Source organism: Streptomyces sp. NPDC002623, assembly GCF_053592635.1.
In genome coordinates this window covers 71,345-128,251 of record NZ_JBSFWB010000019.1, presented here as the reverse complement: position 1 = coordinate 128,251, position 56,907 = coordinate 71,345, and the positions used below count along the sequence as shown (strand labels likewise).

General features: G+C 72.4%; 52 protein-coding genes (2 of these 52 only partly in view). 36 read left to right on the top strand and 16 right to left on the bottom strand.

What is annotated here, in order from left to right:
* From lepB to ACWD4O_RS30685, 8 genes are all read left to right on the top strand, one after another.
* On the top strand, positions 1-84 hold the 3' end of the coding sequence (gene lepB, locus ACWD4O_RS30720; RefSeq protein ID WP_451284808.1) for a signal peptidase I. It extends 696 nt beyond the left edge of the window; only the last 84 of its 780 coding nucleotides appear in the window; its start codon lies beyond the left edge, outside the window; its stop codon occupies positions 82-84.
* Positions 74-610: an NUDIX hydrolase gene (locus ACWD4O_RS30715; RefSeq protein ID WP_451284806.1), complete on the top strand. Its 537-nt coding sequence runs from the start codon at positions 74-76 to the stop codon at positions 608-610. The genes lepB and ACWD4O_RS30715 overlap by 11 nt, the downstream gene beginning before the upstream one ends.
* 56 nt (positions 611-666) lie before the next feature.
* A complete protein-coding gene (locus tag ACWD4O_RS30710) occupies positions 667-975 on the top strand; it encodes a DUF2469 domain-containing protein (RefSeq protein ID WP_005311352.1) in 309 nt (102 codons plus the stop codon).
* A 106-nt stretch (positions 976-1,081) separates the two neighbouring features.
* The gene (locus ACWD4O_RS30705) at positions 1,082-1,453 is read left to right on the top strand and encodes a YraN family protein (protein ID WP_451284804.1); all 372 of its coding nucleotides are present in this window, start codon (positions 1,082-1,084) and stop codon (positions 1,451-1,453) included.
* A 1-nt stretch (position 1,454) separates the two neighbouring features.
* Positions 1,455-3,080: a YifB family Mg chelatase-like AAA ATPase gene (locus ACWD4O_RS30700; protein WP_451284802.1), complete on the top strand. Its 1,626-nt coding sequence runs from the start codon at positions 1,455-1,457 to the stop codon at positions 3,078-3,080.
* Positions 3,077-4,252, top strand: a complete 1,176-nt coding sequence (gene dprA / locus ACWD4O_RS30695; RefSeq protein ID WP_451284800.1) for a DNA-processing protein DprA — start codon at positions 3,077-3,079, stop codon at positions 4,250-4,252. The genes ACWD4O_RS30700 and dprA overlap by 4 nt, the downstream gene beginning before the upstream one ends.
* A 264-nt stretch (positions 4,253-4,516) precedes the next feature.
* Positions 4,517-5,359, top strand: coding sequence for an RNA polymerase sigma factor WhiG (gene whiG / locus ACWD4O_RS30690; RefSeq protein ID WP_451284798.1), 843 nt, complete (start codon positions 4,517-4,519; stop codon positions 5,357-5,359).
* A 107-nt stretch (positions 5,360-5,466) separates the two neighbouring features.
* On the top strand, positions 5,467-6,024 hold the full coding sequence (locus ACWD4O_RS30685; protein WP_451284890.1) for a TetR/AcrR family transcriptional regulator: 558 nt from the start codon (positions 5,467-5,469) through the stop codon (positions 6,022-6,024).
* A 498-nt stretch (positions 6,025-6,522) separates the two neighbouring features.
* Here the strand turns inward: ACWD4O_RS30685 and ACWD4O_RS30680 are convergent, their stop codons facing one another.
* The gene (locus ACWD4O_RS30680) at positions 6,523-7,125 is read right to left on the bottom strand and encodes a M23 family metallopeptidase (protein WP_451284889.1); all 603 of its coding nucleotides are present in this window, start codon (positions 7,123-7,125) and stop codon (positions 6,523-6,525) included.
* 286 nt (positions 7,126-7,411) lie between these two features.
* Between ACWD4O_RS30680 and rpsB the strand changes: the two genes are divergently transcribed.
* The 9 genes from rpsB (at position 7,412) to ACWD4O_RS30635 (ending at position 17,525) form a co-directional block, all read left to right on the top strand.
* A complete protein-coding gene (gene rpsB, locus ACWD4O_RS30675) occupies positions 7,412-8,362 on the top strand; it encodes a 30S ribosomal protein S2 (RefSeq protein ID WP_451284796.1) in 951 nt (316 codons plus the stop codon).
* Positions 8,363-8,519: 157 nt separating this feature from the next.
* Complete coding sequence (gene tsf, locus ACWD4O_RS30670; RefSeq protein ID WP_451284795.1) at positions 8,520-9,356, top strand: translation elongation factor Ts; 837 nt, start codon at positions 8,520-8,522, stop codon at positions 9,354-9,356.
* Positions 9,357-9,545: 189 nt separating this feature from the next.
* Positions 9,546-10,304: a UMP kinase gene (pyrH, locus tag ACWD4O_RS30665; protein WP_351919554.1), complete on the top strand. Its 759-nt coding sequence runs from the start codon at positions 9,546-9,548 to the stop codon at positions 10,302-10,304.
* 173 nt (positions 10,305-10,477) lie between these two features.
* Positions 10,478-11,035, top strand: a complete 558-nt coding sequence (gene frr / locus ACWD4O_RS30660) for a ribosome recycling factor (protein ID WP_450950150.1) — start codon at positions 10,478-10,480, stop codon at positions 11,033-11,035.
* On the top strand, positions 11,035-12,261 hold the full coding sequence (locus ACWD4O_RS30655; protein ID WP_451284793.1) for a phosphatidate cytidylyltransferase: 1,227 nt from the start codon (positions 11,035-11,037) through the stop codon (positions 12,259-12,261). Before frr ends, ACWD4O_RS30655 begins: the two co-directional genes overlap by 1 nt.
* Before the next feature lie 155 nt (positions 12,262-12,416).
* A complete protein-coding gene (rlmN, locus tag ACWD4O_RS30650) occupies positions 12,417-13,523 on the top strand; it encodes a 23S rRNA (adenine(2503)-C(2))-methyltransferase RlmN (protein WP_451284791.1) in 1,107 nt (368 codons plus the stop codon).
* Between the two features lie 212 nt (positions 13,524-13,735).
* Positions 13,736-14,830 (top strand): thiamine ABC transporter substrate-binding protein, encoded by a 1,095-nt coding sequence (locus ACWD4O_RS30645; RefSeq protein ID WP_451284789.1) that lies wholly within the window; start codon positions 13,736-13,738, stop codon positions 14,828-14,830.
* A complete protein-coding gene (locus ACWD4O_RS30640) occupies positions 14,806-16,503 on the top strand; it encodes an ABC transporter permease (RefSeq protein WP_451284787.1) in 1,698 nt (565 codons plus the stop codon). The genes ACWD4O_RS30645 and ACWD4O_RS30640 overlap by 25 nt, the downstream gene beginning before the upstream one ends.
* Positions 16,503-17,525 carry an ABC transporter ATP-binding protein gene (locus ACWD4O_RS30635; RefSeq protein WP_451284786.1) on the top strand — a complete coding sequence of 341 codons (1,023 nt, stop codon included), beginning with the start codon at positions 16,503-16,505 and terminating at the stop codon, positions 17,523-17,525. Before ACWD4O_RS30640 ends, ACWD4O_RS30635 begins: the two co-directional genes overlap by 1 nt.
* 73 nt (positions 17,526-17,598) lie before the next feature.
* Here the strand turns inward: ACWD4O_RS30635 and ACWD4O_RS30630 are convergent, their stop codons facing one another.
* From ACWD4O_RS30630 to ACWD4O_RS30600, 7 genes are all read right to left on the bottom strand, one after another.
* On the bottom strand, positions 17,599-18,306 hold the full coding sequence (locus ACWD4O_RS30630; RefSeq protein ID WP_451284784.1) for an LAETG motif-containing sortase-dependent surface protein: 708 nt from the start codon (positions 18,304-18,306) through the stop codon (positions 17,599-17,601).
* Between the two features lie 162 nt (positions 18,307-18,468).
* Positions 18,469-19,596, bottom strand: a complete 1,128-nt coding sequence (locus ACWD4O_RS30625; RefSeq protein ID WP_451284782.1) for an LOG family protein — start codon at positions 19,594-19,596, stop codon at positions 18,469-18,471.
* 35 nt (positions 19,597-19,631) lie between these two features.
* Entirely contained in the window at positions 19,632-20,051 is a 420-nt protein-coding gene (locus tag ACWD4O_RS30620) for a VOC family protein (protein WP_451284781.1), read from the bottom strand.
* 177 nt (positions 20,052-20,228) lie between these two features.
* Complete coding sequence (locus tag ACWD4O_RS30615; protein ID WP_451284779.1) at positions 20,229-21,563, bottom strand: hypothetical protein; 1,335 nt, start codon at positions 21,561-21,563, stop codon at positions 20,229-20,231.
* Positions 21,545-22,288 carry an ABC transporter ATP-binding protein gene (locus ACWD4O_RS30610; protein ID WP_450950158.1) on the bottom strand — a complete coding sequence of 248 codons (744 nt, stop codon included), beginning with the start codon at positions 22,286-22,288 and terminating at the stop codon, positions 21,545-21,547. The genes ACWD4O_RS30615 and ACWD4O_RS30610 overlap by 19 nt, the downstream gene beginning before the upstream one ends.
* 229 nt (positions 22,289-22,517) lie before the next feature.
* Positions 22,518-23,882 carry an aspartate aminotransferase family protein gene (locus tag ACWD4O_RS30605; protein ID WP_450950159.1) on the bottom strand — a complete coding sequence of 455 codons (1,365 nt, stop codon included), beginning with the start codon at positions 23,880-23,882 and terminating at the stop codon, positions 22,518-22,520.
* A 19-nt stretch (positions 23,883-23,901) separates the two neighbouring features.
* The gene (locus tag ACWD4O_RS30600) at positions 23,902-24,420 is read right to left on the bottom strand and encodes an Lrp/AsnC family transcriptional regulator (protein ID WP_451284777.1); all 519 of its coding nucleotides are present in this window, start codon (positions 24,418-24,420) and stop codon (positions 23,902-23,904) included.
* 182 nt (positions 24,421-24,602) lie between these two features.
* On the opposite strand from ACWD4O_RS30600, the gene ACWD4O_RS30595 reads away from it, so the two are divergent.
* The 8 genes from ACWD4O_RS30595 (at position 24,603) to ACWD4O_RS30560 (ending at position 30,819) form a co-directional block, all read left to right on the top strand.
* Positions 24,603-26,042 carry a gamma-aminobutyraldehyde dehydrogenase gene (locus ACWD4O_RS30595; RefSeq protein ID WP_451284776.1) on the top strand — a complete coding sequence of 480 codons (1,440 nt, stop codon included), beginning with the start codon at positions 24,603-24,605 and terminating at the stop codon, positions 26,040-26,042.
* A 129-nt stretch (positions 26,043-26,171) separates the two neighbouring features.
* A complete protein-coding gene (locus tag ACWD4O_RS30590; RefSeq protein WP_451284774.1) occupies positions 26,172-26,534 on the top strand; it encodes a sortase-dependent protein in 363 nt (120 codons plus the stop codon).
* Positions 26,531-27,193 carry a class F sortase gene (locus ACWD4O_RS30585; protein WP_451284772.1) on the top strand — a complete coding sequence of 221 codons (663 nt, stop codon included), beginning with the start codon at positions 26,531-26,533 and terminating at the stop codon, positions 27,191-27,193. Before ACWD4O_RS30590 ends, ACWD4O_RS30585 begins: the two co-directional genes overlap by 4 nt.
* Complete coding sequence (locus tag ACWD4O_RS30580) at positions 27,190-27,687, top strand: RNA polymerase sigma factor (protein WP_451284770.1); 498 nt, start codon at positions 27,190-27,192, stop codon at positions 27,685-27,687. The genes ACWD4O_RS30585 and ACWD4O_RS30580 overlap by 4 nt, the downstream gene beginning before the upstream one ends.
* The gene (locus ACWD4O_RS30575) at positions 27,671-28,201 is read left to right on the top strand and encodes a hypothetical protein (RefSeq protein ID WP_451284768.1); all 531 of its coding nucleotides are present in this window, start codon (positions 27,671-27,673) and stop codon (positions 28,199-28,201) included. Before ACWD4O_RS30580 ends, ACWD4O_RS30575 begins: the two co-directional genes overlap by 17 nt.
* Positions 28,202-28,274: 73 nt before the next feature.
* Positions 28,275-29,234, top strand: a complete 960-nt coding sequence (locus tag ACWD4O_RS30570; RefSeq protein ID WP_451284766.1) for a hypothetical protein — start codon at positions 28,275-28,277, stop codon at positions 29,232-29,234.
* Positions 29,235-29,288: 54 nt separating this feature from the next.
* Complete coding sequence (locus ACWD4O_RS30565) at positions 29,289-29,948, top strand: hypothetical protein (protein ID WP_451284764.1); 660 nt, start codon at positions 29,289-29,291, stop codon at positions 29,946-29,948.
* Complete coding sequence (locus ACWD4O_RS30560; protein ID WP_451284762.1) at positions 29,923-30,819, top strand: inositol monophosphatase family protein; 897 nt, start codon at positions 29,923-29,925, stop codon at positions 30,817-30,819. The genes ACWD4O_RS30565 and ACWD4O_RS30560 overlap by 26 nt, the downstream gene beginning before the upstream one ends.
* Before the next feature lie 65 nt (positions 30,820-30,884).
* Here the strand turns inward: ACWD4O_RS30560 and ACWD4O_RS30555 are convergent, their stop codons facing one another.
* Positions 30,885-32,138 (bottom strand): SLC13 family permease, encoded by a 1,254-nt coding sequence (locus ACWD4O_RS30555; RefSeq protein WP_451284760.1) that lies wholly within the window; start codon positions 32,136-32,138, stop codon positions 30,885-30,887.
* A gap of 107 nt (positions 32,139-32,245) precedes the next feature.
* Here ACWD4O_RS30555 and ACWD4O_RS30550 point away from each other — a divergent pair, with 107 nt between their 5' ends.
* The gene (locus ACWD4O_RS30550; RefSeq protein WP_451284758.1) at positions 32,246-38,062 is read left to right on the top strand and encodes a WD40 domain-containing protein; all 5,817 of its coding nucleotides are present in this window, start codon (positions 32,246-32,248) and stop codon (positions 38,060-38,062) included.
* A gap of 14 nt (positions 38,063-38,076) precedes the next feature.
* On the opposite strand, the gene ACWD4O_RS30545 is transcribed toward ACWD4O_RS30550, so the two are convergent.
* Positions 38,077-39,234, bottom strand: a complete 1,158-nt coding sequence (locus ACWD4O_RS30545) for a serine hydrolase domain-containing protein (protein ID WP_451284756.1) — start codon at positions 39,232-39,234, stop codon at positions 38,077-38,079.
* A gap of 253 nt (positions 39,235-39,487) precedes the next feature.
* Here ACWD4O_RS30545 and ACWD4O_RS30540 point away from each other — a divergent pair, with 253 nt between their 5' ends.
* The gene (locus ACWD4O_RS30540; RefSeq protein WP_451284754.1) at positions 39,488-41,194 is read left to right on the top strand and encodes an RNA polymerase sigma factor; all 1,707 of its coding nucleotides are present in this window, start codon (positions 39,488-39,490) and stop codon (positions 41,192-41,194) included.
* On the opposite strand, the gene ACWD4O_RS30535 is transcribed toward ACWD4O_RS30540, so the two are convergent.
* A complete protein-coding gene (locus ACWD4O_RS30535) occupies positions 41,176-41,535 on the bottom strand; it encodes a winged helix-turn-helix transcriptional regulator (RefSeq protein WP_358806476.1) in 360 nt (119 codons plus the stop codon). The genes ACWD4O_RS30540 and ACWD4O_RS30535 overlap by 19 nt on opposite strands.
* 40 nt (positions 41,536-41,575) lie before the next feature.
* Here ACWD4O_RS30535 and ACWD4O_RS30530 point away from each other — a divergent pair, with 40 nt between their 5' ends.
* Positions 41,576-42,169, top strand: coding sequence for an NADPH-dependent F420 reductase (locus tag ACWD4O_RS30530; protein ID WP_451284752.1), 594 nt, complete (start codon positions 41,576-41,578; stop codon positions 42,167-42,169).
* Here the strand turns inward: ACWD4O_RS30530 and ACWD4O_RS30525 are convergent.
* Complete coding sequence (locus ACWD4O_RS30525) at positions 42,166-42,852, bottom strand: glycerophosphodiester phosphodiesterase (RefSeq protein ID WP_451284750.1); 687 nt, start codon at positions 42,850-42,852, stop codon at positions 42,166-42,168. The genes ACWD4O_RS30530 and ACWD4O_RS30525 overlap by 4 nt on opposite strands.
* Before the next feature lie 18 nt (positions 42,853-42,870).
* Complete coding sequence (locus tag ACWD4O_RS30520; protein WP_451284748.1) at positions 42,871-43,950, bottom strand: adenosine deaminase; 1,080 nt, start codon at positions 43,948-43,950, stop codon at positions 42,871-42,873.
* A 407-nt stretch (positions 43,951-44,357) separates the two neighbouring features.
* Between ACWD4O_RS30520 and ACWD4O_RS30515 the strand changes: the two genes are divergently transcribed.
* Complete coding sequence (locus tag ACWD4O_RS30515; protein WP_451284746.1) at positions 44,358-45,125, top strand: DUF4190 domain-containing protein; 768 nt, start codon at positions 44,358-44,360, stop codon at positions 45,123-45,125.
* A gap of 22 nt (positions 45,126-45,147) precedes the next feature.
* Here the strand turns inward: ACWD4O_RS30515 and ACWD4O_RS30510 are convergent, their stop codons facing one another.
* A complete protein-coding gene (locus ACWD4O_RS30510; RefSeq protein ID WP_451284744.1) occupies positions 45,148-45,711 on the bottom strand; it encodes an NADAR family protein in 564 nt (187 codons plus the stop codon).
* Positions 45,712-45,922: 211 nt separating this feature from the next.
* On the opposite strand from ACWD4O_RS30510, the gene ACWD4O_RS30505 reads away from it, so the two are divergent.
* The 7 genes from ACWD4O_RS30505 to ACWD4O_RS30475 all read left to right on the top strand — a co-directional run bounded on the left by ACWD4O_RS30505 (position 45,923) and on the right by ACWD4O_RS30475 (position 53,629).
* On the top strand, positions 45,923-47,437 hold the full coding sequence (locus tag ACWD4O_RS30505) for a gamma-aminobutyraldehyde dehydrogenase (RefSeq protein ID WP_451284742.1): 1,515 nt from the start codon (positions 45,923-45,925) through the stop codon (positions 47,435-47,437).
* Positions 47,438-47,517: 80 nt separating this feature from the next.
* Positions 47,518-48,765, top strand: coding sequence for a polyamine ABC transporter substrate-binding protein (locus ACWD4O_RS30500; protein ID WP_451284740.1), 1,248 nt, complete (start codon positions 47,518-47,520; stop codon positions 48,763-48,765).
* The gene (locus ACWD4O_RS30495) at positions 48,762-49,922 is read left to right on the top strand and encodes an ABC transporter ATP-binding protein (protein WP_451284739.1); all 1,161 of its coding nucleotides are present in this window, start codon (positions 48,762-48,764) and stop codon (positions 49,920-49,922) included. Before ACWD4O_RS30500 ends, ACWD4O_RS30495 begins: the two co-directional genes overlap by 4 nt.
* A 1-nt stretch (position 49,923) precedes the next feature.
* Positions 49,924-50,853, top strand: a complete 930-nt coding sequence (locus tag ACWD4O_RS30490; RefSeq protein ID WP_451284737.1) for an ABC transporter permease — start codon at positions 49,924-49,926, stop codon at positions 50,851-50,853.
* Positions 50,854-51,654, top strand: a complete 801-nt coding sequence (locus ACWD4O_RS30485; protein ID WP_451284735.1) for an ABC transporter permease — start codon at positions 50,854-50,856, stop codon at positions 51,652-51,654.
* A gap of 5 nt (positions 51,655-51,659) precedes the next feature.
* Positions 51,660-53,063, top strand: a complete 1,404-nt coding sequence (locus tag ACWD4O_RS30480; protein WP_451284887.1) for an NAD(P)/FAD-dependent oxidoreductase — start codon at positions 51,660-51,662, stop codon at positions 53,061-53,063.
* A gap of 125 nt (positions 53,064-53,188) precedes the next feature.
* Positions 53,189-53,629 (top strand): hypothetical protein, encoded by a 441-nt coding sequence (locus tag ACWD4O_RS30475; protein WP_451284733.1) that lies wholly within the window; start codon positions 53,189-53,191, stop codon positions 53,627-53,629.
* Between the two features lie 296 nt (positions 53,630-53,925).
* Here the strand turns inward: ACWD4O_RS30475 and ACWD4O_RS30470 are convergent, their stop codons facing one another.
* Positions 53,926-55,521: a PucR family transcriptional regulator gene (locus ACWD4O_RS30470; protein WP_451284731.1), complete on the bottom strand. Its 1,596-nt coding sequence runs from the start codon at positions 55,519-55,521 to the stop codon at positions 53,926-53,928.
* A gap of 179 nt (positions 55,522-55,700) precedes the next feature.
* Positions 55,701-56,907, bottom strand: partial view of an ATP/GTP-binding protein gene (locus ACWD4O_RS30465; RefSeq protein ID WP_451284730.1) — the 3' portion only. Its footprint extends 1,151 nt past the window's final position; only the last 1,207 of its 2,358 coding nucleotides appear in the window; its start codon lies off the right edge, out of view; it ends in the stop codon at positions 55,701-55,703.

Sequence of the window (56,907 nt, the reverse complement as noted above, 5' to 3'; positions counted from 1 at the left end):
GGCGGCGCGGCGTACGGCCCGATCGCCAAGCGGACGTCGGCCCGCCGCGGCCGCAACCAGCCGGAGCCGGCCGGTGCCCGCTGACCCGGCGGACGAGCCGGGGGGCGCGACTCCCGACTCGTACGGAGGCGGGCTGCGCAAGGTCGCCCGGGTCGTCCTCCTCGACCCGCAGGACCGCATCCTGCTGCTGCACGGCCATGAGCCCGACGACCCGGCCGACGACTGGTGGTTCACACCGGGCGGCGGCGTCGAGGGCGAGGAGACCCGTGAAGAGGCCGCCCTGCGGGAGCTCGTCGAGGAGACCGGGATCGCCGAGGTCGAGCTCGGCCCGGTGCTCTGGCGGCGGAGGTGCTCCTTCCCGTTCGCCGGCCGCCGCTGGGACCAGGACGAGTGGTACTACCTCGCCCGTACGACCGTGACGGCGACCCGCGCGACGGCTCTGACCGAGCTGGAGCGGCGCAGTGTCGCCGGAGCACGTTGGTGGACGTGTCAGGAGCTGACCCGGGCACATGAGACGGTGTATCCGACCAGACTCGCCGAGCTGCTGCGCCGGCTGCTCGACGAAGGTCCTCCGGCCGGACCGGTGACCCTAGACACGGAAATCGTCTAGAGGCGCACGGGACTGGCGCACAATGGGGGGATCGCACGGCTGAAGGGGAACATGCCATGAGCGCCGAGGACCTCGAGAAGTACGAGACCGAGATGGAGCTGAAGCTCTACCGGGAGTACCGCGATGTCGTCGGTCTGTTCAAATATGTGATCGAGACCGAGCGGCGCTTCTACCTCACCAATGACTACGAGATGCAGGTGCACTCGGTCCAGGGCGAGGTGTTCTTCGAGGTGTCGATGGCGGACGCCTGGGTGTGGGACATGTACCGGCCGGCCCGGTTCGTGAAGCAGGTACGAGTGCTCACGTTCAAGGACGTGAACATCGAGGAGCTGAACAAGAGCGACCTGGAGCTTCCGGGGAGCTGAGTTCGCTCGCACGGGTGACCAGGTTGTCCACAGCCGCCGACTTCTCCACCAAGATCCTTCCGGTGGCGGCTGATGCGTGAGTGTCGGTGCCGGAGGTGGTGCCGACATGAACGCGGATCTGGCACGTGGTGCACGCGGCAGGTACGGCGAGGAGCTGGCCGCCCGACGGCTGGCCGAGGCCGGAATGACGGTCCTGGAGCGCAACTGGCGCTGTGGCAGGACCGGTGAGATCGACATCGTCGCCAGGGACGGCGACGTCCTGGTCGTCTGCGAGGTGAAGACCCGCAGCGGGGGCGGATTCCAGCACCCGATGGCGGCGGTGACGCCGGAGAAGGTCGAGCGTCTGCGCGGGCTGGCCGAGCGGTGGATCCAGGCGCACGGGGGAGCTCCGCCGGGCGGCGTCCGCATCGACCTCATCGGCGTCGTCCTGCCCCGCCGCGGAGCGGCCGTCGTCGAGCACGCGCGGGGGGTGGCCTGAGATGGGGTTCGCGCGCACGTGCTCGGTGACGCTGGTGGGCGTCGAAGGAGTCGTCGTCGAGGTCCAGGCCGACCTCGAACCGGGAGTGGCGGCCTTCACGCTGGTGGGGCTGCCGGACAAGAGCCTGACCGAGAGCCGCGAGCGGGTCCGGGCGGCGGTGGTCAACTCGGGCGGCGAATGGCCGCAGAAGAAGCTCACCGTCGGACTCAGCCCGGCCTCGGTGCCCAAGGGAGGCAGCGGTTTCGATCTTGCTGTGGCCTGCGCCGTGCTCGGCGCGGCCGAGCGGATCGACCCGCGGGTGCTCACCGACATCGTGATGATCGGGGAACTCGGCCTGGACGGACGGGTGCGCCCGGTGCGGGGCATCCTGCCCGCCGTGCTGGCCGCGGCCGACGCCGGATACGAACAGGTGGTCGTGCCGGAGTGCGCCGCGGCCGAAGCGGCGCTGGTCCCGGGGGTCTCGGTGCTCGGGGTGCGCAGCCTGCGCCAGCTGATCGCCGTCCTCGCGGACGAGCCCGTGCCCGAGGAGGAGCCGGACGACACGGGCCGCCCGGATCCGCTCCTGGCCGGCCTGCGGATGCCCGGCACGGGCGCGGCCACCGGCATGCACAGCTTCGGCGCCGCCCAGCACGACCACGAACACGACCTCGCGGACGTCGTCGGCCAGGGCTCGGCGCGCACCGCGGTGGAGGTGGCCGCCGCGGGCGGACACCACCTCTTCCTGGAAGGACCGCCCGGGGCGGGCAAGACCATGCTCGCGGAGCGCCTGCCGGCCGTGCTGCCCCGGCTGGGCCGGCAGGAGTCGCTGGAGGTCACCGCGGTGCACTCGGTGGCCGGGCTGCTGCCGCCGGGCAAGCCCCTCATCGACCTGCCCCCGTACTGCGCCCCGCACCACTCGGCCACCATGCAGTCGCTGATCGGGGGCGGGGCGGGGATGGCCCGGCCCGGAGCCGTGTCGCTGGCCCACCGGGGAGTGCTCTTCCTCGACGAGACCCCGGAATTCGGCAGCCAGGCACTCGACGCGCTGCGGCAGCCGCTGGAGGCGGGGCATGTGGTGATCGCGCGCAGTGCGGGAGTGGTCCGGTTCCCGGCCCGCTTCCAGATGGTGCTCGCGGCCAACCCCTGCCCGTGCGGCCGGTTCTCGCAACGGGACAGCCTGTGCGAGTGTCCGCCCTCCGTGATCCGCCGCTATCAGGCGCGGCTCTCCGGCCCGCTGCTCGACCGGGTCGACCTGCGCGTCGAGGTCGACCCGGTCAGCCGGGCCGAGCTCGCGCACCGCGGTCCCGGCGGGGAGTCCACGGCGACCGTCGCCGACCGGGTCAGGGCCGCCCGGGAGCGTGCGGCGGCCCGGCTGGCGGGCACCCCGTGGCGGACCAACAGCGAGGTGCCGGGACGTGAGCTGCGCAGTCGCTGGCATGCCGCCGTCGGGGCCATGGACGAGGCGGAGCGGAACCTGGAGCGAGGGGTGCTGACCGCCCGGGGGCTCGACCGGGTGCTGCGTGTCGCCTGGACCGTCGCCGACCTCGTCGGGCACGACCGCCCCGGCGCGATGGACGTGGCCCTGGCCCTGCAACTGCGCACGAGGGTGCCACGCGGCGTCCCGATGGCCCTCGGGGCCCTGACATGAACGGCCCCGACGCGAACGGCGGTGGCGGGCTTTCCGACGACCGGCTCGCCCGCGTCTTCCTCGGGCGGGTCCTCGAGCCCGGCGACGAGGTGGGCGGGCAGTGGGTGCGGGAGCGCGGGGTGCCGGAGGTGGTGCGGCGGCTGCGGAGCGACGGGGAGCCGCTGCCGGGGGTGACCGCCCGGCGCTGGGCCGGTCTGCGGGCGCGCGCCGGGCGGGCCGAGCCGGAGCGCGATCTGGCCGTCGCGCGGGAGACCGGGGTGCGGTTCGTGTGCCCGGGAGACGCCGAGTGGCCGGGCACGCTGGACGAGCTCGGGGACGCCCGGCCGCTGGGGCTGTGGGTGCGCGGGCGGCCCAGTCTGCGGATGTGGGCGCTGCGGTCGGTCGCCGTCGTCGGAGCCCGCGCCTGCACCGAGTACGGCGCCCACATGGCCGCCACCCTCGCCTGCGGCCTGGCCGAACGAGGCTGGGTCGTGGTGTCCGGCGGGGCCTACGGAGTCGACGGCGCCGCCCACCGGGGCGCCCTCGGCGCGGGCGGCGCCACCGTCGCCGTCCTCGCCTGCGGGGTCGACCAGCCCTATCCGCGGGGCCACACGGAGTTGATCAACCGGATCGCGGAACAGGGCCTGGTGGTCGGGGAGTTGCCGCCCGGGGACCATCCGACGCCGAGCAGGTTCATCCTGCGCAATCGGGTGATCGCCGCCCTCACCCGGGGCACGGTCGTCGTCGAGGCCGCCTACCGCAGCGGCTCGCTGGTCACCGCGCGGGCGGCGCAGCGGCTGGGCCGGCACACGATAGGAGTGCCCGGGCCGGCCACCAGCGGCCTCTCCACCGGGGTGCACGAGCTCCTGCGGGGGGAGGCCGTGCTGGTCACCGACGCCGCGGAGATCGTCGAACTGGTGGGTGACATGGGTGAGCTGGCCCCGGACCGGCGGGGGCCGGTGCTGCCGCGCGATCTGCTGGAGCCGGGCGCCCGGCGGGTCCTGGCCGCGCTGCCCGCCCGCAGGCCCGCGGCGGCCGAGGAGGTCGCCCGCGAGGCCCGCACCACACCCGACGACGCGATCGCGAGGCTGTATGAGCTCAAGGCACTCGGCTATGTCGAACGACACGGCGACGGCTGGAAGTTGACACGCCAGGCGATGGTCTCCGTTCGAGGGGGTCGCCCGCCGTGTTGACCCGGGGTGTTCGGCCGTCCGGGGGAACGCCGAAAGCCTTGGGAATTCAGCCAGTTGACCCACTCCGATGATCATCCACGGCGACCGGCGTGACCCCGGAGTGCGTCCAGCGGAACGTATCTGCGCACCGGTCCGGGCACGGTCTTCGCGCACCGCGACACTCCAGTCACGCTACGCTCACGAGGATTCCGGCACAGAACGGCACCACTGCACCACGCGGTACCCACCTCGCACACATCACGGCAGAACGGCACAAGGCGACGAATGCCCCAGCACACCTCCGGGTCCGACCGGGCGGCGATCCCCCCAGCCGCCCGTGACGGTGGCAGCGTGCGCCCGCCCGCTCCCTCGACGCTCGACGAGCTGTGGCGCTCGTACAAGACGACCGGGGACGAGCGGCTGCGGGAGCAGCTGATCCTGCACTACTCACCGCTGGTGAAGTACGTGGCGGGAAGGGTGAGCGTCGGTCTGCCGCCCAATGTGGAGCAGGCCGACTTCGTGTCCTCCGGGGTCTTCGGGCTGATCGACGCGATCGAGAAGTTCGACATCGACCGGGAGATCAAGTTCGAGACGTACGCGATCACCCGCATCCGCGGCGCGATGATCGACGAGCTGCGCGCGCTGGACTGGATCCCGCGGTCGGTGCGGCAGAAGGCCCGAAACGTCGAGCGGGCCTACGCCACGCTGGAGGCACGGCTGCGGCGAACCCCGTCGGAGTGCGAGGTGGCCACCGAGCTGGGCATCGCGGTGGACGAACTGCACGCCGTGTTCAGCCAGTTGTCGCTGGCCAACGTGGTCGCGCTGGAGGAGCTGCTGCATGTCGGGGGCGAGGGCGGCGACCGGCTGAGCCTGATGGACACCCTCGAGGACACCGCCGCGGACAACCCCGTGGAGGTGGCCGAGGACCGGGAGCTCAGACGGTTCCTGGCGCGGGCCATCAACACCCTGCCCGACCGGGAGAAGACGGTCGTCACGCTGTACTACTACGAAGGGCTGACGCTCGCCGAGATCGGGAACGTGCTGGGCGTGACCGAGAGCAGGGTCAGCCAGATCCACACCAAGTCCGTGCTCCAGCTGCGCGCGAAGCTGGCGAGCTTCGGCCGTTGAGCCGCGTTCGCCGACCTGGCCGGATGACACGAGTGCGGGCGGAGTCACTCCCGCCGGGGGTGGCGCGTCCGTAGAGTGTTGACGTGCCAAGGATTCGAGCGGCCTCCGTGGCCGAGCACCGATCGATGCAGCGCGCCTCCCTCCTGGACGCGGCACGCTCCCTGTTGTCCGAGGGCGGGACGGAGGCGCTGACCTTCCCGGCCCTGGCCGAGCGGACGGGCCTCGCGCGCTCGTCCGTGTACGAGTACTTCCGCTCGCGCGCCGCCGTGGTCGAGGAGCTGTGCGAGGTCGACTTCCCCGTGTGGGCGGCGGAGGTCGAGGCGGCCATGGCCGCGGTCGACGGCGCGGAGGCCAAGGTCGAGGCGTATGTCCGGCGGCAGCTCGCGCTGGTGGGCGACCGGCGGCACCGGGCCGTGGTCGCGATCTCGGCGAGCGAGCTGGACGCGGGGGCCCGGGAGAAGATCCGGGCCGCGCACGGCGGCCTCGTGACGATGATCGGGAAGGCGCTGGCGGAGCTGGGGCACGCGGAGCCCCGCCTGGCGGCGATGCTCCTGCAGGGCGTCGTGGACGCGGCGGTGCGACGGATCGAGCTGGGCGCCGCGGAGGACCCCTCGGCGATCACGGACGCGGCGGTGGCGATGGTCCTGCGAGGCGTCCAGGGCTGAGGCCCGACCCGGCCGTCCGCCCCGCCCGGCCGTCCGCCCCGCCCGGCCGCCCGCCCCGACTGCCCGGCCGACGGCCCTTCCGGCCGTCCGGCCCGCCTTGAACGGTGCCCGCCTTGAACGGTGCCCGCCTTGAACGGCGCCCGCCTTGAACGGCGCCCGCCTTGAACGCCCGGCCAGCCGTCAGGCCTGGTCGCCCGACGGCCCGACTGCCCGGCCCGATCGACCGGCCCACCCGCCCCGCCCGGCTGCCCCGCCCCCGCCCGGCCCGGCCGACCGCCCGGCCCGGCCGACCGTTCGCCCGGCCGACCGTTCGCCCGCCCGACCGTTCGCCCGGCCGACCGTTCGCCCGGCCGACCGTTCGCCCGGCCGACCGTTCGCCCGGCCGACCGTTCGCCCGCCCGCCCGCCCGCCCGACCGTCCGCCCGACCGACCAGGCCGCCCCTGCCCGGCTCGCCCGCCCTGACCGCCCCGCACCACCGCCGTGAACCGGCGCTCGGGTCATGGCAGGGGTACGCCCAGTACCGGTAGGAGTCGGGGTGGGGTGGGGTGGCGTAGGTGTGGGGGCAGCAGGGACAACGGGTCCAGGTAGGTCCTGCCGCTCAGTAGGCCCCAGTGCACACAGGTTCGGGTGCAGTGGGAGCCCGTCGGTTCCACCGTGCCGACCGCCTGGCCCGGGGCCACCTCGTCGCCCTTCCTCACCGATGCCCGCACCGGTTCGTACGTCGTGCGCAGGGGCGGTTCGCCCGTCGCCGTCAGTTCGACCGAGACGACGCCCCGCCCCGCCACCCGGCCCGCGAAGGACACACGGCCGGCCGCGACCGTCCGTACCGGGGCGCCGGGCGGGGCCGCCAGATCGACGCCCCGGTGGCCGCGGGCGTACGGCGTCGCCGGCGGCTCCCAGCCGCGCAGCACCGCCGGGCGCGTGCCCACCGGCCAGGCCCGGCCGATCGCCGGGACCGGGACCGGGACCGGGACCGGGGGCGAAGGGGGCGCGGGGGCTCGCGGCGGGGCCTGCGGGTCCGCCCACGCCACGGACGCCAGGACCAGGAGCGTCATCGACAGGAGCAGCGCCAGGCCGCCGAGGCATCGCTTCGCGTTCATATGCATGGGAAAACCGTTCCGCATCCGAGCGATCACGGCCCCGACCTGTGGACCACTCGCCGGTTGTGGACAGCGGCGTCACCCGTCGGCCCGCGGGTCCCGTACACTTCTTCTGGCGATCCGGGTCACCGGGTCGACTTCGCACGCCCCGGTATCGGGTGCCGGCCACGGTCGGTCTCCCGGTATCAGCGCCCCTCGGTCCTCAGTGGCTCGGCGCATCGCGGGCGTCAGGCGCGGGAGCCGTCCGGTTCCCGCGGCACAACCGAGAAACCCAAGGAGAACGGCCATGGCCGTCGTCACGATGCGGGAGCTGCTGGAAAGCGGCGTCCACTTCGGTCACCAGACCCGTCGCTGGAACCCGAAGATGAAGCGCTTCATCTTCACCGAGCGCAACGGCATCTACATCATCGACCTGCTCCAGTCGCTGTCGTACATCGACCGCGCCTACGAGTTCGTCAAGGAGACCGTCGCCCACGGCGGCACGGTCATGTTCGTCGGCACGAAGAAGCAGGCGCAGGAAGCGATCGCCGAGCAGGCGACCCGCGTCGGCATGCCCTACGTCAACCAGCGCTGGCTGGGCGGCATGCTCACCAACTTCTCGACCGTCTACAAGCGTCTGCAGCGCCTCAAGGAGCTCGAGCTCATCGACTTCGAGGACGTCGCCGCTTCGGGTCTGACCAAGAAGGAGCTCCTGGTCCTCTCGCGTGAGAAGGCCAAGCTCGAGAAGACCCTCGGTGGTATCCGCGAGATGTCCAAGGTGCCCAGCGCCGTCTGGATCGTGGACACCAAGAAGGAGCACATCGCGGTCGGCGAGGCCCGGAAGCTCAACATCCCGGTCGTCGCCATCCTCGACACGAACTGCGACCCCGACGAGGTCGACTACAAGATCCCGGGCAACGACGACGCGATCCGCTCCGTCACCCTGCTCACCCGTGTGATCGCCGACGCGGTCGCCGAGGGCCTCATCTCCCGCTCCGGCGTCGCCACCGGCGACAAGGGCGAGAAGGCCGCGGCCGAGCCGCTGGCCGCGTGGGAGCGCGACCTGCTCGAGGGTGAGAAGAAGGCCGACGAGGCCGAGAAGCCCGCCGAGGCCGCTGCCGAGGCTCCCGCCGCCGAGGCCGAGGCTCCGGTCGCCGAGGCCCCCGCCGCCGAGGCTCCGGTCGCCGAAGAGGCGCCCGCCGCCGAAGAGGCCCCCGCCGCGGAGGCCGCTCCGGCCGCCGAGGGCGAGCAGGCCTGAGTCAGGCCGTAGGCCGTACGGTGGCTGAGCCGTCCGTACGGCCCTAGGGACGAAGTGACGGCGGGCGGCGTCTTGACTGCGCCGCCCGCCGTTCACCCACCGCCCCAGATCTTCGTAGATCTTCGAGACTTCGAACTCCGAGAGAGATTCACAGATCATGGCGAACTACACCGCCGCTGACGTCAAGAAGCTCCGTGAGCTCACCGGCGCCGGCATGATGGACTGCAAGAAGGCGCTGGACGAGGCCGAGGGCAACGTCGACAAGGCCGTCGAGGCGCTCCGGATCAAGGGCCAGAAGGGCGTCGCCAAGCGCGAGGGCCGCTCCGCCGAGAACGGCGCTGTGGTCTCGATCATCGCCGACGACAACTCCTCCGGCGTCCTCGTCGAGCTGAAGTGCGAGACGGACTTCGTCGCCAAGGGCGAGAAGTTCCAGGCCGCCGCCAACGCGATCGCCGAGCACGTCGCCAAGACCTCCCCGGCCGACCTCGAGGCGCTGCTCGCCTCCGAGATCGAGGCCGGCAAGACCGTCCAGGCGTTCGTGGACGAGGCCAACGCCACCCTCGGCGAGAAGATCGTGCTGGACCGCTTCGCGCAGTTCGCCGACGGCTTCGTGTTCGCGTACATGCACCGCACGATGCCCGACCTGCCCCCGCAGATCGGTGTCCTCGTCGAGCTGGACAAGCCGAACGCCGACGTCGCCAAGGGCATCGCCCAGCACATCGCCGCCTTCGCGCCGAAGTACCTCTCCAAGGAGGACGTGCCGGCCGAGGTCGTCGAGTCCGAGCGCCGCGTCGCCGAGGAGACCACCCGCGCCGAGGGCAAGCCCGAGGCCGCCCTGCCGAAGATCGTCGAGGGTCGCCTCAACGGTTTCTTCAAGGACGCCACGCTGCTCGGCCAGCCGTACGCGCTGGACAACAAGAAGTCCGTCCAGAAGGTCCTGGACGAGGCCGGTGTCGCCCTGAAGCGCTTCACGCGCATCAAGGTCGGCATCTGAGTCCGTACCGCGATCGACGCGTCGGCCCGATAGGGTCGGGTGCAGTCGTCCGGTACGCCGTCACGCGCACGCGTGACGGACGACAGCAGATCTGACGAGGAGGCCATTGCCGAGCACGGGTTGCGGACGACACCCCACCGGCAGTGGCCTTCTTCGTATGTGCACCACGTGAAAGAGGCGGGATCTCCCATGACCACCAAGCCCCAGAAGAGCGACGACGGCAAGGTACGCGGCCGGTTTCTGCTGAAGCTGTCCGGTGAGGCATTCTCCGGTGGCGGGGGCCTGGGCGTGGACCCGAACGTGGTGCACAAGATCGCCCGGGAGATCGCGGCCGTCGTCCGGGACGGCGCGGAGATCGCCGTCGTCATCGGCGGCGGCAACTTCTTCCGCGGCGCCGAACTCCAGGTGCGCGGCATGGACCGGGCCCGCTCGGACTACATGGGCATGCTGGGCACGGTCATGAACTGCCTCGCCCTCCAGGACTTCCTGGAGAAGGAAGGCATCGACAGCCGCGTCCAGACGGCCATCACCATGGGCCAGGTCGCGGAGCCGTACATCCCGCTGCGGGCCGTGCGGCACCTGGAGAAGGGCCGAGTGGTCATCTTCGGCGCCGGTATGGGCATGCCGTACTTCTCGACCGACACCACCGCCGCGCAGCGCGCCCTGGAGATCGACGCCGAGGCGCTGCTGATGGGCAAGAACGGCGTGGACGGCGTCTACGACTCCGACCCGAAGACCAACCCGGAGGCCGTCAAGTTCGACGCCCTCGGCTACGGCGAGGTCATCACGCGCGAGCTGAAGGTCGCCGACGCCACCGCCGTCACACTGTGCCGCGACAACAAGCTGCCGATCCTCGTCTTCGAGCTTCTGGCGGAGGGCAATATCGCTCGCGCCGTCAAGGGTGAGAAGATCGGCACGCTTGTGGGTGAGCAAGGCAGCCGGGCCTGACCGGTACAACCCCGGTCTCGTACGACAGCACCTGACCGGGCGACGGACCCCGGCCGAAGGATGGACAATGTCCTGCCGGTCGGGAACCGTGCAGGAAGAAGACGCGACGCAGCCGGCCGCCGCCCCCGCAAGGAACCGCAGCCGGGCCTACTCAAGACACGCAGGAGCAAGTGGTGATCGAAGAGACCCTCCTCGAGGCCGAGGAGAAGATGGAGAAGGCCGTCGTGGTCGCCAAGGAGGACTTCGCCGCGATCCGCACCGGCCGTGCGCACCCGGCGATGTTCAACAAGATCGTGGCGGACTACTACGGCGCGCTGACGCCGATCAACCAGCTGGCTTCGTTCTCCGTGCCGGAGCCGCGCATGGCCGTAGTCACCCCGTTCGACAAGACGGCCCTGCGCAACATCGAGCAGGCCATCCGTGACTCCGACCTCGGCGTCAACCCCAGCAACGACGGCAACATCATCCGGGTGGTGTTCCCCGAGCTGACCGAGGAGCGCCGCAAGGACTACATCAAGGTCGCCCGGACCAAGGCCGAAGACTCCAAGATCTCCATCCGATCCGTCCGCCGCAAGGCCAAGGACGCGATCGACAAGCTCGTCAAGGACGGCGAGGTCGGCGAGGACGAGGGCCGCCGTGCGGAGAAGGAGCTCGACGACACCACCGCGAAGTACGTCGCCCAGGTGGACGAGCTCCTGAAGCACAAGGAAGCGGAGCTTCTCGAGGTCTGATGAACGACTCTTCCTGGGGCTCACCGCCACAAGCCGGGTCACGGGCCGGGTACTGGGGGCCCGCCGCCCAGGGTCCCGTCCAGGGGGCCGCCCCGGCGGGTCCCGCGTACGATGCGCCTGAGGCGCAGCAGACTCGCCCCATGCCCATCGTCCCCGACGTACCCGCGCGCGGCGGAAACCAGGATGACGACCGGGGGGCCGCTCGGCCGGGCGGCCCCTTGTTCCGAGACGAGCCTGACGGCACCGCGTCCTACGGCAACCCGCCTTACGGCGGCACGCCCTACGGCAGCGAGCCCTACGGCGATGCCGCCCGCGGAGACGACGCCCCGTCGGCACGGCCCCACGCGGCGGTGCCGCAGAATCCGGAGCCCATGCCCGACGCCCCTCAGCCTGCGCCCGCACCGCAGAAGAAGAGCGCGGGCCGAGACCTGGGCGCGGCCATAGGGGTCGCGGTCGGACTCGGTGTGGTGATCCTCGCGTCGCTGCTCGTCGTCAAGGCCGTGTTCGTCGGTGTGGTCGCGGTCGCGGTCGTCGTCGGTCTGTGGGAGCTGACCAGCAGGCTGCAGGAGCGCAAGGGCATCAAGGCGCCGCTCGTGCCGCTCGCGGTCGGCGGCGCGGCGATGGTCGTCGCCGGTTACGTCCGGGGCGCCGAGGGCGCCTTTGTCGCCATGGCCCTCACCGCGCTCGCGGTGCTGGTGTGGCGGATGACGGAACCGCCCGAGGGCTATCTGAAGGACGTCACCGCCGGTGTCTTCGCGGCCTTCTACGTGCCGTTCCTGGCCACGTTCGTCGCCCTGATGCTGGCCTCCGACGACGGAGCGTTCCGCGTCATGACGTTCCTGCTGCTGACGGTCGTCAGCGACACGGGCGCGTACGCCGTCGGCTGGCGTTTCGGCAGGACCAAACTCGCCCCGCGCATCAGCCCCGGCAAGACCCGCGAGGGTCTGCTCGGCGCGGTGTCGTTCGCGATGGTCGCGGGCGCGCTGTTGATGCAGTTCCTGATCGACGACGGCACCTGGTGGCAGGGACTGCTGCTCGGTTTCGCCGTCGCGGCCAGCGCCACGCTCGGCGATCTCGGCGAGTCCATGATCAAGCGGGACCTGGGCATCAAGGACATGGGCACGCTCCTCCCGGGCCACGGCGGCATCATGGACCGGCTGGACTCGCTGCTGCCCACGGCTCCTGTCGTGTGGGCGTTGTTCGTGCTGTTCGTGGGCTCCGGCTGACCCACCCACGCAGAAACGGCTCGTACGGGCCCTCACCCCGGTCTCCGGGGCGGGGGCCCGTCGCGTGGGGATCGCCCGGAGTTCCCCTGAGGCGCTTGCCACGGTGATGAGCGCCGCACCGGTCACACGATTCGATCTGCGACACTGGTACGGCTATGCCTAAGCCCGGAGAACTCACTTTCGTCGCCCCCCGCGGAGCCCAGAAGCCGCCGCGGCACCTTGCCGACCTCTCGCCCGCCGAGCGGAAGGAGGTCGTGGCGGAGATCGGTGAGAAGCCGTTCCGTGCCAAGCAGTTGTCCCAGCACTACTTCGCGCGCTACGCGCACGACCCGGCGGAGTGGACCGACATCCCCGCCGGTTCGCGCGAGAAGCTGCGCGAGGCGTTGCTGCCGGACCTGATGTCGGTCGTCCGGCATCTGTCGACGGACCAGGGGACCACCCGTAAGACCCTGTGGCGGCTGTTCGACGGCACGCTCGTGGAGTCGGTGCTGATGCGCTACCCGGACCGGGTGACGATGTGCATCAGCTCGCAGGCCGGATGCGGGATGAACTGCCCGTTCTGCGCGACCGGGCAGGCGGGGCTGGACCGGAACCTGTCCACCGCCGAGATCGTCCACCAGATCGTGGACGGCATGCGGGCGCTGCGGGACGGCGAGGTGCCGGGCGGTCCGGCCCGGCTGTCCAACATCGTGTTCATGGGCATGGGCGAGCCCCTCGCCAACTACAAGCGGGTCGTCGGCTCGATCCGTGCGCTCACCGACCCGGCCCCCGACGGGCTCGGGCTCTCGCAGCGGGGCATCACCGTGTCGACGGTCGGGCTGGTGCCGGCCATCCACCGGTTCTCCGACGAGGGCTTCAAGTGCCGGCTCGCGATCTCCCTGCACGCGCCCGACGACGAACTGCGCGACACCCTCGTCCCCGTGAACACGCGGTGGAAGGTGCGCGAGGTGCTGGACGCCGGGTTCGAGTACACCGAGCGGTCCGGGCGCCGGCTGTCCATCGAGTACGCGCTGATCCGGGACATCAACGACCAGGCCTGGCGTGGTGACCGGCTCGGACGGCTGCTGCGCGGCAAGCCCGTGCACGTCAACCTCATCCCGCTCAACCCGACGCCGGGCTCGAAGTGGACGGCCTCGCGGCCCGAGGACGAGAAGGCGTTCGTCGAGGCGATCGCCGCGCACGGGGTGCCCGTCACCGTCCGGGACACCCGTGGTCAGGAGATCGACGGGGCCTGCGGTCAGCTCGCGGCCACCGAGCGGTAGTCTTTAGGCCATACACATCTTCATATTCCGACAGGGGAGCGCCACAGCGCTGAGAGTGCGGCATCCAGGCCGCAGACCCTCTGAACCTCGCCCAGGTCATTCTGGGTAGGAAGTTCGGTCATCACTCGAGCTGTTGCGCCCTGCCCGGATGTCCCCTGCGGACACCCGGGCAGGGCCGCGTCTCTTCCTGGCCAACCCCAGGAGGAAAACCAGTGCACAACAAGACCTTCATGGCCGCGGCCGTCGGGCTCGGCCTGGTCGCGCTGTCCACGCTGTCCGCATGCGGATCGACGGACGGCGACGGCAGCGAGGGAGTGTCGGCGCAGTCCAAGACCGTCACCCTCGTCAGCCATGACTCATGGGCCGTGTCCAAGAGCGTGCTCGCCGACTTCGAGAAGACCTCCGGCTACCGGGTGAAGGTCCTCAAGGACGGCGACGCCGGGCAGGCCGTCAACAAGGCCGTCCTCACCAAGGACAACCCGCAGGGCGACGTCTTCTTCGGCGTCGACAACACCCTGCTCTCGCGCGCGCTCGACAACGGGCTGTTCCAGTCGTACGAGGCGAAGGGGCTGGACCAGGTCGGCAGCGCGTTCCAGCTGGACGCCGAGAAGCACCGGGTCACCCCCGTCGACTTCGGCGACATCTGCGTCAACTACGACAAGGCGTACTTCACCGAGCACAAGCTGACCCCGCCGGCCTCCTTCGACGACCTGATCAAGCCCGCCTACAAGAACCTCCTCGTCACCGAGAACGCCTCCACGTCCTCGCCCGGACTCGGCTTCCTGCTCGGCACGGCGGCGAAGTACGGGGACGACGGCTGGGCGGGGTACTGGGCGAAGCTCAAGGCCAACGGCGTCAAGGTCGTCGACGGCTGGGAGCAGGCCTACAACGAGGAGTTCTCCGGGTCCGCCGGCGGCAAGAAGGCGGGGGCCGACCGGCCGCTCGTCGTCTCGTACGCCTCCTCGCCGCCCGCCGAGGTGATCTACGGCGACCCCAAGCCGACCACCGCGCCGACCGGGGTCGCCGCCGGCACCTGCTTCCGGCAGGTCGAGTTCGCGGGGCTGCTGAGCAACGCGCACAACAGCAAGGGCGGCAAGGCGCTGATCGACTTCCTGATCGGCAAGGAGTTCCAGGAGGACATGCCGCTCAACATGTTCGTCTACCCGGTGCTGGAGGGCGCCCGGGTGCCGGCGGAGTTCACGCAGTACGGGCCGCAGGCGAAGGACCCCGAGACCCTCGCCCCGGCGAAGATCGCCGAACACCGCGACGACTGGGTCAAGTCATGGACCTCGCTCGTACTGAAGTAGCGGAAGCAGCCGAATCGGCCCCCGGGAAGGGCAGCGGCGCCAAGAGGAGCGCGGCGACCCGGCTGGGGCTGATGGCCCTGCCCGTCGCGTTCTTCGCGGTGTTCTTCGCCTACCCGGTCGCCGCGATCGTGGCCCGGGGGCTCCATGTCGAGGGGACCTGGCGGTTCGGGCGGCTGTGGGACGTGCTCGCCCAGTCCGACGTCCGGCATGTGCTGTGGTTCACCACCTGGCAGGCGTTCGCCTCCACCGCGCTCACGCTGCTGGTCGCGCTGCCGGGCGCGTATGTGTTCGCCCGTCTGGACTTCCCGGGCAAGCAGGTGCTGCGCGCGGTGGTCACCGTCCCGTTCGTGCTGCCGACGGTCGTCGTCGGCACGGCGTTCCTGGCGCTCGTCGGGCGCGGCGGGCTGCTCGACGAGCTGTGGGGCGTACGGCTGGACACCACCGTGTGGGCGATCCTGCTCGCACACGTCTTCTTCAACTACGCGGTCGTCGTACGGACCGTCGGCGGGCTGTGGGCGCAGCTCGACCCCGGGCAGGAGGAGGCGGCGCGGATGCTGGGCGCGTCCCGGCTGCGGGCCTGGCGCACGGTGACCCTGCCCGCGCTCGGGCCCGCCGTCGCGGCCGCCGCGCTGATGGTCTTCCTCTTCACCTTCACCTCCTTCGGTGTGGTGCAGATCCTCGGCGGCCCGACCTTCTCGACCCTCGAGGTGGAGATCTATCGGCAGACCTCCGAGATCTTCGACCTGTCCACGGCCGCCGTCCTCACGATCGTCCAGTTCGCGGCCGTCGGCGCGGTCCTCGCCGTGCACGCCCGGGCCGTGCGGCGGCGGGAGAGCGCGCTGCGGCTGGTGGACGCGGCCGGGACGGCGCGGCGGCCGCGCGGGGCCGGGCAGTGGTCGCTGCTGGCGGGAGTGCTCGCGAGCATCGCCGTGCTGCTCGTGCTGCCGCTCGCGGTGCTGGTGCAGCGGTCGTTCGACGCCCCCGACTTCGCCTACTACCGGGCGCTGACCAGTGACGACGGCAATGTCTTCCTGGTCCCGCCGATCGAGGCGATCGGCAACTCGCTGGAGTACGCCCTCGCCGCGACCGGGATCGCGGTGCTGATCGGCGGGCTCGCCGCGGCCGCCCTCACCCGCCGGGACGCCGGACGGCTGATGCGGGGCTTCGACGCGCTGCTGATGCTGCCGCTGGGCGTCTCCGCGGTGACCGTCGGCTTCGGGTTCCTGATCGCGCTGGACGAGCCTCCGCTGGATCTGCGGGCCAGCTGGATCCTGGTGCCGCTCGCGCAGGCGCTGGTCGGCGTGCCCTTCGTCGTACGGACGATGTTGCCCGTGCTGCGGGCGGTGGACCGGCGGCTGCGGGAGGCGGCGGCAGTGCTCGGGGCGTCGCCCTGGCGGGTGTGGCGGGAGGTGGACCTGCCGATGGTGCGGCGCGCGCTGCTGGTCGCCGCCGGGTTCGCCTTCGCGGTGTCGCTGGGGGAGTTCGGCGCGACCGTGTTCATCGCCCGGCCCGACAACCCGACGCTGCCGGTCGCCGTGGCGCGGCTGCTCGGGCGGGCCGGCGAGCTCAACTACGGCCAGGCGATGGCCCTTTCGACGATTCTGATGGTGGTGTGCGCGGTGGCCCTGCTGGTCCTTGAGCGGCTGCGGACCGATCGGACGGGGGAGTTCTGATGCCGCTTCTCGAACTCGAGGGCGCGACCGTGCGGTTCGGTGGGCGGGCCGTCCTGGACGCCGTCGATCTCGCCGTCGCCGAGCACGAGGTGGTGTGTGTGCTGGGGCCGAGCGGGAGCGGTAAGTCGACGCTGCTGCGGGCGGTGGCCGGGCTTCAACCACTGGACTCCGGGCGGGTGTCGCTCGGCGGGAGCGATCAGAGCGGGGTGCCCGCGCATCGGCGGGAGCTCGGGCTGATGTTCCAGGACCACCAGCTGTTCCCGCAGCGGGACGTGGGCGGCAACGTGGCCTTCGGGCTGCGCATGCACGGCATGCCCAAGGCTCGACAGGGCGAGCGGGTGCGGGAGTTGCTCGAACTCGTCGGGCTGCCGGGGGCCGCGGGCCGGGCCGTGGCCGCGCTCTCCGGCGGGGAGCAGCAGCGGGTGGCGCTGGCCCGGGCCCTCGCGCCGCGTCCCCGGCTGCTGATGCTCGACGAGCCGCTCGGGCAGCTCGACCGGTCGCTGCGGGAGCGGCTGGTCGTCGAACTGCGGGAGCTCTTCGGCCGGTTGGGCACGACCGTGCTCGCGGTCACCCACGACCAGGGCGAGGCGTTCGCGCTCGCCGACCGGGTCGTGGTGATGCGGGACGGCCGGATCGCCCAGTCCGGCACTCCGCTTGAGGTCTGGCAGCGGCCGGCGGACGCGTTCGTGGCCCGCTTCCTCGGTTTCGACAACGTGGTGGAGGCGACCGTCACCGGCGAGGTCGCCGTCACACCGTGGGGCAAGGTGCCGGTGCCGGCCGGGTCGGCGCAGGGGGCGCGCACGTTGCTCGTCCGGCCCGCCGGAGTGCGCCTGGTGGGCGTGGACGAAGGACTGCGCTGCACGGTCGCCGCGCGCACCTTCCGGGGCACGCATGTCGCCGTGCACCTCCAGCCGGAGGGCGCACCGAAGCTGGAGGCGGCGTGCGCGCTGCGGGACGCGCCGGAGGTCGGGAGCACGGTGGAGGCGTCCTTCGATCCGGCCGAGATCGTCGTGCTGGACTGACTCGGGCCCGGGACAAGCAGGTGGCCCGCCCCGGTCGGGGACGGGCCACTCACGGTCGGGCCGGTCGTGGAGGTCAGCGGTGGCTGGCCCCACGGCGACGCATGCCGAAGAACACGGCTCCGCCGCCGACGGCGACCAGGGCGGCCGCTATGCCGACGATCAGACCGGTGTTGGAGCCCGCGCCGGTCTCGGCGAGGTTGGACTCCTGGGCCGCGGCCGACGGGGCGTTGCCCGCGGTGACCGGGGGTGCGGAGCTCTCGCTCGCCGAGTCCGACGGGGACGGCGAAGCGGTGACGGTCTCGGCGGGCGGCGGAGCGGTGTCCGACGGCGTCGAGGACGGGGTGGTGGTCGGGGTGGAGGTGTCGTCGGCCTTGCAGGCCTTGGACGGGGTGGTCAGGTTGGGCGAGATGTCCGCGCTGACCGGCTTCTTGGCGGTCGGGGCCTCTATGTGGACACGGTAGACCGCGCCAGGCTCCCAGTCCTCGGCGAAGGTGATCGTGGTGCCCGCGGCGGAGCCCTTGACGATCTGCTCGGCGCCGACCTGGCGGACGTCGGCGTTGTTGTTCTCGAGGAAGACCGTGACCGTGGCCTCGACGCCCGAGGCGTCCTTGTCGGTCACGGTGATGACGCCCTTGGTGCCATCACAGCCGGCGGCGGCGGAGAAGTCACCGATCTCGCAGGCCAGCGCGGTGCCGGAGGCACTGAGCGCGAGGGCGGCGGAGGCGGCGGTGACGCCGAGCATGCGCACCGAACGGACGGCGGTACGGCGGGATAGGGACACGTTTGTCCTTTACGGGAAGCGCAACTGCGGGGGGTGGAGGGGGAGATGGCGCCCCCGGTGAGCGGAGTGCGTCACCATCCCCAGCAGACTCACAGGTCTATAAGCGTTCCATAAGAAGTGTCAATGCGGGGACCCCTCTGAGCGGTTGCCTTTGCCCGCTTATTAACCACCGAGACGTTTCAACGCCTCCGGAGCCTCCTCGATCCGGTCAACGAGGGCGATACGGGACTCCATCGCCCGCTCCCGGGCGAGTGACCGCAAGAGCGGCCAGGCCGGCAGGCGTTCGGTCCAGTGCGCCCGGTCCACGAGCACCATCGGCGTCGGCTCGCCCCGTGACTCGTAGTAGTTGGGCGTCGTGTTGTCGAAGATCTCCTGGACGGTTCCGGCGGCGCCCGGCAGGAACACCACGCCCGCGGTGCAGCGGGCCAGCAGGCCGTCCTCCCGAGTGGCGTTGGAGAAGTACTTGGCGATGTGCGCGGCGAACGGGTTCGGCGGCTCATGGCCGTAGAACCAGGTGGGGACGCCCACCGAGAGGCCGCCGTCGGGCCACTTGTCGCGCACTTCGAAGGCGGCCCGGGCCCAATCGGTGATCGAGGGGGTGAACTTCGGCGCCTTGGCGAGGCGCCGGAGGGACTCGGCGAGCATCTCGTCGTCGAAGGGGGCCGCGTACGCGCCGAGGTTGGCCGCCTCCATCGCGCCGGGGCCGCCGCCGGTCGCCACCGTGAGCCCTGCGCGGGCGAGTTCACGGCCGAGGCGGGCCGCGCCGGCGTACGCCTCCGTGCCGCGCGCCATCGCGTGACCGCCCATCACCCCCACCACCCGGGCCCCGACGAGGAGTTCGTCGAGGGCGTCCGACACGGCGTCGTCGTGGATCGAGCGGAGCATGGAGCCGAATATGTCGCCGTCCGCCTTGGTCTGCTGGAACCAGGCGTAGGTGCGGGCGTCCGGTGTCGCCTCGTAGCCCTCGGCCAGGTCGGCGAAGAGCTCGTCGGGGGTGTAGACGAAGCCGCGGTACGGGTCGAAGGACAGACCCGGCACGGGTGGGAGCACGAGGGCCCCCGAGGCGCGGGACTTCGCGGCCGCGTCCGGGTGCATCGGGCAGCCGAGGAAGACGGCGCCCGTGGTGTCCAGGGCGAGCAGGACCTCGGTACGGTCCGTCAGGTCGACCGACTGGACGCGGAAGTGAAAGAGGGTGCCGTGGTCGCGGACCACCTCGTCGAACTCGGCGAGGGACTCGATCTCACGGTCGTGGGAGCCGTCGAACGGCTGGGCGGGTGTCGTCGGATGCACCCGCCCATGCTAGGCACTGCCGTGCGAACGGGGGTTCAGCCCTGCACGGCCGACGGGTCCATCCAGACGACCTCCCAGGTGTGGCCGTCGAGGTCGTCGAAGGAGCGGCCGTACATGAAGCCCATGTCCTGGGTCTCGCCGCTCGGCGAACCGCCCAGCGCGAGCGCCCTGTCGACCAGCTCGTCGACCTTCGCGCGGCTCTCGGCGCTCAGCGCGATCAGGACCTCGCTGGTCTGCGTGGCGTCCGCGATCTCCTTCTTGGTGAAGGTCGAGTAGAACGGCTTGACGAGCAGCATCGCGACGATCGTGTCGCTGATCACCACGGAGGCCGCGTTGTCGTCGCTGAACTGCGGGTTGATCGTGTAGCCGAGCTCCGTGAAGAACTTCTTCGAGGCGTCGAGGTCGTTCACGGGCAGGTTCACGAAGATCATCTGCTGGTAGGCCGGGGCGGTCATCGCGTCTCTCCCTGGGGGTTCGTGTACCGGCGCGTGCCGGTGTGTGCTGTTCGGTGGGGTAGACCCGGGGGCCGCGCCGGACTCATCGGTGGGCGGGAGGTTTTTTCGGCCGGGATCTCGGCAGGCCGGTCGGGATCCCGGCGGGTCGGTCGGGATCTCGGCGGGTCGGCCGGGACTTCAGCGGGTCAGGGGGAGCGCCGCGAGTTCGGCCACGACGAGGGTGAGCGGGACGAACAGCGCCAGCAGGGCGCCGGTGCGCATCGCGGCGGCGCTGCGCAGCGTCTTGGCCGGGGCGCCGAGGCGGAGCAGCGCGGCGGTGGTGTCGGCGCGGGCCTGCCTCGCCTCCACGGCCGCCGTCAGCAGCGTGGCGACGGTGGAGCCCGCCACGACCAGCGCGCCGAGGGTGGTGAGCGGGCCGAAGGACGGGTCGGCCGGGTCGTACAGCGCGGCCATCGTGTACGCGCCGGAGGCCACCGCGCAGACCACGCCCAACGGGCGGCCGATGCGGGACGCCTCCTGCATCAGGCCCCGGCCCGCGAGGAGCCGGAGGGCGCCGGGGCGGGCCGCCTGCAGCAGCCGGCCGCACAGATGGGTGAGGCCGGGGCCGGCGAGGGCGAGGCCGACGGCGGTGAGGATCCAGCCGAGGAGGACGCCGGCGGGGCCGCTCGGGAGGCCGCCGGGGAGCGGCAGGGCGCCGTCGGAGGCCCGGCTCGCGTAGCCCTCCACCGCCAGTCCGGTGGCCAGCAGGGCCGCGCCCCAGGGGAGGGCGGTGGGGTTGGGGGTGGGGGTGAGGTCGAGCGGGAGGTCGGGGGCGGGGCTCGGGGCGGCTTCGGGCTCCGGGCCGGGCGGGGCGTCCTCGGCCGGGGCCGAGGGGCGGGGTGCGCTGCTCTTCAGCCGCGCGCCGAACCGGCCGTACGCCCCGAACGTCTCCCGTGACCCCGTCGGTCCGCCGGCTCCGAACCGGCCGAACACGCGCGGGGCCGCCTGGGCCGCCACGCGTGCGTCGCGCGGGCGGAGCATCAGCGCCACCGCGACGGACGAGGCCGTCGGCACCAGGGCCAGCAGGGTGAGTGCGGCGGGCAGGGGCAGCGGTTGGTGCGCGGCCAGGAACTCGGCTGCCGCTCCGTCGAACGGCATGCCCGTGAGGTCGCCGCGGAGGTGGAGGAAGAGGAGGAGGGCCAGCATGGAGCCGAGCAGCGTCGACAGGGCCGTCGTCGTCGCCGAGACGGCCATCAGGCGGGCCGGGCCCAGGCCGACCGCCGCGAGTCCCGGCCGGGGGCGGGTGCCGGGGTCGGTGCGGGCCACGGCCAGGGCGAAGTGGACCGTCGCGGCGAGGGGGACCGCGCACCAGGCCAGCCGGAGCGTGGAGGCCGCCGCGGCGTCCGGGTGGGTCAGGGCGTGGCCGAGGGTGCACAGGAGGAGGAAGCCGGTGCCCGCCGAGGCCGTCGCCACCAGGAGTCGGCGGAGTTGGACGGCGGGGTGGGCGCTGCGGGTCAGACGGAGAGCGAGCACGCGGCCCCCCGGCCTTCCGGCTCCGTCACCGGGGGCAGATGGACCGTCTTGACCCGGCGCCCGTCCAGCAGCGGCACCGTGCGGTCGGCGAGGGCCGCGGTCTCCGCGTCGTGGGTGGCCAGTACCACCGTGATGCCGTGGGAGCGGGCCGCCGTGGTCAGGGTGCGCAGGACGTGCGCCCGGTCCGCGCGGTGCAGGGGGGCCGTGGGCTCGTCGGCGAAGAGGATGGAGGGGGCCGGGGCCAGGGCGCGGGTGATGCAGACCCGCTGGCGCTCGGCGTGGGTGAGTTCGTGCGGGCGGCTGCGGGAGCGCTCGCCGATGTCCAGGCGCTCCAGCCACTCCAGTGCGGCGACCTTGGCCCGGCGGCGGCTGGTTCCGCGCAGCATCAGGGGGAGGGCCGCGTTCTCCCAGACGTTGAGCTCGGGCACGAGCACCGGCGCCGGGTCGATCCAGCCGAAGCGGTCGCGGCGCAGCCGTTCGCGGGCGACCGGGCCCATGGTGTGCACGGGGACGCTGTTGAACCAGACCTCGCCGCGCTGGGCGGGCACCAGGCCGGAGAGACAGTGCAGCAGGGTCGTCTTGCCGCTGCCGCGCGGTCCGCTGACGGCGAGGATCTCGCCCTCCCGCACTCCCAGGGAGACCCCGCCGAGACCGGGAGAGCCGTCGGGGTGCGTGAAGTGCAGGGAGCGTGCCCAGAGCACATCGTTGTCCGGCGGGGCCTCCATGGGCGTACACCTCGGTTCAGATCCGTTGGTTCCCTGGTCGTTCCCCCGTCCGGGGGAGTGAAGGGGGAACGAAGGCAGGGCCGATCGGTCACGAGCACGCTATGGAGGTCGCGGCGGGCATCCGCACAGCACACGGCCCCGGGCCGCCGTTTCTCACTCGAACGGCAGACACCGGGGCCGGTGTTGATCACAGAGTCAGCTCATCAGGCTGTCGGTCGTCGGCTGTGGGTCACAGCTTCGTCCACGCCTCCGTCAGCGTGGCGCGCAGGATCTGCTCGATCTCGTCGAACGTCTCCTGGTTCGAGATCAGCGGCGGGGCGAGCTGGACGACCGGGTCGCCGCGGTCGTCGGCACGGCAGTACAGGCCGTTGTCGTACAGCGCCTTGGAGAGGAAGCCGTACAGGACGCGCTCGGTCTCGTCCGCGTCGAAGGACTCCTTCGTCACCTTGTCCTTGACCAGTTCGATGCCGTAGAAGAAGCCGTTGCCGCGGACGTCGCCGACGATCGGCAGGTCGTGCAGCTTCTGGAGCGTGGAGAGGAACGCGCCCTCGTTGTCCAGGACGTGCTGGTTGAGGCCCTCGCGCTCGAACAGGTCGAGGTTGGCCAGGCCCACGGCCGCGGACACCGGGTGGCCGCCGAAGGTGTAGCCGTGCAGGAAGGTGTTGTCGCCCTTGTAGAACGGCTCGGCCAGGCGGTCGCTGATGATGCAGGCACCGATGGGGGAGTAGCCCGAGGTCATGCCCTTGGCGCAGGTGATCATGTCCGGGACGTAGTCGAACTTGTCGCAGGCGAACATCGTGCCGAGGCGGCCGAAGGCGCAGATGACCTCGTCCGACACGAGCAGCACGTCGTACTGGTCGCAGATCTCGCGCACCCGCTGGAAGTAGCCGGGCGGGGGCGGGAAGCAGCCGCCCGCGTTCTGCACCGGCTCCAGGAAGACCGCGGCGACGGTGTCCGGGCCCTCGAAGAGGATCTGCTGCTCGATCTGGTCGGCGGCCCAGCGGCCGAAGGCCTCCGGGTCGTCGCCGAAGAGCGGGGCGCGGTAGATGTTGGTGTTCGGGACCTTGTGCGCGCCCGGGACCAGCGGCTCGAAGGGGGCCTTCAGGGCCGGCAGGCCGGTGATGGACAGGGCGCCCTGCGGGGTGCCGTGGTAGGCGACCGCGCGGGAGATGACCTTGTACTTGGTGGGCTTGCCGACCAGCTTGAAGTACTGCTTGGCCAGCTTCCAGGCGGTCTCGACGGCCTCGCCGCCGCCGGTGGTGAAGAAGACCTTGTTGAGGTCGCCGGGCGCGTGGTGGGCGAGACGTTCCGCCAGCTCGACGGCCTTGGGGTGGGCGTAGGACCACACCGGGAAGAACGCGAGCTCCTGCGCCTGCTTGAAAGCCGCCTCGGCGAGCTCCACGCGGCCGTGGCCGGCCTGGACCACGAACAGACCCGCGAGTCCGTCGAGGTAGCGCTTGCCCTTGTCGTCGTAGATGTAGGTGCCCTCGCCCCGGACGATCGTCGGGACCGGGGAGTTCTCGTACGAGGACATGCGGGTGAAGTGCATCCACAGGTGGTCGTACGCGGTGCGGCTGAGGTCCTTTGAGCTCACGGTTATCGGGTCCTCACGGTTATCGGGTTCCCCACATGTAGGTCTGCTTCTTCAGCTTCAGATAGACGAAGCTCTCGGTCGAGCGCACGCCGGACAGGGCGCGGATGCGTTTGTTGATCACGTCCAGCAGATGGTCGTCGTCCTCGCAGACGATCTCGGCGAGGACGTCGAACGAGCCCGCGGTCATCACCACGTACTCGACCTCCGACATGGCGGTCAGCGCCTCGGCTATGGACTCGACATCGCCTTCGACGTTGATCCCGACCATCGCCTGCCGGCGGAAGCCCACGGTCAGCGGGTCCGTGACGGCGACGATCTGCATCACGCCCTGGTCGAGCAGCTTCTGGACGCGCTGGCGCACGGCCGCCTCGGAGAGGCCGACCGCCTTGCCGATCGCGGCGTACGGCCGACGGCCGTCCTCCTGGAGCTGCTCGATGATGGCGAGGCTGACGGCATCGAGGTGCGGGGTGCTGCCGTTCCTGGACTCGCGGGAGTCCCTGTGCTCTGCGCTTCGACTGGCCACGACCTCACTCTGCACGACGTCTCGACCGTTCCGCAAGGTCGATGCAATGAAATTCGTTGTTTACGTCAGCGAGATCTGCGGATTCCGCAGCCATCACGCGATCGGGGGTGTTGAAAACGTCGGTGCGCGGATTAGTGTGGGTGTCTCAGTCAATGGACACCTGCACGCGGGACACCCGCACCTTGGAGGGCCGGTCAGTGAGCAGCGAGCTGCGTCGTCTGCGCAACCACATCGACGGTGAGTTCCGGGACGCCGCCGACGGACGGACCACCGAGGTGGTCAACCCCGTGACGGGCGAGGCGTACGCGACCGCGCCGCTGTCCGGCCCGTCGGACGTCGACGCCGCGATGGCGGCCGCCGCGGCGGCCTTCCCGGGCTGGCGCGACACGACCCCGGCCGAGCGGCAGAAGGCCCTGCTGAAGATCGCGGACGCGTTCGAGGAGCGGGCCGAGGAGCTCATCGCGGCCGAGGTGGAGAACACGGGCAAGCCGATCGGGCTGACCCGCTCCGAGGAGATCCCTCCCATGGTCGACCAGATCCGCTTCTTCGCGGGCGCGGCCCGGATGCTGGAGGGGCGCTCGGCCGGCGAGTACATGGACGGGATGACGTCCATCGTCCGCCGTGAGCCGGTCGGCGTCTGTGCGCAGGTCGCGCCGTGGAACTACCCGATGATGATGGCCGTGTGGAAGTTCGCCCCGGCGATCGCGGCCGGCAACACGGTCGTCCTGAAGCCCTCGGACACCACCCCGGCCTCGACCGTCCTGATCGCCGACATCATCGGCTCGATCCTGCCCAAGGGCGTCTTCAACGTCGTCACCGGCGACCGTGACACCGGCCGGCTGATGGTCGAGCACCCGACCCCGGCGATGGCCTCCATCACCGGTTCGGTGCGCGCCGGCATGTCGGTCGCCGAGTCGGCGTCGAAGGACCTCAAGCGCGTCCACCTGGAGCTGGGCGGCAAGGCGCCGGTCGTCGTCTTCGAGGACACCGACATCGCCAAGGCCGTCGAGGACATCTCCGTGGCGGGCTACTTCAACGCCGGCCAGGACTGCACGGCGGCCACGCGCGTGCTCGTCCAGGAGTCGATCCACGACGAGTTCGTGGCGGCGCTGGCGAAGGCGGCGGCCGAGACGAAGACCGGCCGACCGGACGACGAGGACGTGCTCTACGGCCCGCTCAACAACCCCAACCAGCTCAAGCAGGTCAGCGGCTTCATCGAGCGGCTGCCCGCGCACGCCAAGGTCGAGGCGGGCGGCAAGCGCGTCGGCGACCAGGGCTACTTCTACGCGGCGACCGTCGTCTCCGGTCTGAAGCAGGACGACGAGATCATCCAGAACGAGGTCTTCGGGCCGGTCATCACCGTCCAGTCCTTCACGGACGAGGAGCAGGCCGTGGAGTGGGCCAACGGCGTCGACTACGCCCTCGCCTCCTCGGTGTGGACCAAGGACCACGGGCGCGCGATGCGGATGTCCAAGAAGCTCGACTTCGGCTGCGTGTGGATCAACACCCACATCCCGCTGGTCGCCGAGATGCCCCACGGCGGCTTCAAGAAGTCCGGCTACGGCAAGGACCTGTCGGGCTACGGCTTCGACGACTACACCCGCATCAAGCACGTGATGACCTCCTTGGACGCGTAGCCCTCCGCCGCGCGGAGCCGCCCCTCGGGGCGGCTTTGCCATCTCTTTACAACCCGCCTCCGGGCTGTCTCGTCTCTTCGCCCGATCCGTCGCCCGAACCGTCGACGGACCGACGAAAGAGAGCGATTCATGCGACTCATGCCCCGAACGGGCCTCGCCGCCCTGGCAGTTGCGACCACCGCCCTGCTGGCCGGCGCGGCGCCCGCGCTCGCCGACGCGGGAACGCCGACCCCCGTCCCCGACACCCGCAGCGCGAGCCCGGTGCCGAGCGCGGCCCCGACCGAACAGACGCCGGCGGACGAGGCCGGCACGGCTCCGTCCGCCGTTCCGAGCCAGGTCGGCGTCGTGCCGCGGGGCGCGGCCGACACCGGCGTCGAGGAGCCGGCGGCCGAGAGCCACGGCACGCTGATCGGCGGCAGCTCGGCCGCGGTGGCCGCGGCGGCCGGCACCGCCTTCTACGTCGTACGGCGCCGGAGGGCGACCGGCGCATGAGCCCCCTCTCCAGGCGCGCCCCGGCCGCCCTCGCGGCCCTGGCGGCACTGCTGCTGCTCACGGGCTGCGCCGCCGACGAGGCCGAACCGGCCGCCGCACGCACGCCGGACGCCGCCTCGGCCCCCGTCGCCCGGGCGGCGCAACCTCTCGCGCGCTCGGCGCCGGTCGGGCTGCGGATCCCCGCCATCGAGGTCGACGCCCCGGTCATGCGGCTGGGGCTGGCCGCCGACGGCACCGTCGAGGTGCCTCCGGTCGAGAAGGACGACCGGGCGGGGTGGTACGAGAACTCGCCGACGCCGGGACAGACCGGGCCGTCGGTCGTCCTCGGCCATGTCACGGTCGGCCGGTACGGCGACGGCGTCTTCCGCCGCCTCGATCAGTTGCGCAAGGGCGACCTGATCGCGGCGCGCCTGGAGAACGGCACGACGGCCGAGTTCGCCGTCACCGAGGTACGCACCGTCGACAAGGCGCAGTTCCCGACCGAGGACGTCTACGGGAACGTGGACCGGCCCGAATTGCGTCTCATCACGTGCGGCGGCCCCCGTAGCGGCGACGGATACCGCGACAACGTGATCGTCTTCGCCGAGCTGAGCCCGTCGGCCGGCCCGTCGGCCGGCCCGTCGGCCGGCCCTGGGTCGAGTGCTGCGGGAGAACGTTGAAACGGCTCGCATCGCGGGAGAGGGCGGCGTCCGAGCTGTTCGCCGCCGTCTACCCACGCCTCGCCGGCTGGTGCCGCCGGCTCGTCGACGACGACGAGACGGCGCACGAGATCGCCTCGGAGGCGTTCACCCGGCTCTGGGCCCGTTGGACGGGGGTTGCGGAGCCCCAGGGCTTTCTGTTCGTCACCGCCGCCAACCTGGTCCGCGACCACTGGCGCAAGCTCGAACGGGAGCGCCGGGCCGTGCGCCGGGCCGGCGTCGAGGCCGCCGTCGCCCCGCCCGCCGAACCGGTCGACCCCTCGGTGCGGATGCTCGTGCAGTCCCTGCCCGACCGGCTGCGCGTGCCGATCCTGCTGCACTACTACGCTGACATGCCGATCAGGGAGGTGTCCGTGCTGACCGGGCGCAAGGAAGGAACCGTCAAGGCCGACCTGCACGCGGCCCGTGAACTGCTCCGCGCCCATCTGAGGAGAAGCCTTGATCACACCTGCTGACGACTTCGACGACGGCCCGGACCTCGACCCCGACGACCCCCTCACCGTCATCCTGCGACCCGCCCCCGGCCACCTCGGCCCGCCGCCCGGCCGCTACGAGGAGGTCCGCCGTGGCGCGGTCCGCCGTCGGCTGCTGCGCGCCGCCGCCGGGGCCGGGGCGACCTGCGCGGCCCTCGCACTCGCCGTCCTGCTGCCGCTGCGCCTGACCGCGTCCGACGCGCCCGCGCGTCCGACGGTCCCGCTCGCCCCGCCGTCGGTGAGCGGCTCGGCGACCGCGCCCGCCCCGACGGCCGCGCCCTCCCGGGCGGCCTCGCCCGGACAGGCCGCCGAGCGCCCCACCGAGGGGGCCCCGACCCCCGTACCGGACGCCCGGGCCTCGACTGCACCCATCGACACCGCTGCCTCCCCCACCGACCCCGCCCGTAGCCAGTCGCCGACACCGGCCGCACGGGACGAGTCGGCCGAGCCGAGTACGCCGTCGGTCACGCCGTCCGCGTCGAGTACGCGCCGCTGAGGCCGATTCACGCACCGTAGCCGTCGGGGGCGATTGCTCCTACCCTGGAGGTCGCCGTCGGGGGAGGGTGGTCGTGTCACGCAGTACACCGCAGCCGTCGGGGCGCCGGCTGGAGGACTCGATCGCGTGGGCGGTCCGCAACGCGGACGGCGTCGTCGCCATCGGGCTGGCGCTGACCGTGGCCCTGCTGGACATCACGGACAAGGGCTTCGACGAGGACAACGACATCGTCTCCGGCGCCATCCTGCTGGTCCTGGCCGCGCTGGTGTACGGCTCGCTGACCGAGCGCCGACGGCGGATGGCCGACCTCCGGGCCGCCACCGCCGGGACGAGCCGGGCCATCGAGGACCTGGCGATGGTCCGCACGCTGGCCGGCCCGGAGGTGGGCCTGGCGCACGAACAGGCCCGACGCAGCACCGCCCGCTGGGTGTTCAAGGGCGGCACCGGCACCTATCTGCGGGCGGTCACCCTGCCGGAGTGCGTGCGCGAGGCGCAGCGGCAGCGCCGATCCCTCAGCATGAAGATCGACATCGTCAACCCGGCCGACGACCGGGTCTGCGAGGCCTACGCCCGCTTCAGACGCACCTTCGGACACGAGGACACCGGCGGCTGGACCCTCGAACGCACCCGCAAGGAGTCGTACGCCACCGTCCTGGCCGCCAGTTGGCACCGGCAGCGGCTGGACACCCTGGAGATCGACGTCCATCTCAGCTCCGTGGCACCGGCGTTGCGCTTCGACCTGTCCGACACCTGCCTGATCATCACCCAGGACGACCCGCGCCGGGTGAGCCTGTACGTCGAGCGGGGGCGGCCGCTCTACGACTACTACGTCACCGAGCTGCACCTCAGCCGTGAGCAGGCGGTCAAACTCGACCTGCGGGAGGCCACCCCGCTCGGCGACGAGCCGACCGTCGACGAGGTCAGACGACTGCTGGAGCGGCTCGGACTGCCGCTGCCGGCGAGTTTCACCGACCGCGACGTCGGTGACGTCATCGACAAGGCGCTGCACGCGGAGGATCCCTACCGCAGATGAGAGCGCCGGCTTTCTTCGGTCAGGCGAGTTTCTTCGGTCAGGCGAGGGGGAGCGATGGACTACCCGGCCCTGGAACGGGCCGCACGGCGGGGGGCGTCCGCCGAGCTGATGCGGCACGCCGCATCGGAACTGGAAGAGATCGTGTCCGGCCGCCGCGTCCTGCGCGCGGTGCGCCATCCGCTGGGGTTCGTCTGCCTGCCCGTGCTGCGCGACGGCGCCGAGGGTGTCTGTGTGCATGTCTTCGGGCCGACGGACCCCATCCTGATCGACCATCAAGTGCACTCGCACAGCTGGGAGTTGACCAGCACCGTGCTGTACGGGCGGCTGAGCGACCGGCGGATGGAGGTGGCCGAGGAGAGCGCGCAGCCCACCCACCGGGTCTTCGAGGTGCACAGCGAGCCCTCCGGGGTGGACGAACTGCGGCCCACCAGACGGCTGGTGCGCTGCTCTCCGGGCCCCGAGCGGACCAGCTCACGGGGCCAGACCTACGCCCTCGCCGCGGGTGAGTTCCACACCACCGTGGTACCGGACGGCCGTCCGACCGCCACCCTGGTGCTGGGGCGGACGCTGCCCGGCCGGGCGGACCTCTCCCTGGGCCCGGTACGGGCTCCGGGCCACCGGGTGGTCCGCAGGATGTGCGACGCGGCCCAGACCGCCCGGATCGCCCAGGCCGCGCTCAGGAGGATCCATGAGCACCGACCCCCGCTCGACTGACCCGACGGCTGTCGCCGGCGACGACTTCACCGCCGAGTGCCGTACGGCGGTGGCGGCCGCCGAGGCGGCGGGGGCGCTGTTGCGGTCCCGCTTCCCGGACGGCTTCGCGGCCCGCCCCAAGGGGGACCGCGGCGATGTCGTCACCGACCTGGACCTGCTGGCCGAGGCCGTGGTGGTCGACCGGATCCGCGCGGAGTTCCCGCACGACCGCGTCCTCGCCGAGGAGGCCGGCGACCTGGGCGGCGACGGCGGCAGGGACGGCGGCAGGGGTGGCGACGGCGGCCGGACCTGGCTGGTGGATCCCCTCGACGGCAGCAACAACGTGGTGATCGGGCTGCCCGTCTACGTCGTCGGCGTCGCCCTCTGCGTCGACGGGGCGCCGGTGGTCGGCGTGGTGCACGACCCGGTGACCGGACGGACCTGGTCCGCCCGGCGCGGCGGCGGCGCGCACGGCCCCGCCGGACGGCTGCACACCCCCGCGGGCCGACCACGCTCCCCGGCGGGACCGCTGCTGGCCTGGACCCAGGGGCACGCGGTGCGCCGCGACGACCCCGCGGTGCGCGCGCTGCGGCACACCCTGGAGCTGCGCTCCCGCCGGCTGCTCCAGCTGTGGGCGCCCCTGCTGGCCTGGGCGATGCTGGCCCGCGGGGACATCGACGGCTTCGTCGGCTACCGCGCGGAGGCCATCGACCTGCCGGCCGGCGCCCTGCTGGCCCGCGAGGCCGGAGTCGTCCTGCGCCATCTCGACGGCCGCGAGTTCACCGGCGGCTTCACCGGCCCGGACACCGAGCGTTCCTTCGTCGCGGGCCGGCCGGAGATGCTGCCGTCCCTGCTGGAACTGGTCGCCGAGTCCGCGGTGTCGGCCTTCTGAACACCGGCCGGGGCAGGGCGCCGGCGCCCGGGGGCGGTGGGCGGGCGGCGCCGCCCGCGTCGGCGCTAGCGCGTCAGCGCCAACGCCCCCACCGACGCCGCCACCGCCGTGACCGCCAGTACCGCGCCGGTCCCCATCAGCCGGGCCACCGGCACCCGGACGCCGTACGCGAGGCAGCGCTCGTACCACAGGAGGGTCGCCAGGGAGGCCCACGGGGTGATCACCGGGCCCGCGTTGGTGCCCACCAGCAGGGCGAGGAGCTGATCGTGGTTGGCGACCGGCACGGCCCCCTCGCCGGCCAGGTAGACGGGCAGGTTGTTCAGGACGTTCGACAGGCCGCCGCCCACCGCCGCCGCACGGAACTGGCCCAGCAGGCCCCCGTCCTCGCCGACCGCCGAGGCCAGCAGGTCGTGCAGACCGTGCGCGTTGACCGTCTCCACCACCAGGAACATCCCCGGCACCATCACCAGCAGCCGCCAGGGGACGAGCGACCAGCGCAGCGCCGAGCGGCCGCGCAGCGCGAAGGCCGCGACGGCGACCGCGGCGGCCGTCGCGGACGCGATCCACAGCTCCACGTCGGCGACCAGGATCGCCAGCAGGAACCCGCCGCAGGCGAGGCCACAGGCCCGGAAGAGGACGGGGTCGGCGGGGCGGTGGACCGGCGGCGGCTCGTACCGGTCGGAGGCCTTCTCGCGCACCCGCTCCGTCACCTGCACCGCGCCCGGCCCGCCGCTCGATCCGGCCGCCGCGCGACGGCCCCGGCGCCAGTAGAACCCCCACAGGCACGCCATCGTCACCAGGATCGCCGCCAGCTGGGGCGCCCACATCCGCCCCGCCAGCCCCGCCGGGGACAGCGCGACGCGGTCCGCGGCCAGCAGGTTCGTCAGATTGGAGACCGGCAGCAGCAGGCTCGCCGTGTTCGCCAGCCAGACCGTCGTCATCGCCAGCGGGACCGCCGCGATGCCGAGCCGCGCCGCCAGCGCCAGCATCACCGGGGTCAGCAGAACCGCCGTCGTGTCCAGGTTCAGCGCGATCGTCGTGACCGAGGCGAACGCCACGCACAGCAGGAACAGCAGCGGATAGCTGCCCCGGCCCGCCCGCGCCACCCGCGCCGCGACCACGTCGAACACCTCGGCCCTGCTGGTGAGTTCGGCGAGCACGATCACCGTGCCCAGGAACGCCAGCAGCGGGGCGATCCGGGTCATCGCGTCGGACGCCGAACCGCTCGGCAGCAAGCCCGAGGCCACGCACACCAGTCCGGTCGCGAGCAGACCGATCGCCACCCGGTCGAGCACATGCAGACGTCTCACCACAGACACGGGGGGAAGGGTCGCACACTTGTCCTCCGCTGTGACCAGGGACTGGTCCGGAAAAAGCCCATATCGACGCTCACTCACGGCATCATGAATACATGGGGGATCGTCAGATGACCGGTGACGCAGGGCCGTTGGACTTCTTCGTCAGCTATTCGCCGGCCGACGAACGCTGGGCGTCCTGGATCGCCTGGACGCTGGAGGAGGCCGGGTACCGCACGGTCCTGCAAGCCTGGGACTTCGTGGCGGGCACCAACTTCGTGGACTTCATGGACCGGGGGGTGAGCGAGTCCGCGGCCGTCATCGCCGTGCTGTCGCGCAACTACGAGCGCTCCCGGTACGGCCGGATGGAGTGGCAGGCCGCGCTGCGGGCCGACCCGGACGCGCCCGAGCGGCGGCTGCTCACGGTCCGGGTCGAGGACATCCCCGTGGAGGGGCTGCTCGCCACCATCACCTATGTCGACCTGGTGCCCGTCACCGATCCGTCCGCCGCCCGCGACCTGCTCCTCACCCGGGTCCGGCAGGCCCTCGACGGGCGGGCCCGGCCGAGCCTGCGGCCCGCCTACCCGGGTGACGGCCGACCGGTCCCGCCCGCCCCCGCCCCCGCCGTGCCGGTCGCGCCCGCCGCCGGGCGCCCGCTCGGGCGGGCCGGCTGGGCCGGGCGGCGCAGGCCCGCCGCCCCGCCCGCCTACCCCCGGGTCACCGGGGACCCGGCGACCCGGGAGGCGGTCACCGTGCTGCAGCTGGCCGGGCCCGCGTTCGGACGCGGTCAGGACCCGGCCGAGCTGCAGGCGGCGATCTGGGGCGACCTCGTCGAGCTGTACGACGCCGGGGCGCCCGCCCCCGAGCTGCTGGTGGTCACCGGAGACCTGACCGCCTCCGGCAGCCCCCGCGAGTTCGACCAGGCGCTCGCCTTCCTCACCGGACTGCGGGCGCTGCTCGGTCTCGAACCGCACCGCGTCGCCCTCGTCCCGGGCGGCCATGACGTCAACCAGGCCGCGTGCCGGGCCTACTTCAGCACCTGCGAGGCCGACGAGATGCCGCCCCGGCCGCCGTACTGGCCCAAGTGGCGGCACTTCGCCCGGCTCTTCCAGGAGCTGTACCAGGGGCTCGACGCCGTCTTCGACAGTGATCAGCCGTGGACCCTCTTCCCCGTGCCGGAGCTGCACACCGTCGTCGCCGGGCTGAACTCCTCGATGGCCTACAGCCACCGGCTCGACGACCAGTACGGACTTCTGGGGCCCGAGCAGGCCGCCTGGTTCGCGCAGGCGCTGCGGCCCTACGAGGAGGAGGGGTGGCTGCGCATCGGCGCGCTGCGGCACGCCCCCGGGACGGCCCGGGCCGGGATGGCGCGCGCCGCCGCCGCGGACGGCTCGGGGCCACTGCGCGACACCGACGTGCTCGCCCGGCTCACCGCGCCCCGGCTGCATCTGCTGCTGCACGGCCCGACCGGCCCCGGCGCGCACCCCGCCCTGCCCACCGCCGCCGGCGAGCTGCCGCTGCTCGGCGCGCCCGGACCCGCCCGGCACCAGCTGCTGCGCATCGGCCGCGACGGACTCACCGCCTGGCCGGGCCCCGGCGAGCCGCGCCGCAGCCGCGTCGAGTGGCGGCGGGCCCACCGGGCCTTCGCCCCCGACGACCACTCCGACGACGGCCCCGCCGGCGTCCCGGACACGACGGCCGTGCCCGATCCCGAGCCGCGGGCCGTGCAGTCGCCCGTCGAGATACTGCTGGCCCGCGTCGCGGAGGTCTGCCGGACCCGGCACGAGGGCGCACAGATCCGCCCGGTCGCCGGTCCGGTGCCCCAACTCCTCGTCACCTGGACCCAGTCGGGGTTCGTACGGCAGCAGCGCGTCGCCGTGCACACCGGCACCCCCACCGACCAGGACGTCGAACGGGTGGTCGCGCTCGTCCACGCGGCCGACTCCGAGACCGAGGCCGAACTCGTCCACGACGGCCCGCCGCCCGCCCGCGAACTGCGCGACCAGGCCCGCCGCAGAGGCGTCCGGGTGCGCAGCTTCACCGAATTCCAGGGCCTGCTCGACCTGCGGGCGTATGTCGGCGCCCAGAGCGAGCGGCTGCGCACCGACCCCCGCTACCCGCCGGGCATGTACCTGCCCCAGCGGTACCGCGAGGCCGAGCGGCTCGACGCCGAGGACCGCGACGGCCTGGTCGACGACATGCTCCGCCTCCTCGACTGCGACCAGGGCCGCTTCCTGCTCCTGCTCGGCGACTTCGGCCACGGCAAGACGTTCGCGCTGCGCGAGCTGGCCCGCCGGATCCCCGTCGAACTGCCGCACCTGGTACCGCTGTTGGTGGAGCTGAACGCGCTGGACCGGGCCTACTCCTTCGAAGGGCTGGTCGCCGCCCACCTCGCCGCCCACGGCGTCGACAACATCGACCTGCGCGCCTTCAGATACATGCTCCAGCAGGGCCGGATCGTCCTCCTCTTCGACGGCTTCGACGAACTCGTCACGCGGGTGACCTACGACCGGGCCGCCGAACGCCTCCAGGTGCTGCTCGACTCCGCCGTCGACAGCGCCAAGATCGTCGTCAGCAGCCGCACCCAGCACTTCCGCTCCCAGGGCCAGGTGCTGACCGCGCTCGGCGAGCGCGTCGGCCTGCTCCCGCACCGCCGGGTGCTCGCCGTCCAGGAGTTCACCCCCGCGCAGATCCGCGCCTACCTGATCAACCGCTACGACGGCGACGACCGCGCCGCCGACCGCCGGGTGCGCCAGCTCGACGCCATCCCCGACCTGCTCGCCCTGTGCCGCAACCCCCGGCTGCTCGGCTTCGTCGCCGACCTGGACGACGACCAGCTGCGCGCCGTCGCCGGGGCCGGCCGCGCGCTCAGCCCCGCCGGGCTCTACGAGGAGGTGCTCACCGCCTGGCTGCGCTTCGAGCAGCAGCGGGCCGGCGGCCCCGGCCGGGCCCCCGGACTCAGCCTGGAACAGCTGTGGAACGCGGTCACCGCGCTCGCCCTGCGGCTGTGGCAGAGCGGCCAGGACTCGCTGCGGCTCGACGAGCTGACGGACGTGGCCGAGACCCTGACCGGCCTCGCCGACAGCCGGCTGTCGGTCCCGCAGGCCGCGCACGCGGTCGGCTCCGGCAGCCTGCTGGTGCGCAGCGAGGACGGCGTCTTCCGGTTCATCCACGGCTCGGTGGTGGAATGGCTCATCGCCCGGGAGTGCGCGCTGCGGCTGGCCGCCGGGGACAGCACGCTGCTCGGCCGCCGTCAGCTCAGCCAGCTCGCCGTGGAGTTCCTGTGCGACCTGGCCGACCACCGGGCCTGCCAGGAGTGGGCCGAACAGGTGCTGGCCGCGCGGGAGACCGGGGGCGCGGAGGTGTCCCGCGCCAACGCCGTGAAGATCCTCTCCCGGCTGCGGGTGCCCGCCCACACCGACCTGCGCGGCGCGGCCCTCGCCGGGGAGGACCTCTCCTACCGCGACTTCTCCGGCGTCGACCTCACCCGCGCCGACCTCACCGACGCCCGGCTCGTCGGCGCCAACCTCTCCGGCGCCGTCCTGCGGGACGCCCGGCTGACCGGCGCGCGGCTCGACGGCGCCGATCTCACCGGGGCCGACCTGCGCGGGGCCGATCTGCGGCGGGCCCGGCTGATCCGCACCGATCTGACCGGCGCCCGGGTCGAGGGCGGCCGCTGGCGGCGGGCCGCGCTCATCGGCGCGACCACCGGAGCGGGGCTGCCGGACAGCCCGGAACTGTCGGTCGCGGCGCTCGCGCCCGGCATGGCCGTCGACTCCGGGTTCCGGCCCTCCGCGGTCGGCGTGCCCTACGGCTTCGACATGCGCACCAGCCGACTGCCCGAACCCATCTCCTACAGCCCCGACGGCGAACTCCTCGCCGTCGGCAGCGAGGACGGCGGGGTTCTGGTCTGCGACGCCGTCACCGGCATCGCCCTGCGCACCCTGCAGGGCCACACCGACCGCGTCTACGCCGTCAAGTTCCGCGAGCGGGTGCTCGCCACCGGCAGCGCGGACGGCACCGTCCGGCTGTGGGACCCGGTGTCCGGCGCGTGCCGGCACCGGCTGGAGATCCACCCGCGGGGCGTCTGGCCGGTCGTCCTGGACGCCGCGGGATCCCTGCTCGCCACCGGCGACGCCGACGGGGTGGTCACCGTGTGGGACACGGCCACCGGCGCCCCGCTGCACCGGCTGTCCGGTCATTCCGCGCCCGTCTACACCGTCGCGTTCACCGCCGACAACGCCACCCTCGTCACCGGGGACGCCTCCGCCGCCGTCCGGCTGTGGGATCTCGGCTCCGGGCGGCTGCTCGGGGCGCTGCCGGGGCATCGCGGCGCGGTGTTCCGGGCCCGGTTCAGTCCGGACGGCACCCTGCTGGCCACCGGCGACATGGGCGACGGACGGGCCGGCACCGTGCGGGTGTGGGACGTGGCCGGGCGGCGGGTGGTGCACACGTTCACCGGGCACGCCGGCCGCGTCTACACGCTGGACTTCCACCCCGGGGGCCGGTTCCTGGTGAGCGGCGACACCGAGGGGGAGGTGCGCCTGTGGGACCTGGCCGCCGGGGCCGGCGCCGGGGTGCTCGGCGGCTGCCGCGGGGCCGTCTACCAGGTGCTGTTCGATCCCGACGGCACCCTGCTCGCCGCCGGGGACAGCCAGGGCGTCGTCCGGCTGTGGCGGTTCGCCCCGGAGGCCGACCTGACCGCCGGGCCGGTCGCCGTGCCGCTCACCCGGCAGCCCACGGAGCACCGCGGCTCGGTGTGGGTGTGCAAGTTCCGGCCGGCCGGGGAGGGGAGCGCCCCGGAGACCGGGTCGCTGCTGGTCACCGGCGGCAACGACGGCGTCGTCCGGCTCTGGGACCCGGCCACCGGTCAGGGGCGGCGGATCCTGCGCGGGCACGGGCGGCGGATCGGCACGCTCTCCTTCAGCGCCGACGGCTCGATGCTGGCGGCGGGCGGGAACGACGGCGTCGTCCGGCTGTGGCACTGCGCCTCAGGGCGGCGGCTGCGGGAGCTGGCCGGGCAGAGCGACCGGCTGATCTCGGCCGTGTTCAGCCCCGGCGGCCCGCTGCTCGCCACCGCGAGCAGCGACGGCGACATGTATCTGTGGAACGCCGAGACGGGCGAGTACCAGCGCGAGATGGACGTCGAGACCGACCACGTCTGGGCGGAGGCGTTCAGCCCGGACGGCGAACTCCTCGCCACCGCCAACGACGACGACACCGTGTGCCTGTGGTACCGGGCGACCGGTGCGCACGTCGTCACCATCGGCGAGCACTTCGGGCGGGTCCGCTCGGTCGCGTTCCGGCCCGACGGCGCGGTCCTGGCGACCGGCTGCGACGACCGCAAGGTGCGCATCTGGGACCTGGCCGAGCGCCGGGTCACCGCCGTCCTCGACGGGCACACCGACCGGGTGTACGCCGTGGCGTTCGCGCCCGACGGCTCCTGGCTGGCCAGCGCCTCCTGGGACGGCCGGGCGGTGATCTGGCGGGACGGCGTGGCCGCGCACCGGCTCACCGGGCACACCGGCAAGGTGTGGACGGCGGCGGCCCATCCGCGCCGCCCGCTGCTGGCGACCGCGGGCGACGACCGGACGGTCCGCCTCTGGGACACCCGCACCGGCCGGGAAGCCGCCGCCCTGACCGGCCACACCGGCCGTGTGCTCGCGGTCGCCTTCAGCCCCGACGGCTCGACCCTGGCCAGCGGCGGCGAGGACGGCACCGTCCGGCTGTGGCAGGTCCCCGCCGACGGCCCGGCCGTGCTGCGCGCGACTCTGGTCGGTCTGCCGGGCGGCTGGGCCGCACTCGCGCCGTCCGGCGGCTACAAGTACGAGGGCGACGTCACCGGCGAGTTCTGGCACGCGGTGGGCATGTGCCGGTTCGAGCCGGGGGAGCTGGACGGCCATCTGCCGGGCCTGCGCAACGTGGCGCTGGAGGAGCCGCTGGAGTGAACGGGCCGGGTTCGCTACCTGAGCGCGGCCGTGATGATCCGGGTGACGACCGGATTCGCGTCCTCGCTCTTGGCGTCCGTGGAGTTGACCGAGTAGACGAGGGTGCGGCTGAGGTCACGGGTGGCGGCGACGGCGGAGTTGTAGCCGTACCGACCGCCGGACTTGACCCAGTAGACCGTCCCGTCGGCCTCGAACCGGGTGAGTCCCGCGCTGTAGGCGGCGCCCTTGATGCCCGCGGGGACCGTGAACATCTCCTCGAGCTGCGGCTCCGGCACGATCCGGCCCCGGAACAGGGCGGTGATCAGCCGCTCCAGGTCCACGGTCGTGGAGATCATGTCCCCGGCCGCGAACCGGTCCGCCTGGTTCCACTCGGTGACGTCCAGGAACTCCGTCGTCCCGTCGGCCTTCTCCACCGCCTGGTAGCCCAGGTTGTGCGGGCCGAGGATGCGCGGGTCGGCGCCCGGGAAGTACGTGTCCCGCATCCCGGCCGGCGCGAGCACCAGCCGGGTGGCCTCGGAGGCGTACGAGCGCCCGGTCACCTTCTCGATCAACAGGCCGAGGAACGTGTAGTTGATGTTGAGGTAGTGCTGCTTCTTCCCCGGGCAGAACTCCGGCTGCTTCGCACCCGCCGACGCGGCGACCCGCTGGGGGGCGAGGGTGTCGAAGCGGTGCGCGTACACCTCCTCGAAGGTGTCGCCGAGACCGTCGCCCGCCGGGATGCCGCTGGTGTGGTTGAGCAGCTGCCGTACGGTGATCGGCCGGAACTGCCGGCCGAGGAGGCCGGGCAGATAGTGCTGGATCGGCGTGTCCAGGTCGATCCGCCGTTCGGCCGCGAGCCGCAGCACGGCCGCCGCCGTCACCACCTTCGTCGTGGAACCGGCCCGGAACCGGGCGTCCGGGTCCGCGGGTGCGCCGCTCGCCAGGTCGTGCACGCCCGCGCTGCCGCGCCAGGCGCCGTCGGTGCCGCCGACCCGGACGAGGGCGGCGGTCGCGTCGGCGTCCGGGAGTCCGGCGAGCGCGGCGGCGAGGGCCTGGGTGTCGAGGCCGCCGGTGTGCTGTGCGGCGGCTGCGGTGGCTGCCGTGGGAGCGGCGGAGGCCGGGGCGGCCAGCGGTCCGGCCGCGGCCAGCGCGAGGACGAGAGAGACGGCGGCGATGCGGGTGCGGCGGCGCATACGAAGGCTCCAGGGGTGAGGTGCTCGGGATTCGGGACGATCTTCCGGCGGGAGGCGGTCCGGCCGGATCGTCGGTGAGGAGGGGGTGTGCCCCTGACGCGACCCCGAGCAACTCCCTTACTGAATGGTGGAGTTGACGGGGTTGCCCCCTAAGGGGAGTCAAAAAGTGTTATCCCGGGGCCCTCGCGCCCGTCCCCTGGGGTGTGATCTCCGACATTGCCAACAGGCAGGGCCCGGCTGAGAGGGTGCGGGCATGAGGACGTACGCCGACGCCGAGGCCGCCCGGCACTGGCGTGCCACCATCGCCGACGCGCAAGGAGGCGACCGGCAGGCGATGGACGAGCTGGTGGCGGGCTGGCTGCCGCTCGTCTACAACATCGTCGGCCGCGCCCTGAACGGCCACGCCGACGTCGACGACGTCGTCCAGGAGACCATGCTGCGCGCCGTCGACAACCTCGGCTCGCTCCGTGACCCCGACAGCTTCCGCTCCTGGCTGGTCGCGATCGCCATGCGGCAGATCCGGGACCGCGCCCGCCGGGGGACCACCCAGCGCCTCGACGACAGCGTGCCGCAGGGCGAATCCGCCGACTTCGCCGAACTCACCGTGCTCCGGCTGCAGTTGGAGGGCCAGCGGCGCGAGGTCGCGGAGGCGGTGCGCTGGCTGGACGACGAGGACCGGCAACTGCTGTCCCTGTGGTGGCTCGAGGTCGCGGGCGAACTCAGCCGGCGCGAGCTGGCCGCGGCCGTCGGCATCAGCCGGCAGCACGCCGCCGTGCGCGTCCAGCGGGTGAAGGAGCGGCTGGAGGTCTCCCGGGGCATCGTGCGCGCCCTCGACGGCGCCTGCCCCGACCTGCGCGAACTGACCGCCCGCTGGGACGGCCGGCCCGACTCCGTCTGGCGCAAGCGGCTGGCCCGGCACATCCGCGGCTGCGGCTACTGCGGCGACACCCGCGAGTCGGTCGTCCCCGCGGAGCGGCTGCTCGTCGGGATCGCGCTGGTGCCGGTCCCGGTCGGCTTCACGATCTCCCTGACCCTCGGCGGCAAGACGGCCGCCGCGGCCGCGGGCACGGCCTCCGCCGGCTGGTCCGCGAAGGTGCTGACCGCGCTGACCAAACCGGCCGTCGCGGTCACGGCCGGTGCGACGCTCGCCGCGGGCGGCGCCTACCTCGTCGTGCAGACCCCCGACGACCCGCCGGCCCGTGCGGCCGTCTCGCCCACGGCGGCGAGCGCACCGGCCCCCGCGCCCCCGCCGTTCTCCCCTTCGCCCTCGGCCTCCGCCTCGCCGTCGAAGTCCGCGTCCCCGTCCCCGTCGGCGAGCGAGAAGGCGACGGCCCGGTACGGCGGTGTCGTCGACGCCGTCGACAGCGCGCCCGACCCGGACACCGTGCCGGCCGCCCTGCCGCAGCGGCCCGCGTCCGGCGTGACCAGCAGCGGCGGCGCGCACGCCACCATGAACCACCGCGGGGACAGCGTGACGCTCAGCGGCCAGGGCTATGTCCTCGTGCGCTGGCAGATCTCGCCGCAGTACCGGCCCGGCAACCTGGTCATGCCCAGCTGGACCGGCCTCAAGGGCAAGCTCTTCCATGTGGCCTCGGGCGGCGGCCGCCGCATGGACGACTCCGTCAGCAGCACGGACAGCACCGCCACCGGCATGGGCAGCACGACCACCGGCTACCTCGTGCTGCCGCCCGGCACCCAGCAGATGTGGCAGAACGAGTACTTCTACGTCGCCGGCACGGTCACCCTCACCGTGAACGAGCGGGGCGGCGACTACGGCCTCAACGTCTTCCCGACGACCCGGGACGCCGTCGAGAAGGACGTCACGACCGCCCCCGGCCAAGGCGCGACCCGCTACGGCCTGGTCCGCGACACCGGCGCGGACGACACCCCGGTCCCGCAGTACCTCACCCGCGAGACCCCGGCCGACCCGGCGACCGTGGCTCAACTCTCCCGCGTGTAGCGGTCCTGGGCGTCGAGGACGTCGTCCCCGTGCTCGAAGGCCCAGGCCCCGACCGCGTCGATCGCGGGCAGCAACGTCCGTCCGAGCGCGGTCAGTTCGTACTCGACCCGGGGCGGGGCGCCGCCGTGCGCATGCCGGGCCACCAGCCCGTTGAACTCCAGCCGGCGCAGCGTCTCGGTCAGCACCTTCTGGCTGATCCCGCCGATATGGGACCGGAGTTCGCCGTGGCGCACCGGGCCGCCGCGCAGCGCCCACAGCACCACGGCGTTCCAGGTGTGGGAGAGCAGGTCGAAGGCGAGCCGGGCACGGCAGTCGGCGAGGAAGGCCTGGTCCGTAGTCACGCACCGAATGGTGCCCGAGCGGACTCCTACCGTCAGGCGTATGCGGATCGGAATTCTCGGAACAGGGTCGATGGCGGACGCGCTGGGCGGACAGTGGGCGCGGGCGGGGCACGAGGTACGGGCGGGCGGCCGGGCCGGGGGGCTGCGCGAGGCGGCCGGGTTCGGCACGGACGCCGTGCTGTTGGCGCTGCCGTACGCGGCGGTCGCCGATGTGGTCGGCGGGCTCGCGGACGTGCTGCGCGGGCGGGTGCTGATCGACTGCACCAACCCGGTGGGCGAGGGCTTCGCCCTGCTCACGGCGGGCGGGCCCGCGGCGGCACAGCGCATCGCCGACGCCGCCCCCGCCGCACACGTCGTCAAGGCCTTCAACCTCTGCCACTCCGGCGTCTGGCGCCTGGCCCCGCCGGTCTTCGACGGCCGTCCGCTCGCCGTCCCCCTGTGCGGGGACAGCGAGCCGGCCCTGGACGTCGTACGACGACTCGTCCGCGACGTCGGCTGCGAGCCGCTGGACGCCGGGGGCCTGGACCGGGCCGGCCTGCTGGAGGCGACGGCGGCGTTGCTGATCGGGCTCTGGGTCGGGGAGGGGGCGGACGCCCAGGCGATCGCCCCGCCCCTGCGGTATGCGGCGGGTTAGCCGTTTTTGCGCAGGGCTACCAGGGCGTCGATGCGGTTGGTGGTGATGGAGTCGACGCCCGCGTCGATGAGCCGGCGCATGGCGCGGCGGGTGTCGGGGGTCCAGACGGAGAGCAGATAGCCGTCGTGGTGGACGCGGTCGGCGAGGGCCCGGTCCACCAGGGAGAAGCGGTAGTTGAGCCAGCGCGGCTTCACCGCCGCGAGCAGCGCGGGCCGCGGCGGGGCCAGGCTGGTGCAGGTCAGGGCGATCTCGGCGGACGGGTCCGCGCCGCGCACGGCGAGCATGGCGACGGCGTCGGCGCAGTAGTAGACCCGGTCCGCCGCCCCCGCCTCGCGGACGGCGTCGACGATCCGCCCGGCCGTGCGCACCTCCCGGGTCCCCGGCAGGTCGAGCATCAGCCGGCTGCCCTCGGTCGCCGCGAGCGCCTCCGCGAGGGTGGGCACCGCGCCGGCCGTCAGCCCGCGCACCTCGGCCGCGGACAGCGACCGCAGCGGCCGGTCCAGCTCCCACAACCGCTTCAACGTCTCGTCGTGCAGCAGGACGGGGACGCCGTCCTTGGTGAGCCGTACGTCGAACTCGACGGCGTCCGCGCCCTGGTCGAGCGCGGAACGCAGCGAGTCGATCGTGTTCTCACGGAAGCGGTAGGGGTCGCCGCGATGGGCCACGGCGGTCACGTTCTGCATGGGTCCATTGTGTCCAGGTCAGGCACTGAGCCATGCGGCGGTGTACGTGTCGATCTCGTCCCGGACGCGGCGCTTGCCCGCCTCGTCGAGGAAGGAGGCGTCGACCGCGTTGCCCGCGAGGGCGGCGACGCCCCGCTCGTCCTGGTCGAGGAGGCGGGCGGCGACCGCGTACTCGTTGTTCAGATCGGTGCCGAACATGGGCGGGTCGTCGGAGTTGATCGTGACCAGGACGCCCGCCTTCACGAACTCCCTGATCGGGTGCTCGTCGAGGGTGCGGACCGCGCGCGTGGCGATGTTCGAGGTCGGGCACACCTCCAGGGCGATGCGGTGCTCGGCGAGGTGCGCGAGCAGCTTCTCGTCCTGCGCGGAGCTGGTGCCGTGTCCGATGCGCTCGGCCCGCAGGTGGGTCAGCGCGTCCCACACCGTTTGGGGGCCGGTGGTCTCACCGGCGTGCGGCACCGAGCGCAGGCCGGCGGCGATGGCCCGGTCGAAGTAGGGCTTGAACTGCGGGCGCGGTACGCCGACCTCGGGGCCGCCGAGCCCGAAGGAGACCAGCCCCTCGGGGCGCAGCCGGTCGTCGGTGGCCAGGCGGGTGGTCTCCTCGGCGGCCTCCAGCCCCGCCTCGCCGGGGATGTCGAAGCACCAGCGCAGCACGGTCCCGAACTCCGCCTCGGCCGACTTGCGGGCGTCCTCGATCGCGTCCATGAACGCGCGTTCGTCGATGCCGCGCCTGGTCGAGGAGAACGGGGTGATGGTCAGCTCGGCGTACCGCACCTGCTGGCGGGCCAGGTCCCGGGCGACCTCGTACGTCAGCAGCCGGACGTCCTCCGGGGTGCGGATGAGGTCCACGACGGACAGATACACGTCGATGAAGTGGGCGAAGTCCGTGAACGTGAAGTAGTCGGCCAGGGCCTCGGGGTCGGTGGGCACCTTGGAGTCGGGGTGCCGGGCGGCCAGCTCGGAGACGATGCGGGGGGAGGCGGAGCCCACGTGGTGGACGTGCAGTTCGGCCTTGGGCAGCCCGGCGATGAAGGCGTGCAGATCGCGGGGGCCGAAAGCCGCGGCGGCTGCGGCGGCTGCGTCGAGGCGGTCGGTCATGGGGTCCTCCCCGGGACGGCGCCCCGGGCCAGGCGGGCCGGACGGGACGCGGGTGATCGGCTGATCGGTGAGTCGGGATCCCGAGATCCCGGGATCATCGTAGGCGGAGGGGACGGGAGTCCGCCGTCGGCCCCGCCGACCGCGGGCCGACTGCGGGCCGTAGCATGACGGAACGCTTGGGCCTGTCCGGCGGATCAAGTCGGAGGAAAGCAGCGGTGACTGATCAGCGCGGGTGAGCGGGGTCTGGTGCGTGCGACTGCAAGGCGGAGGAGGGCGTCGACGCGGAGCGTCGGCAACCGACGACAACGCCGCAGGTGGGCGTGCCAGACCCCGCGTCTGCGGCATGATCCGCCGGACAGGCCCTTGGCAGAGGGCGACCGAGTGCGATGACAGAGGGGGATCCACGCATGTCCGACGACGCGCCGACTCCGGCGGACGGTCCGCAGGACGCGGTTCCCGAAGTGAGGTTGGACAAGGGCGCGGCGGACAGCGGCGCCGGTTCTCCGGCCGCGCCCAACCCGTGGGCCGCGCCGGGCGACAGCACGCAGAGCGGCTCCGGACACACTCTCGCCGCGAACGAACTGCCGACCCACGCGGACGAGGCGCCCCCGTCCGTGCACGACCAGCGGACGGTCACCTCCCTGCCCGGTGCGACCCCGCAGCCCTGGGCCGCCCCCTTCGGGAGCCCGCAAACGGGTGACCCGCTCGGCTCGTTCCCGCCCCCCGACCCCGCCACGGCCGCGGGCGGACCGCCCCCCGATCTCTTCGCACCGCCGCCCGCGCAGGGCGGTGCGGTCCCGCCGCCGCCCATCGCCCCGGACGGCCCCGGACAGGTCCCCTACGGCTACCCCGGCGGGTACGGCTACCCCTCCCACCCCCACTACGGGGGCGGCGCTCCGGGCCTCTACGGCTGGGCCGGGAACGGGGCGGGGGACAGCAACGGCATGGGCGTCGCCGGACTCGTGCTGGGGATCCTCGCCGCCGTCGTCTTCTGCCTGTGGCCGTTGGCCATCGTGCTCGGCATCCTCGGTATCGTCTTCGGCGCGATCGGCCGCGGCAAGGCACGCCGCGGCGAGGCCTCGAACCCCGGCCAGGCCCTGGCCGGAATCATCTGCGGAACCGTCGGCACGGTCCTCGCGATCGGCCTGGGCATCCTGGTGATCGTGGCCCCCTGAGCCCCGGCGGGCCCCGCCCGGCTCAGACCGCGTTCGCCCGCAGCCGCTCCCGGGCCTGCATCAGGGCGAAGCCCAGGAGGTTGCGGCCTCTCCACCGCTCCGGGGTCATCGCCGCCTCGTCGTCCGCGGACAGGCCGATGCCCCAGACGCGGTCCACAGGACTGGCCTCCACCAGCACTCGATCGCCGGTGCCCAGCAGGAACGAGCGCAGTGCGGGGTCCGAGGCGAACTTGTGGACGCTGCCCTCGACCACGATCCGCAGCCGCTCCCGCTCCCAGATCGCCTCGTCGAAACCGCGGACCAGCCGCCCCGCCTTCTTCGCCTGCGAGGGGTGTCCGGCGGCCAGCGCCCGCTGCTCCGCCTCCGCGTCTTCGAAAAGCCTCGCCTTCTCCGCCATCATCCAGTGCTCGGCCGTCGCGTAGGGGACTCCCTCGACCACGAACGGTGACGGCCACCACTGACTGAGGCAGCTCGCGCCCACTCGCCCGTCGGGCTGCGGCCGGTGCCCCCAGAAGTGCAGGTACTTGATCCTCGCCCCCGCCCGGACGGCCCTGACCAGGGCCTCCAGGCCATCGATCTGCTCCATGGGCCCGAGCATGGCACGCACCACCGACAGAGCGTCGTGCCTTTTCCCCCTCCGGCTCGTCCTCCGTCGACAGATTTCGTCGCGTAACCAAAAGGCAACAACGGAATCACTTGTTGGAGTGCCCTTGCTCTGTCAGGATCGGCAATCAAATCAGGCTGGAGCTACGCAACCCGCCCCCGCGCAGAGCGGGGCGAAGGCGGAGGAGAGCGACATGCAGGACCGGTTCCCCGCGCAGGAGCGCCTCGCCGACGGCGCCCAGTACATCGCGGGCCGCCTCACCCACGGCACCTCGGGCCGTGCCCACGCCGTGGTCGACCCGGCCACAGGAGAGGAGGTGTACCGCTACGAGCTGGCCTCCACGGTCGATGTCGACGCCGCCGTCGCCGCGGCCCGCGCGGCCTTCCCGGGCTGGTCCGGCCTCACCCCGGGCGAACGCTCCGACGCGCTGCACCGCTTCGCCGCCGTCCTCGCCGAGCGCGCCGAGGAGTTCGCCCGGGCCGAGTCCCTCCAGTGCGGCAAGCCCCTGAAGCTGACCCGCGAGTTCGACGTCCCGGGGACCATCGACAACACCTCGTTCTTCGCCGGCGCCGCCCGCCACCTCGCGGGACAGGCGGCCGCCGAGTACTCCGGCGACCACACCTCCTACGTCCGCCGCGAGCCCATCGGCGTGGTCGGCTCCATCGCGCCCTGGAACTACCCCCTCCAGATGGCCGCCTGGAAGATCCTCCCGGCGATCGCCGCGGGCAACACCATCGTGCTCAAGCCCGCCGAGCTCACCCCGCTCACCTCGCTCCTCTTCGCGCTGGCGGCCACCGAGGCCGGCCTCCCCGACGGCGTCGTCAACATCGTCACCGGGACCGGGAAGGAGGCCGGCGAGCATCTCGTGGGGCATCCCGACGTCGCCATGACCTCCTTCACCGGGTCCACCGCCGTCGGCAGGCGGGTCGCCGAGATCGCCACCGCGACCGTCAAGCGCCTCCATCTGGAGCTCGGCGGCAAGGCGCCCTTCGTCGTCTTCGACGACGCCGACCTGGAGGCCGCCGCCAACGGCGCGGTCGCGGGCGCGCTCATCAACACCGGGCAGGACTGCACGGCCGCCACGCGCGCGTATGTGCAGCGGCCGCTCTACGAGGCCTTCGTCGAGCGGACGGCCGCCCTGATGGAGACCGTCCGGCTCGGCGACCCCTTCGCCGCCGGCACCGACCTCGGCCCGCTGGTCTCGCACGCACAGCGCGACCGGGTCGCCGGCTTCGTCGACCGGGCCCGCGCCTACGCGCGCGTGGTCACCGGCGGTGTGGCTCCGCAGGGCGATCTCGGAAAGGGTGCGTACTATCTGCCCACCCTGATCGCGGACGCCGCCCAGGACAGCGAGGTCGTCCAGTCCGAGATCTTCGGGCCGGTCCTGGTGGTCCTGCCCTTCGACACCGACGAGGAGGGGCTGGCGCTCGCCGACGACACCCCGTACGGGCTGGCGGCCTCCGCCTGGACCCGGGACGTCTTCCGGGCGAACCGCGCGACGCGCGAGCTGAAGGCGGGATGCGTGTGGATCAACGACCACATCCCGATCATCAGCGAGATGCCGCACGGCGGATACAAGGCCTCCGGCTTCGGCAAGGACATGTCAGCGTACTCGTTCGAGGAGTACACGCAGGTAAAGCACGTTATGTTCGATAACACGGCGGTTGCCCGCAAGCCCTGGCACCGCACCATCTTCGGGGACGCGTAAGCGACGACGCACCAGCGACGACTCATCAGCGAAGATCGGCCGCCGACCACGGCCGGACCTCCCGAAAGGGCACCACGAGCATGGAGCAGTACGAGCCCGACCGCCTGAGCCCGGCCCAACTGGCCGCCGTACGGCGCAGCTTCCGCAACGGCAGGGCGGCCATGACCCGCCGCTCGCTGCTGCGCGCCTCCGCCGGCGGCGCGCTCACCCTGGGCGGCCTCGGAGCGCTGAGCGGCTGCGGGATCCCCGCGGCCGGCAAGACCGAGGGCGGCACATCCGCCGACGACCACTCGGCGCAGGAGAAGACCGTCAACTTCTCCAACTGGACCGAGTACATGGACGTCGACGAGAGCGGCAAGCGCCACCCCACCCTCGACGCCTTCACCAAGCGGACCGGCATCAAGGTCAAGTACACCGAGGACATCAACGACAACAACGAGTTCTTCGGCAAGATCAAGCCGCAGCTCGCCGCGGGCCAGGACACCGGCCGCGACCTGATCGTCCTCACCGACTGGCTGGCCGGCCGCCTCATCCGCCTCGGCTGGGTCCAGAAACTGGACGCCGCCAACCTGCCGCACGCCTACGCCAACCTGTCCCAGCAGTTCCGCAGCCCCGACTGGGACCCGGGCCGGGCGTACTCCTACCCCTGGCAGGGCATCTCCACCGTCATCGCCTACAACAAGAAGGCGCTGGACGGCGTCGAGGTGAAGTCGGTCTCCGACCTGCTCGACAACCCCAAGCTCAAGGGCCGGGTCGGCTTCCTCACCGAGATGCGCGACAGCATGGGCATGACGCTGCTGGACATGGGCAAGGACCCGGCGAACTTCACCGACGACGACTACGACGCGGCCATCGCCCGTCTGCAGAAGGGCGTCGACAGCGGCCAGATCCGCCGCTTCACCGGCAACGACTACACGTCCGACATCACCAGCGGCGACTTCGCGGCCTGCATCGCCTGGGCCGGTGACGTCGTCCAGCTCAAGGCGGACAGCCCCGACGTCGACTTCGTCATCCCGGACAGCGGATATCTGACGTCCAGCGACAACATGCTGATCCCCAACAAGGCGCGTCACAAGACGAACGCCGAACGGCTCATGGACTACTACTACGAGCCGGAGCCGGCCGCCGAGCTCGCCGCCTACATCAACTACGTCTGTCCCGTGGACGGTGTGCAGGCGGCGCTCGCGAAGATCGACGAGGATGCGGCGAACAACCCGCTGATCATCCCCGACAAGGCCATGCAGGCGAAGTCGCACTCCTTCCGCTCCCTGAGCTCGAAGGAAGAGACCGACTACGAAGCCAAGTTCGCGAAGCTCACTGGGGCGTGACGACGATGAAGACGACCAACAACGGCGGCGGCGACGTCCGCCTGACCGGCATCAGCAAGACCTACGGCTCGTTCACCGCCGTCCAGCCGCTCGACCTGACCGTCCCGCAGGGCTCGTTCTTCGCCCTGCTCGGCGCCTCCGGCTGCGGCAAGACCACCACCCTGCGCATGATCGCCGGCCTGGAGGAACCTTCCTCCGGGACCGTCCACCTCGGCGACCAGGACGTCACCGCGCTCCCGCCCTACAAGCGCCCGGTGAACACCGTCTTCCAGTCCTACGCCCTCTTCCCGCACCTCGACATCTTCGAGAACATCGCCTTCGGTCTGCGCCGGCGCGGCATCAAGAGCGTGAAGAAGCAGGTCGAGGACATGCTGGAGCTCGTCCAGCTCGGCGAGCAGGCGCGCAAGAAGCCGCACCAGCTCTCCGGCGGCCAGCAGCAGCGCGTCGCCGTGGCCCGCGCGCTGATCAACACGCCCAAGGTGCTCCTCCTCGACGAGCCCCTCGGCGCCCTCGACCTCAAGCTGCGCCGCCAGATGCAGCTGGAGCTCAAGCGCATCCAGACCGAGGTCGGCATCACCTTCGTGCACGTCACGCACGACCAGGAGGAGGCCATGACGATGGCCGACACGGTCGCCGTGATGAACGCGGGCCGCGTCGAACAGCTCGGCTCGCCGAGCGACCTCTACGAGAACCCGCACACCACGTTCGTCGCCAACTTCCTCGGCACCTCGAACCTCATCGAGGCCGAGGTCGACTCCAAGAGCGGCGACGACATCGTGCTGAAGGCGGGCGGCGGCAAACTCGTCCTGCCCGAGGCGCGCTGCTCCGCGCCGACGACGGCCGGCGGCAAGGTGCTGGTCGGCGTCCGCCCGGAGAAGATCTCCCTCACCCACGCCGACGACGCGGGCGAGGTCCCCGAGGGCCGCAACCGCATCACCGGGAAGATCGCCGACTCGTCGTTCATCGGCGTCTGCACGCAGTTCGTGATCGACAGCCAGGTCTGCCCCGAGTTCGAGGTCTACGTCCAGAACATCGACCGCGACGCCCGCCTCACCCCCGGCGCCGACGTCGTCCTGCACTGGAACCCGGCCCACACCTTCGGTCTGGACGCCGCCCAGGACATCGACGCCGGCATCCAGGAAGAGGCGGCGGTCTGAGATGGCGACGCTCACCGAGGCGCCCCCGCCTCTCTCCCCGACGGCCCCCGAGAGCAAGCCCCCGCGCCGGCGCGGGCGCTTGACGCCGTACTGGCTGCTGCTGCCCGGTCTGCTCTGGCTGATCGTGTTCTTCGCGCTGCCGATGCTCTACCAGGCCTCCACCTCCGTGCAGACGGGCTCCCTGGAGGAGGGCTACAAGGTCACCTGGCACTTCGCGACCTACTGGGACGCGCTGAGCGAGTACTGGCCGCAGTTCCTGCGCTCGATCCTGTACGCCGGCTCCGCGACGATCCTCTGTCTGATCCTCGGCTACCCGCTGGCCTATCTGATCGCCTTCCGCGCGGGACGCTGGCGGAACCTGATCATGATCCTGGTGATCGCGCCGTTCTTCACCAGCTTCCTGATCCGCACCCTCGCCTGGAAGACGATCCTCGCGGACGGCGGCCCGGTCGTCGGAGCCCTCAACACACTGCACGTCCTGGACGTCACCAGCTGGCTCGGCTGGACCGCCGGGGACCGGGTCCTGGCCACGCCGCTCGCGGTGGTCTGCGGTCTGACGTACAACTTCCTGCCGTTCATGATCCTGCCGCTGTACTCCTCGCTGGAGCGCATCGACGGGCGGCTGCACGAGGCGGCCGGCGACCTCTACGCCAAGCCGAGCACCACCTTCCGCAGGGTCACCTTCCCGCTCTCGATGCCCGGCGTCGTCTCCGGCACACTGCTGACCTTCATCCCCGCGGCCGGCGACTACGTCAACGCGGAGCTCCTCGGCAGCACCAAGACCCGCATGATCGGAAACGTGATCCAGACGCAGTTCCTGAACGTCCTGGACTATCCGACGGCCGCGGCCCTCTCCTTCATTCTCATGGCCGCGATTCTGCTCATGGTCACCTTCTACATCCGCAGGTCCGGGACGGAGGATCTGGTCTAAATGCCCTTCGTCAACTGGCTCAAGCGCCATTTCGTGGTCATCGCGGGACTCATCACGCTCTCGTATCTCCTCCTGCCGAACATCGTCGTCACGGTGTTCTCCTTCAACAAACCGAAGGGGCGTTTCAACTACACCTGGCAGCAGTTCTCCACGGACGCCTGGAAAGACCCGTGCGGCGTCTCCGGCCTGTGCGGCTCGCTGTCGCTCAGCCTCCAGATCGCCGTCTGGGCGACCATCGGCGCCACGGTCCTCGGCACGATGATCGCCTTCGCGCTGGTCCGCTACCGCTTCCGCGCGCGGGGCGCCGTCAACTCGCTGATCTTCATGCCGATGGCGATGCCCGAGGTCGTCATGGCCGCCTCGCTGCTCACCCTGTTCCTCAACCTGGGCGCACAGCTCGGCTTCTGGACGATCCTCATCGCGCACATCATGTTCTGCCTCAGCTTCGTCGTGACGGCGGTCAAGGCACGCGTGATGTCCATGGACCCGCGCCTGGAGGAGGCCGCCCGCGACCTCTACGCCGGTCCCGTGCAGACCTTCGTCAGGGTCACCCTGCCCATCGCCGCCCCCGGAATCGCCGCGGGCGCGCTGCTCGCCTTCGCGCTCTCCTTCGACGATTTCATCATCACCAATTTCAACGCCGGCTCGACCGTCACCTTCCCCATGTTCGTCTGGGGTTCGGCACAGCGCGGAACGCCGGTGCAGATCAATGTCATCGGCACGGCGATGTTCCTGGTCGCCGTACTGCTGGTTCTTTTCTCGATGGTCGTCGGAAACCGCCGTCACAAGCAGAAGGCGTGATCCCCGTGAACCGGTGGATCAATTCCCTTTCCGACGCACAACCGGTCCCCTACTGGCTGGAGGACTCCGCCAAGCCCCACCCCGAGCCGGCGCTCACCGGCTCCGAGAGCTGCGACCTGCTGGTCGTCGGGGGCGGATACAGCGGCCTGTGGACCGCGCTCGTGGCCAAGGAGCGCGACCCGGGGCGGGACGTGGTGCTGCTGGAGGGCCGCGAGGTGGGCTGGGCCGCCTCGGGCCGCAACGGGGGCTTCTGCGCCGCCTCGCTCACCCACGGCCTGCCCAACGGGCTGGCCCGCTGGCCCGACGAGATCCACACGCTCCAGGAGCTGGGCGGACGCAACCTCGACGAGATCGAGGCGGCGATCGCCCGGCACGGCATCGACTGCGACTTCGAGCGCACCGGCGAGATCGACGTCGCCACCGAGACGTACCAGGCGTGGGAACTGCGCGACTGGTACGAGGAGCTCGAACGCAAGGGCCTCGCCGACGGCATCGAGTTCCTCGACGCGGACGCGGTGCGCGAACAGGTCGCCTCGCCCACCTTCGAGGCGGGACTGCACGACCGCCGCGGGGTGGCCATGCTCCACCCCGCCAAGCTGGCCTGGGGCCTGAAGCAGGCGTGCGTCCGGCTCGGCGTCCGCGTCCATGAGCACACCCCCGCCCTGTCACTGCGGCCGTACGGTGCCGGGATGGTCGTCCGCACCCCCTACGGGCAGGTCCGCGCCCGGCAGGTCGCGCTCGGCACGAACGTCTTCCCCAACCTGGTCAGGCGGGTGCGGGCCTACACCGTCCCGGTCTACGACTACGCGCTGATGACCGAACCGCTGACCGCCGGGCAGCTCGCCTCGATCGGCTGGAAGAACCGGCAGGGCCTCGGGGACTCGGCCAACCAGTTCCACTACTTCCGGCTGTCCGCCGACAACCGGATCCTGTGGGGCGGCTACGACGCCGTCTACCCCTACGGGGGCCGGGTGCGCGCCGAGTACGACGACCGGCCGGAGACCTACGCCAAGCTCGCCGGACACTTCTTCACCTGCTTCCCGCAGTTGGAGGGCGTCCGCTTCACGCACGCGTGGGGCGGTGCGATCGACACCTGCTCGCGTTTCTCCGCGTTCTTCGGCACGGCCCACCAGGGGCGGACGGCGTACGCGGCCGGGTACACCGGCCTGGGCGTCGGGGCCACCCGGTTCGGGGCCGAGGTGATGCTGGACCTGCTCGCGGGCGAGAGCACCGAGCGGACGCGGCTGGCGATGGTCCGCAAGAAGCCGCTGCCCTTCCCGCCCGAGCCGTTCGCCTGGACCGGCATCGCCCTCACCAAGTGGTCGCTGGCCCGCGCGGACGCGCACGCCGGCCGCCGCAACCTGTGGCTGAAGACGATGGACAGACTGGGCCTGGGCTTCGACAGCTGACGCCTGCCCGGCGAGATGTGACCTGGTTCACCCTTACGGGTCGTCGAAACCCGCGTAATGCTCGCCCCCGTCCTCCCTCTCCCTCCTGACGCGATCGCGTCCAGAAGTGAAAGGGAGGACTTCACATGGCTGGGGCGAAAACGGCAGTCGAATGGCTGACATCCGTCGCACCGGATCCCGAGGCATGCCGCTGGGAATGGGAGCGCAACCCGATGGGGGTGGCGCTGCTGCCCGCGGGCCGGGCCTGGGACGTACTCATCCTGCCGGGCCGGCTCGGCTATCCCACCCTCGACGTGCTCACCCGGATCCTCGACCGACCGGGCCCCGTGCTCGTCGACTTCGGAGACGACCGCATGGGCTTCTTCGTGGCGCCCGGCACGGCCGCCCGCTGGCTCGGCACCGGCATCCGCACGGCCGGGTCCGGCACCTGGATCGTCGTGCCGTATCCGGGCCGCTCGACCGGGAGCGTGCGCTGGCTGGTCCCGCCGGACGGCACCGGCACCCTGACCGACGCGGCGCTCCTCGAACTGGCGATGCACGAGGCTGCCGCCGGCTTGACCGACTAGACGGTGCCGGGGCTGTCGTCGGTCGGGTGCGGCTTCGTCGTGGCTGGTCGCGCAGTTCCCCGCGCCCCTTCAGGGTGCTGCCGTGCCGCGGTTGGCTTCGTCCGGTCTGCTTGGGCGGTGCCGGGGCTGTCGTCGGTCGGGTGCGGCTCCGTCGTGGCTGGTCGCGCAGTTCCCCGCGCCCCTTCAGGGTGCTGCCCGTACCGCAGTTGAATTCGTCCGACCTGCTGGGGCGGTGCCGCAGATGTCAGCGCCCCGTGCCCCTTCAGGGCGCTGGTCGGCCACCGGCCTGGTCGGGGCTAGTCCGGCGATGTTGCCTTCAGGGCCAGCCACAGTTCCATCCGTACGTCAGGGTCGTCCAGGGAGCGACCGAGGATCTCCTCCACCCGGCGCATCCGGTAGCGCAGGGTGTGGCGGTGGACGCCGAGGTCGGCCGCCGCCGCGTCCCACTGGCCGTGCCGGGAGAGCCAGGCGCGCAGGGAGGCCACCAGGTCGCCCCGGCCGGTCGCGTCATGGTCGTGCAGGGCGCGCAGCAGGCCGTCCGCGAACGCCTTCACCGCGTCGTCCGCGAGGAGCGGCAGGACGGAGCCGTCCGCGAGCTGCTCGTGCTCCACGAAGACCCGGCCCCTGCGCCGCGCCACCGACAGCGCCTGCTCCGCCTGCTTGTACGCCGCTGCCGCCGCGATCGGCCCGGCCGGTGCGGACAGACCCACGACGAGCTGCTCCTCGCCGGCGGGATCGGGCGCGCCGTCCCCGAAGGACGCCGCGCAGGCCGCCGCGGCCGCGCCTGCGTCCCTGACCAGCGCCACCAGTCGGCCGCCCTCGGGCACCGCCAGGACGGCCTCCCCGGCCCGGGCGGCCGCCGACTCGACCGTCTCGACGAGATCGCCGAAGGGGTCACCGGACAGGTCGGCGGACGCCGATGCCGATGCCGACGTCGGCTCGGCGAGCAGCACCCGGAACGGGGTGTCCAGCAGATCGCCGTACAGGTCGCCGGCCACGGCCCTCGCGTGGTCCGGTTCGCCCGCCAGCAGCATGCGCAGCACCGCCGCGCCGATCCGCTGCTGCGCCGCGTGCAGCGGGCGGGAGCGCTCCGTGGTGAGGGTCAGCAGGGCGATCGCCGAGTGGACGGCGTACCGCTCGGCGGTGCCGAGGGCCGACGCGGTGCCGACGGCGAGCGCGGCGCGCGGTCGCCGGCCGGCGCCCAGCGAGTGCAGCTCGACCCGGTCGTCCTGCTCGGGGTGCTCCGGTCCGCCGCCGCCCCCGACCACCGCCGAGGCCGGGGCGGGCCGCTCCCGCAGCCGTTCCACCTCCGCCGTGAGCCGGGCGGCCCGGCGGCCCGCCCACTCCGGCGCGGCCGCCACGACGGCGCCCGAGGCGTCGTACAGCGCCGCCCACCCGTCGACCTGGGCGGCGAGCGCGCCGAGCAGTCCCTGCGGGCCGTCCGACAACGTCTGCTTCGTCAGCTCGCGCTGGGCCGCGAACCCGGCGGTCACCGCCCGGTACTGGTCGGCCGCGATCGCCGCCGACACCGCCTTGCCGATCGCGATGAAGGGGGTGCGACGCGGCACCTCCAGCAGCGGCAGGCCCTCTTCCTCGGCCGCGTCCACCAGCGCCTTCGGGATCTCCTCGTAGTTGACGCCGACGGCGAAGCCGAGCCCGACCACGCCCGCCTTGGCCAGCCGCCGCACATAGCGCCGCATGGCCTGCGGATCCTCCGCGTCCAGCTTGAGCGCGGTGATCAGCAGCAGTTCCCCGCCCTCCAGGTACGGCACGGGGTCCGCGAGCTCGCTGACGTGCGCCCAGCGCACCGGCACGTCCAGCCGGCCCTCGCCCGCCCGCACGGTGAGCTTCAGCGCGGAGTGATGGACGAGCGAGGCGAGCGTGGGAGGCATGGGGCCTTCAGGTCGGGGAGGGCGGGTCGAGGAGAGCACGTCGGTGAGGGCGCGTCGGTGAGGGCGTGATCTTTTGGCCGGATCGTATGAACGGCCTGTCTCGATTCTGCCTCACCGTACGAGCCCCGGAGGCCCCTTCAACCCCTTCTCCCTCACCGCATGAGCCCCCGGAGGCCCCTTCAGCCCCGCAGGTCCACCAGCAGCGGCGGTGCGTGCTCGCCCCGCAGGCTCGTCAGGGACAGCACCGCGTGCCCGGGCGGCACCTCGTGCGCCAGCTGGGACGCCGACCACCGCTCCCGCTCGACCTGGCGCACGGTCACCGCGTCCGTGGTCACCGCCTTGCCGGTCACCAGCTTGCGCAGCGCGTGGATGGCGCGGGTCATCGGCTGGTCGGCGAAGACCGTGTGCTTGGCGACCTCGGTGGTCTCCACCCACTCGGTGCCCCAGGTCTGCGCGAACCTGCTGCCGTCCCAGGTGGTGATGCCCGAGAACGCCATCCGGCAGCCGACGGCCCCGTACAGCGGCCCGTGCAGCGCCTCGGGGACGTCGCCGAGGCTGCGCAGCGCGAGCACCACGCCCGCGTTCTGCGAGCGCAGGCGTTGCAACCGGCGCACCGATCCGTCGGTGATCGTCCCCGTGGCGTCGTCCAGGACCAGACAGGCGAAGTGGTCGCGCCGCTCCCGTACGACGGTGTGGAACTGGGCGAGGACCAGCCGGGTGATCAGCCGGGCGGCCTCCTCGTGGCCCCGCTCGGGCAGGTCGACCCGGACCCGCAGCGGGTGATGGGCGACGGCGCGCAGGGAGAACGCCCGGTGCGCGTCGCCGCCTCCGCCGAAGAACTCCGCGAACACCGGACGGTTCAGCAGCGCCAGCCGGTCGGCGAGCGAACGGCCCGCGTCGCCCGCCGTCCCGGTCTGGCGGATCCGCGCCTCCAGCTCACGGCGCTGTACGTCGTCGTCGGCCACCGCCTCGCGCAGAGCGGACAGCGCGCCCGGCTCGCCCTCCAGGAGCTCGCGCAGCTCGGGGAGCGTGGGGAAGCGGCCGTGCGCCGCCCGGTAGGGGCCCAGCAGCTGGGCGAGCGCCGTGGCCGCGCCCTGTCCGTTCACCGCGTCGAGGTCCCCGACCAGCGCCTCGGCGAGGATCCCGGCCGCCTCGTCGGGGTCGTCGGAGCCCGCGTACGGGTCCAGGTCGTGCACGGACGACGGGTCGCCGATCCGGACGATCACATCGAAGGCGGAGTCCGGGCCGAGCGGGCCGCCGCCGGGCGACGACACCGCGACGACGGCGCACGCCCCGGTGAGCGCCTGCAGGGCCAGCGCCTCGGTCAGCGGCTCGAGCAGGGTCCGCGTCTTGCCGGAACCGGACGGCCCGACCGCGAGCAGCGAG

What these genes read in the sequence shown, in the direction of transcription:
- ACWD4O_RS30710 (WP_005311352.1), top strand. Translation starts at nt 667, where the DNA reads ATGAGCGCCGAGGACCTCGAGAAGTACGAGACCGAGATGGAGCTGAAG.
- ACWD4O_RS30705 (WP_451284804.1), top strand. Translation starts at nt 1,082, where the DNA reads ATGAACGCGGATCTGGCACGTGGTGCACGCGGCAGGTACGGCGAGGAG.
- ACWD4O_RS30700 (WP_451284802.1), top strand. Translation starts at nt 1,455, where the DNA reads ATGGGGTTCGCGCGCACGTGCTCGGTGACGCTGGTGGGCGTCGAAGGA.
- dprA (WP_451284800.1), top strand. Translation starts at nt 3,077, where the DNA reads ATGAACGGCCCCGACGCGAACGGCGGTGGCGGGCTTTCCGACGACCGG.
- whiG (WP_451284798.1), top strand. Translation starts at nt 4,517, where the DNA reads ATGCCCCAGCACACCTCCGGGTCCGACCGGGCGGCGATCCCCCCAGCC.
- ACWD4O_RS30680 (WP_451284889.1), bottom strand. Translation starts at nt 7,125, where the DNA reads ATGAACGCGAAGCGATGCCTCGGCGGCCTGGCGCTGCTCCTGTCGATG.
- rpsB (WP_451284796.1), top strand. Translation starts at nt 7,412, where the DNA reads ATGGCCGTCGTCACGATGCGGGAGCTGCTGGAAAGCGGCGTCCACTTC.
- tsf (WP_451284795.1), top strand. Translation starts at nt 8,520, where the DNA reads ATGGCGAACTACACCGCCGCTGACGTCAAGAAGCTCCGTGAGCTCACC.
- pyrH (WP_351919554.1), top strand. Translation starts at nt 9,546, where the DNA reads ATGACCACCAAGCCCCAGAAGAGCGACGACGGCAAGGTACGCGGCCGG.
- ACWD4O_RS30655 (WP_451284793.1), top strand. Translation starts at nt 11,035, where the DNA reads ATGAACGACTCTTCCTGGGGCTCACCGCCACAAGCCGGGTCACGGGCC.
- rlmN (WP_451284791.1), top strand. Translation starts at nt 12,417, where the DNA reads ATGCCTAAGCCCGGAGAACTCACTTTCGTCGCCCCCCGCGGAGCCCAG.
- ACWD4O_RS30640 (WP_451284787.1), top strand. Translation starts at nt 14,806, where the DNA reads ATGGACCTCGCTCGTACTGAAGTAGCGGAAGCAGCCGAATCGGCCCCC.
- ACWD4O_RS30635 (WP_451284786.1), top strand. Translation starts at nt 16,503, where the DNA reads ATGCCGCTTCTCGAACTCGAGGGCGCGACCGTGCGGTTCGGTGGGCGG.
- ACWD4O_RS30620 (WP_451284781.1), bottom strand. Translation starts at nt 20,051, where the DNA reads ATGACCGCCCCGGCCTACCAGCAGATGATCTTCGTGAACCTGCCCGTG.
- ACWD4O_RS30610 (WP_450950158.1), bottom strand. Translation starts at nt 22,288, where the DNA reads ATGGAGGCCCCGCCGGACAACGATGTGCTCTGGGCACGCTCCCTGCAC.
- ACWD4O_RS30590 (WP_451284774.1), top strand. Translation starts at nt 26,172, where the DNA reads ATGCGACTCATGCCCCGAACGGGCCTCGCCGCCCTGGCAGTTGCGACC.
- ACWD4O_RS30585 (WP_451284772.1), top strand. Translation starts at nt 26,531, where the DNA reads ATGAGCCCCCTCTCCAGGCGCGCCCCGGCCGCCCTCGCGGCCCTGGCG.
- ACWD4O_RS30565 (WP_451284764.1), top strand. Translation starts at nt 29,289, where the DNA reads ATGGACTACCCGGCCCTGGAACGGGCCGCACGGCGGGGGGCGTCCGCC.
- ACWD4O_RS30560 (WP_451284762.1), top strand. Translation starts at nt 29,923, where the DNA reads ATGAGCACCGACCCCCGCTCGACTGACCCGACGGCTGTCGCCGGCGAC.
- ACWD4O_RS30550 (WP_451284758.1), top strand. Translation starts at nt 32,246, where the DNA reads ATGACCGGTGACGCAGGGCCGTTGGACTTCTTCGTCAGCTATTCGCCG.
- ACWD4O_RS30545 (WP_451284756.1), bottom strand. Translation starts at nt 39,234, where the DNA reads ATGCGCCGCCGCACCCGCATCGCCGCCGTCTCTCTCGTCCTCGCGCTG.
- ACWD4O_RS30540 (WP_451284754.1), top strand. Translation starts at nt 39,488, where the DNA reads ATGAGGACGTACGCCGACGCCGAGGCCGCCCGGCACTGGCGTGCCACC.
- ACWD4O_RS30530 (WP_451284752.1), top strand. Translation starts at nt 41,576, where the DNA reads ATGCGGATCGGAATTCTCGGAACAGGGTCGATGGCGGACGCGCTGGGC.
- ACWD4O_RS30525 (WP_451284750.1), bottom strand. Translation starts at nt 42,852, where the DNA reads ATGCAGAACGTGACCGCCGTGGCCCATCGCGGCGACCCCTACCGCTTC.
- ACWD4O_RS30520 (WP_451284748.1), bottom strand. Translation starts at nt 43,950, where the DNA reads ATGACCGACCGCCTCGACGCAGCCGCCGCAGCCGCCGCGGCTTTCGGC.
- ACWD4O_RS30515 (WP_451284746.1), top strand. Translation starts at nt 44,358, where the DNA reads ATGTCCGACGACGCGCCGACTCCGGCGGACGGTCCGCAGGACGCGGTT.
- ACWD4O_RS30510 (WP_451284744.1), bottom strand. Translation starts at nt 45,711, where the DNA reads ATGGAGCAGATCGATGGCCTGGAGGCCCTGGTCAGGGCCGTCCGGGCG.
- ACWD4O_RS30505 (WP_451284742.1), top strand. Translation starts at nt 45,923, where the DNA reads ATGCAGGACCGGTTCCCCGCGCAGGAGCGCCTCGCCGACGGCGCCCAG.
- ACWD4O_RS30500 (WP_451284740.1), top strand. Translation starts at nt 47,518, where the DNA reads ATGGAGCAGTACGAGCCCGACCGCCTGAGCCCGGCCCAACTGGCCGCC.
- ACWD4O_RS30490 (WP_451284737.1), top strand. Translation starts at nt 49,924, where the DNA reads ATGGCGACGCTCACCGAGGCGCCCCCGCCTCTCTCCCCGACGGCCCCC.
- ACWD4O_RS30485 (WP_451284735.1), top strand. Translation starts at nt 50,854, where the DNA reads ATGCCCTTCGTCAACTGGCTCAAGCGCCATTTCGTGGTCATCGCGGGA.
- ACWD4O_RS30475 (WP_451284733.1), top strand. Translation starts at nt 53,189, where the DNA reads ATGGCTGGGGCGAAAACGGCAGTCGAATGGCTGACATCCGTCGCACCG.
- ACWD4O_RS30470 (WP_451284731.1), bottom strand. Translation starts at nt 55,521, where the DNA reads ATGCCTCCCACGCTCGCCTCGCTCGTCCATCACTCCGCGCTGAAGCTC.